This window comes from Ruminiclostridium papyrosolvens DSM 2782 (assembly GCF_029318685.1).
In the GTDB taxonomy this organism is placed as follows: domain Bacteria; phylum Bacillota; class Clostridia; order Acetivibrionales; family DSM-1351; genus Ruminiclostridium; species Ruminiclostridium papyrosolvens.
Genome location: NZ_CP119677.1, coordinates 4476514 through 4534184 on the forward strand (window position 1 = coordinate 4476514; position 57671 = coordinate 4534184).

57 protein-coding genes and 5 tRNA genes (2 of these 62 only partly in view) are annotated in these 57671 nt (G+C 36.2%); 17 read left to right on the top strand and 45 right to left on the bottom strand.

The window, feature by feature from the left end; translation table 11 throughout:
* A protein-coding gene (locus P0092_RS19805; RefSeq protein ID WP_004621447.1) for a GNAT family N-acetyltransferase crosses the window boundary here: on the top strand, window positions 1-256 show its 3' portion. It extends 221 nt beyond the left edge of the window; only the last 256 of its 477 coding nucleotides appear in the window; its start codon lies beyond the left edge, outside the window; its stop codon occupies window positions 254-256.
* Window positions 257-326: 70 nt separating this feature from the next.
* On the opposite strand, the gene P0092_RS19810 is transcribed toward P0092_RS19805, so the two are convergent.
* Window positions 327-929 carry a DUF3794 domain-containing protein gene (locus P0092_RS19810; RefSeq protein WP_004621445.1) on the bottom strand — a complete coding sequence of 201 codons (603 nt, stop codon included), beginning with the start codon at window positions 927-929 and terminating at the stop codon, window positions 327-329.
* 199 nt (window positions 930-1128) lie between these two features.
* Between P0092_RS19810 and cooS the strand changes: the two genes are divergently transcribed.
* The gene (cooS, locus tag P0092_RS19815; RefSeq protein WP_004621444.1) at window positions 1129-3261 is read left to right on the top strand and encodes an anaerobic carbon-monoxide dehydrogenase catalytic subunit; all 2133 of its coding nucleotides are present in this window, start codon (window positions 1129-1131) and stop codon (window positions 3259-3261) included.
* Between the two features lie 53 nt (window positions 3262-3314).
* Here the strand turns inward: cooS and P0092_RS19820 are convergent, their stop codons facing one another.
* Window positions 3315-4217, bottom strand: a complete 903-nt coding sequence (locus P0092_RS19820) for a YitT family protein (RefSeq protein WP_004621440.1) — start codon at window positions 4215-4217, stop codon at window positions 3315-3317.
* 204 nt (window positions 4218-4421) lie between these two features.
* Between P0092_RS19820 and P0092_RS19825 the strand changes: the two genes are divergently transcribed.
* A complete protein-coding gene (locus P0092_RS19825) occupies window positions 4422-5165 on the top strand; it encodes a WecB/TagA/CpsF family glycosyltransferase (RefSeq protein WP_004621439.1) in 744 nt (247 codons plus the stop codon).
* A 63-nt stretch (window positions 5166-5228) separates the two neighbouring features.
* On the opposite strand, the gene P0092_RS19830 is transcribed toward P0092_RS19825, so the two are convergent.
* From P0092_RS19830 to P0092_RS19860, 7 genes are all read right to left on the bottom strand, one after another.
* A complete protein-coding gene (locus P0092_RS19830) occupies window positions 5229-7106 on the bottom strand; it encodes an FAD-dependent oxidoreductase (RefSeq protein ID WP_004621437.1) in 1878 nt (625 codons plus the stop codon).
* A 115-nt stretch (window positions 7107-7221) separates the two neighbouring features.
* The gene (locus tag P0092_RS19835) at window positions 7222-7752 is read right to left on the bottom strand and encodes a hypothetical protein (RefSeq protein WP_004621435.1); all 531 of its coding nucleotides are present in this window, start codon (window positions 7750-7752) and stop codon (window positions 7222-7224) included.
* Between the two features lie 28 nt (window positions 7753-7780).
* Complete coding sequence (locus P0092_RS19840; RefSeq protein ID WP_004621433.1) at window positions 7781-8131, bottom strand: type II toxin-antitoxin system PemK/MazF family toxin; 351 nt, start codon at window positions 8129-8131, stop codon at window positions 7781-7783.
* Complete coding sequence (locus P0092_RS19845) at window positions 8125-8409, bottom strand: CopG family ribbon-helix-helix protein (RefSeq protein WP_004621432.1); 285 nt, start codon at window positions 8407-8409, stop codon at window positions 8125-8127. Before P0092_RS19845 ends, P0092_RS19840 begins: the two co-directional genes overlap by 7 nt.
* A gap of 152 nt (window positions 8410-8561) precedes the next feature.
* Window positions 8562-9731 (bottom strand): alanine racemase, encoded by a 1170-nt coding sequence (gene alr / locus P0092_RS19850; protein WP_004621430.1) that lies wholly within the window; start codon window positions 9729-9731, stop codon window positions 8562-8564.
* An 87-nt stretch (window positions 9732-9818) separates the two neighbouring features.
* Window positions 9819-11369 (bottom strand): bifunctional ADP-dependent NAD(P)H-hydrate dehydratase/NAD(P)H-hydrate epimerase, encoded by a 1551-nt coding sequence (locus P0092_RS19855; protein ID WP_004621429.1) that lies wholly within the window; start codon window positions 11367-11369, stop codon window positions 9819-9821.
* Window positions 11370-11390: 21 nt separating this feature from the next.
* Entirely contained in the window at window positions 11391-12017 is a 627-nt protein-coding gene (locus tag P0092_RS19860) for a hypothetical protein (protein WP_004621426.1), read from the bottom strand.
* Window positions 12018-12319: 302 nt separating this feature from the next.
* Between P0092_RS19860 and P0092_RS19865 the strand changes: the two genes are divergently transcribed.
* The 5 genes from P0092_RS19865 to P0092_RS19885 all read left to right on the top strand — a co-directional run bounded on the left by P0092_RS19865 (window position 12320) and on the right by P0092_RS19885 (window position 17377).
* A complete protein-coding gene (locus tag P0092_RS19865; RefSeq protein ID WP_004621425.1) occupies window positions 12320-13594 on the top strand; it encodes a nucleotide sugar dehydrogenase in 1275 nt (424 codons plus the stop codon).
* A 65-nt stretch (window positions 13595-13659) separates the two neighbouring features.
* Window positions 13660-14907, top strand: a complete 1248-nt coding sequence (locus tag P0092_RS19870; protein ID WP_004621424.1) for a glycosyltransferase family 4 protein — start codon at window positions 13660-13662, stop codon at window positions 14905-14907.
* Between the two features lie 16 nt (window positions 14908-14923).
* Window positions 14924-15418, top strand: coding sequence for a DUF4330 domain-containing protein (locus P0092_RS19875; RefSeq protein ID WP_004621422.1), 495 nt, complete (start codon window positions 14924-14926; stop codon window positions 15416-15418).
* A gap of 35 nt (window positions 15419-15453) precedes the next feature.
* A complete protein-coding gene (locus tag P0092_RS19880) occupies window positions 15454-15975 on the top strand; it encodes a hypothetical protein (RefSeq protein ID WP_004621421.1) in 522 nt (173 codons plus the stop codon).
* 25 nt (window positions 15976-16000) lie between these two features.
* Window positions 16001-17377, top strand: a complete 1377-nt coding sequence (locus P0092_RS19885; protein ID WP_004621420.1) for an O-antigen ligase family protein — start codon at window positions 16001-16003, stop codon at window positions 17375-17377.
* A gap of 336 nt (window positions 17378-17713) precedes the next feature.
* On the opposite strand, the gene P0092_RS19890 is transcribed toward P0092_RS19885, so the two are convergent.
* The 3 genes from P0092_RS19890 to P0092_RS19900 form a co-directional block, all read right to left on the bottom strand.
* Window positions 17714-19060 carry an FtsW/RodA/SpoVE family cell cycle protein gene (locus P0092_RS19890; protein ID WP_004621419.1) on the bottom strand — a complete coding sequence of 449 codons (1347 nt, stop codon included), beginning with the start codon at window positions 19058-19060 and terminating at the stop codon, window positions 17714-17716.
* Window positions 19041-19391 carry a PadR family transcriptional regulator gene (locus P0092_RS19895; RefSeq protein ID WP_004621418.1) on the bottom strand — a complete coding sequence of 117 codons (351 nt, stop codon included), beginning with the start codon at window positions 19389-19391 and terminating at the stop codon, window positions 19041-19043. The genes P0092_RS19890 and P0092_RS19895 overlap by 20 nt, the downstream gene beginning before the upstream one ends.
* Before the next feature lie 141 nt (window positions 19392-19532).
* Entirely contained in the window at window positions 19533-20996 is a 1464-nt protein-coding gene (locus P0092_RS19900; RefSeq protein ID WP_004621417.1) for an ArnT family glycosyltransferase, read from the bottom strand.
* 145 nt (window positions 20997-21141) lie between these two features.
* Between P0092_RS19900 and nudC the strand changes: the two genes are divergently transcribed.
* Window positions 21142-21978: an NAD(+) diphosphatase gene (gene nudC / locus P0092_RS19905; protein ID WP_004621416.1), complete on the top strand. Its 837-nt coding sequence runs from the start codon at window positions 21142-21144 to the stop codon at window positions 21976-21978.
* A 69-nt stretch (window positions 21979-22047) separates the two neighbouring features.
* Here the strand turns inward: nudC and P0092_RS19910 are convergent, their stop codons facing one another.
* Window positions 22048-22485 carry an Hsp20/alpha crystallin family protein gene (locus P0092_RS19910; RefSeq protein WP_004621415.1) on the bottom strand — a complete coding sequence of 146 codons (438 nt, stop codon included), beginning with the start codon at window positions 22483-22485 and terminating at the stop codon, window positions 22048-22050.
* 164 nt (window positions 22486-22649) lie between these two features.
* Window positions 22650-24227, bottom strand: a complete 1578-nt coding sequence (gene spoVB / locus P0092_RS19915; protein ID WP_004621414.1) for a stage V sporulation protein B — start codon at window positions 24225-24227, stop codon at window positions 22650-22652.
* A gap of 378 nt (window positions 24228-24605) precedes the next feature.
* Between spoVB and P0092_RS19920 the strand changes: the two genes are divergently transcribed.
* Complete coding sequence (locus tag P0092_RS19920) at window positions 24606-25397, top strand: C40 family peptidase (RefSeq protein ID WP_004621413.1); 792 nt, start codon at window positions 24606-24608, stop codon at window positions 25395-25397.
* Window positions 25398-25509: 112 nt separating this feature from the next.
* Window positions 25510-26262: an N-acetylmuramoyl-L-alanine amidase family protein gene (locus P0092_RS19925; RefSeq protein ID WP_004621412.1), complete on the top strand. Its 753-nt coding sequence runs from the start codon at window positions 25510-25512 to the stop codon at window positions 26260-26262.
* On the opposite strand, the gene dusB is transcribed toward P0092_RS19925, so the two are convergent.
* The 6 genes from dusB to P0092_RS19955 form a co-directional block, all read right to left on the bottom strand.
* On the bottom strand, window positions 26228-27190 hold the full coding sequence (gene dusB / locus P0092_RS19930; protein ID WP_004621411.1) for a tRNA dihydrouridine synthase DusB: 963 nt from the start codon (window positions 27188-27190) through the stop codon (window positions 26228-26230). The two genes, P0092_RS19925 and dusB, sit on opposite strands and share 35 nt — an antisense overlap.
* 109 nt (window positions 27191-27299) lie before the next feature.
* Window positions 27300-27923 (bottom strand): class I SAM-dependent methyltransferase, encoded by a 624-nt coding sequence (locus tag P0092_RS19935; protein WP_004621410.1) that lies wholly within the window; start codon window positions 27921-27923, stop codon window positions 27300-27302.
* Between the two features lie 145 nt (window positions 27924-28068).
* The gene (locus P0092_RS19940) at window positions 28069-28632 is read right to left on the bottom strand and encodes a hypothetical protein (RefSeq protein ID WP_004621409.1); all 564 of its coding nucleotides are present in this window, start codon (window positions 28630-28632) and stop codon (window positions 28069-28071) included.
* Between the two features lie 127 nt (window positions 28633-28759).
* Window positions 28760-28833: transfer RNA gene (locus P0092_RS19945), tRNA-Arg, on the bottom strand.
* Between the two features lie 212 nt (window positions 28834-29045).
* Entirely contained in the window at window positions 29046-29357 is a 312-nt protein-coding gene (locus tag P0092_RS19950; RefSeq protein ID WP_242831797.1) for a phage holin family protein, read from the bottom strand.
* Window positions 29358-29427: 70 nt separating this feature from the next.
* Window positions 29428-29628: a hypothetical protein gene (locus tag P0092_RS19955; RefSeq protein ID WP_004621407.1), complete on the bottom strand. Its 201-nt coding sequence runs from the start codon at window positions 29626-29628 to the stop codon at window positions 29428-29430.
* A gap of 576 nt (window positions 29629-30204) precedes the next feature.
* On the opposite strand from P0092_RS19955, the gene P0092_RS19960 reads away from it, so the two are divergent.
* Window positions 30205-31269 (top strand): hypothetical protein, encoded by a 1065-nt coding sequence (locus P0092_RS19960; protein ID WP_004621406.1) that lies wholly within the window; start codon window positions 30205-30207, stop codon window positions 31267-31269.
* Window positions 31270-31548: 279 nt separating this feature from the next.
* Here P0092_RS19960 and P0092_RS19965 read toward each other — a convergent pair whose 3' ends face one another.
* The 10 genes from P0092_RS19965 to P0092_RS20010 all read right to left on the bottom strand — a co-directional run bounded on the left by P0092_RS19965 (window position 31549) and on the right by P0092_RS20010 (window position 42432).
* Window positions 31549-32613, bottom strand: a complete 1065-nt coding sequence (locus P0092_RS19965; RefSeq protein WP_276187005.1) for an acyltransferase — start codon at window positions 32611-32613, stop codon at window positions 31549-31551.
* The gene (locus P0092_RS19970) at window positions 32606-34132 is read right to left on the bottom strand and encodes a glycosyltransferase family 39 protein (RefSeq protein ID WP_004621404.1); all 1527 of its coding nucleotides are present in this window, start codon (window positions 34130-34132) and stop codon (window positions 32606-32608) included. Before P0092_RS19970 ends, P0092_RS19965 begins: the two co-directional genes overlap by 8 nt.
* Window positions 34113-35081: a glycosyltransferase family 2 protein gene (locus P0092_RS19975; protein WP_276187006.1), complete on the bottom strand. Its 969-nt coding sequence runs from the start codon at window positions 35079-35081 to the stop codon at window positions 34113-34115. Before P0092_RS19975 ends, P0092_RS19970 begins: the two co-directional genes overlap by 20 nt.
* 495 nt (window positions 35082-35576) lie before the next feature.
* Window positions 35577-35651 (bottom strand) — tRNA-Arg (locus tag P0092_RS19980).
* A 111-nt stretch (window positions 35652-35762) separates the two neighbouring features.
* Window positions 35763-36185 (bottom strand): hypothetical protein, encoded by a 423-nt coding sequence (locus tag P0092_RS19985; RefSeq protein WP_004621394.1) that lies wholly within the window; start codon window positions 36183-36185, stop codon window positions 35763-35765.
* A 35-nt stretch (window positions 36186-36220) separates the two neighbouring features.
* Complete coding sequence (locus tag P0092_RS19990) at window positions 36221-37024, bottom strand: lipid II flippase Amj family protein (RefSeq protein WP_004621392.1); 804 nt, start codon at window positions 37022-37024, stop codon at window positions 36221-36223.
* Between the two features lie 153 nt (window positions 37025-37177).
* Complete coding sequence (locus P0092_RS19995; protein ID WP_004621389.1) at window positions 37178-37819, bottom strand: hypothetical protein; 642 nt, start codon at window positions 37817-37819, stop codon at window positions 37178-37180.
* Between the two features lie 81 nt (window positions 37820-37900).
* Complete coding sequence (locus P0092_RS20000) at window positions 37901-38269, bottom strand: hypothetical protein (protein WP_004621387.1); 369 nt, start codon at window positions 38267-38269, stop codon at window positions 37901-37903.
* A gap of 69 nt (window positions 38270-38338) precedes the next feature.
* A complete protein-coding gene (gene spoIIE / locus P0092_RS20005) occupies window positions 38339-40753 on the bottom strand; it encodes a stage II sporulation protein E (protein ID WP_004621382.1) in 2415 nt (804 codons plus the stop codon).
* A gap of 239 nt (window positions 40754-40992) precedes the next feature.
* Entirely contained in the window at window positions 40993-42432 is a 1440-nt protein-coding gene (locus P0092_RS20010) for a nicotinate phosphoribosyltransferase (protein ID WP_004621381.1), read from the bottom strand.
* A 189-nt stretch (window positions 42433-42621) separates the two neighbouring features.
* Here P0092_RS20010 and P0092_RS20015 point away from each other — a divergent pair, with 189 nt between their 5' ends.
* The gene (locus tag P0092_RS20015; protein WP_004621380.1) at window positions 42622-43467 is read left to right on the top strand and encodes a YitT family protein; all 846 of its coding nucleotides are present in this window, start codon (window positions 42622-42624) and stop codon (window positions 43465-43467) included.
* A gap of 31 nt (window positions 43468-43498) precedes the next feature.
* On the opposite strand, the gene P0092_RS20020 is transcribed toward P0092_RS20015, so the two are convergent.
* From P0092_RS20020 to P0092_RS20035, 4 genes are all read right to left on the bottom strand, one after another.
* Window positions 43499-43574: transfer RNA gene (locus P0092_RS20020), tRNA-Val, on the bottom strand.
* Between the two features lie 3 nt (window positions 43575-43577).
* Window positions 43578-43652, bottom strand: a tRNA-Glu gene (locus tag P0092_RS20025).
* A gap of 32 nt (window positions 43653-43684) precedes the next feature.
* Window positions 43685-43761 (bottom strand) — tRNA-Met (locus P0092_RS20030).
* A gap of 321 nt (window positions 43762-44082) precedes the next feature.
* Window positions 44083-44814 carry a hypothetical protein gene (locus tag P0092_RS20035; RefSeq protein WP_004621379.1) on the bottom strand — a complete coding sequence of 244 codons (732 nt, stop codon included), beginning with the start codon at window positions 44812-44814 and terminating at the stop codon, window positions 44083-44085.
* A 247-nt stretch (window positions 44815-45061) separates the two neighbouring features.
* Here P0092_RS20035 and P0092_RS20040 point away from each other — a divergent pair, with 247 nt between their 5' ends.
* Window positions 45062-45292, top strand: coding sequence for a hypothetical protein (locus tag P0092_RS20040; protein ID WP_004621377.1), 231 nt, complete (start codon window positions 45062-45064; stop codon window positions 45290-45292).
* 234 nt (window positions 45293-45526) lie between these two features.
* Window positions 45527-46819: a S1C family serine protease gene (locus P0092_RS20045; RefSeq protein WP_004621375.1), complete on the top strand. Its 1293-nt coding sequence runs from the start codon at window positions 45527-45529 to the stop codon at window positions 46817-46819.
* Between the two features lie 41 nt (window positions 46820-46860).
* Here P0092_RS20045 and P0092_RS20050 read toward each other — a convergent pair whose 3' ends face one another.
* The 7 genes from P0092_RS20050 to P0092_RS20080 all read right to left on the bottom strand — a co-directional run bounded on the left by P0092_RS20050 (window position 46861) and on the right by P0092_RS20080 (window position 51930).
* Window positions 46861-47475: a GNAT family N-acetyltransferase gene (locus tag P0092_RS20050; RefSeq protein WP_004621373.1), complete on the bottom strand. Its 615-nt coding sequence runs from the start codon at window positions 47473-47475 to the stop codon at window positions 46861-46863.
* A 2-nt stretch (window positions 47476-47477) separates the two neighbouring features.
* Window positions 47478-47975: a peptide-methionine (S)-S-oxide reductase MsrA gene (gene msrA / locus P0092_RS20055; RefSeq protein WP_338054771.1), complete on the bottom strand. Its 498-nt coding sequence runs from the start codon at window positions 47973-47975 to the stop codon at window positions 47478-47480.
* Between the two features lie 45 nt (window positions 47976-48020).
* Window positions 48021-48302: a DUF503 domain-containing protein gene (locus P0092_RS20060; RefSeq protein ID WP_004621369.1), complete on the bottom strand. Its 282-nt coding sequence runs from the start codon at window positions 48300-48302 to the stop codon at window positions 48021-48023.
* Window positions 48303-48329: 27 nt separating this feature from the next.
* Window positions 48330-49004 (bottom strand): lactate utilization protein, encoded by a 675-nt coding sequence (locus P0092_RS20065; protein WP_004621367.1) that lies wholly within the window; start codon window positions 49002-49004, stop codon window positions 48330-48332.
* Window positions 49005-49047: 43 nt separating this feature from the next.
* Window positions 49048-49485 carry a YaiI/YqxD family protein gene (locus P0092_RS20070; protein ID WP_004621365.1) on the bottom strand — a complete coding sequence of 146 codons (438 nt, stop codon included), beginning with the start codon at window positions 49483-49485 and terminating at the stop codon, window positions 49048-49050.
* Between the two features lie 169 nt (window positions 49486-49654).
* Window positions 49655-50659 carry a LacI family DNA-binding transcriptional regulator gene (locus P0092_RS20075; RefSeq protein ID WP_004621364.1) on the bottom strand — a complete coding sequence of 335 codons (1005 nt, stop codon included), beginning with the start codon at window positions 50657-50659 and terminating at the stop codon, window positions 49655-49657.
* A 176-nt stretch (window positions 50660-50835) separates the two neighbouring features.
* The gene (locus P0092_RS20080) at window positions 50836-51930 is read right to left on the bottom strand and encodes a hypothetical protein (protein WP_004621363.1); all 1095 of its coding nucleotides are present in this window, start codon (window positions 51928-51930) and stop codon (window positions 50836-50838) included.
* A gap of 246 nt (window positions 51931-52176) precedes the next feature.
* Between P0092_RS20080 and P0092_RS20085 the strand changes: the two genes are divergently transcribed.
* Complete coding sequence (locus P0092_RS20085; RefSeq protein WP_004621361.1) at window positions 52177-52587, top strand: Fur family transcriptional regulator; 411 nt, start codon at window positions 52177-52179, stop codon at window positions 52585-52587.
* A gap of 9 nt (window positions 52588-52596) precedes the next feature.
* Here P0092_RS20085 and P0092_RS20090 read toward each other — a convergent pair whose 3' ends face one another.
* Complete coding sequence (locus P0092_RS20090; RefSeq protein ID WP_004621359.1) at window positions 52597-53154, bottom strand: GNAT family N-acetyltransferase; 558 nt, start codon at window positions 53152-53154, stop codon at window positions 52597-52599.
* Between the two features lie 276 nt (window positions 53155-53430).
* Here P0092_RS20090 and P0092_RS20095 point away from each other — a divergent pair, with 276 nt between their 5' ends.
* Complete coding sequence (locus P0092_RS20095; protein WP_158498424.1) at window positions 53431-55446, top strand: carboxylesterase/lipase family protein; 2016 nt, start codon at window positions 53431-53433, stop codon at window positions 55444-55446.
* 54 nt (window positions 55447-55500) lie between these two features.
* Here P0092_RS20095 and P0092_RS20100 read toward each other — a convergent pair whose 3' ends face one another.
* The 3 genes in view from P0092_RS20100 to P0092_RS20110 are tightly spaced (at most 21 nt apart) and all read right to left on the bottom strand, a layout consistent with a single transcriptional unit that may run on beyond the window.
* Window positions 55501-56160, bottom strand: coding sequence for an ATP-binding cassette domain-containing protein (locus P0092_RS20100; RefSeq protein ID WP_004621352.1), 660 nt, complete (start codon window positions 56158-56160; stop codon window positions 55501-55503).
* 21 nt (window positions 56161-56181) lie between these two features.
* Window positions 56182-57036, bottom strand: a complete 855-nt coding sequence (locus P0092_RS20105; protein ID WP_004621351.1) for a hypothetical protein — start codon at window positions 57034-57036, stop codon at window positions 56182-56184.
* A protein-coding gene (locus P0092_RS20110; protein ID WP_004621349.1) for a hypothetical protein crosses the window boundary here: on the bottom strand, window positions 57029-57671 show its 3' portion. The gene runs 134 nt beyond the window's last position; only the last 643 of its 777 coding nucleotides appear in the window; its start codon lies off the right edge, out of view; the stop codon is at window positions 57029-57031. The genes P0092_RS20105 and P0092_RS20110 overlap by 8 nt, the downstream gene beginning before the upstream one ends.

Below are 57671 nucleotides of genomic sequence, written 5' to 3' on the forward strand. Positions count from 1 at the left end.
GATAATGCCGGATAAATCAGCATATATAAGCCGTTTTGGAGTCATGCTTGATTATCACAATATAGGTATTGGTAAATCCCTTATGAACCTTGCAGATAAGATTTTAATGCATAATGGGGTAAAAAAGGTAAGCCTGCACACTGCTTCAAAATATCGCGACCTTATTCGCTTCTATTACGGCAGAGGGTTTTACATAGAATCAACCAGTACTGACAGGGGCTACATAAGAGCCTTGTTGGTAAAAGAATATATTTAGTCTGTATATAAATTTAAGGGTGCATAAAAGTCAGAAAACTTTTATGCACCCTCTTTTGTTTATTTAATTTTTACGGACATATATTACATTTTTCAGGTTTAACTGTTATTTGTATATGCCTTAGTACTTTAAGGTCTATCTTTACAATAACCTTTTCTCTTAATTTTCTATACTGGGTAACCGGGCCTTTCTCACAAATTGGATCTTCCAGAATATCTATTTCGCAAGAATCTTCTGCACCTGCATATTCTATTTCAAAATCGTCACCGGGGCAAGCTCCGGGAACTTCTATAAAACATGCAAATGGTATATTAACTGCAACATGCCTTACATCTCCGTAATAGCTGTCGTATTTCTGATAACAGTAATAAAAATCGCTTTTACCTTCGTAAGTTTTGTAGTTTATATTCTTATGCAGAACACCGTTAATAAGAACCTTGTTTTTACATACGTGTACTATTAGGTCTCTTACCTCTTTGTGAATATCCTTGATTTCAACAGCGGGATACTGCTCTGGGAATGGAATAACACACTCCACTAAGGTTTGACAGCTGTTTCTACCAATAACCTCAGGTACTTTAATACACTTTTCACCAAATTTTTTTCCTCCGTCATAATCAAAATCTTCACCGCCACAGCACTGGCTTTTCTTACTAATTTCAAATTGTGACATTTTTTTAATCCTTTCTAAATTTTTTGTTCCTAATATATACTATTTTATGTACTATAAAAAGTTGCATTATGTAAACTGTTTTTTTACAAATTTTTTTATATTTTTTATGTTTTTTATATAGGCATACCTATAGCTTATGCATATGCAAATCCAAAATTGAACAACATATATATGAAATTACAATTTAGGAGGCTTTTTAATGTCAGACAAGGATATAAAAAACTCTTTTGAAAAAAGTGCTGAAACTATGAGGGGAGATAAAACAACCTTCGGTTCAAAGCTTACAAAAGAAGACTCAAATGATCCCAACACTCACTCGGATATTCACAATCGTATCAGTATTGATTATGACAAGATTGAAAAATCTCCTTCAATGGAGGAGGTTCACAAGTGGCAAAGAGAGCACATTAAGAAAAATGACCAGTCCAAGGAAGGTTATCCTCTTAATGTTATTATCGATCCTGCTATGCGAGAAATGTATCAGGTTGTCCACGACTCCGGAATGACCAATGTATTTGACAGGTTCAGTCAACAGCAGCCTATTCAATGTAAGTTCTGTATTGAAGGTCTTTCCTGTCAGCTCTGTGCTAACGGCCCCTGCCGTATTAATGACAAAGTACCCAGAGGAACCTGTGGTGTTGATGCACACACAATGGTAGCCAGAAACTTTATGTATCGTCATGTAACAATAGGAACTTCCGCAAATATTTTTCACTGTCATCAAGCCGCGCGAACTTTGAAAGCCGCCGGAGAACATCCTGATAGCGGACTTAAAATAAGAGACCCTGAAAAGTTAAAGAAATATGCCGATATGGCAGGTCTAAACGCAAACCAGCCTATTGATAAACTGGCAATTGAGTTTGCCACGTGGGTTATGGATGATATCCATGCTCCCTACCATATTCCCTCAAAGGCCGTAGAAGCCTTTGCTCCTGCTCAGCGCAAGGAGCTTTGGAACAAGCTGGGTTTGTTCCCCGGAGGCGGTTACAGCGAAGTTGCTTATGCTCAGACACGTTGTATGACAAACTTTACTTCAGACCCCGTTGAATTTCTTTTAAACAGCGTACGTCTTGGTGTAGCAAATGAATATCAGGGACTATTTCTCTTGGACATTATACAAGAAATCCTTATGGGAACTCAGGAAATTGCTCAAAAGAAACAGAACATGGGACTGCTGAAGGATAACATGATAAATGTTGTTACAAACGGACATATGCCATTGCTTGCTCATGTTGCAATTGACTTAGCATCAACGGATGAGTGGCAGCAAAAAGCAAAAGCAGCGGGTGCTGATGGAATTCAGATACTGGGCCATGTCTGTGAAGGTCAGCAATTGATGAACTATGAGGGAACACACAATCAGAAGGGTTACGGAGGGCAGGAAGGTGAATGGCTTTCACAGGAATATCTCCTTGCAACGGGAGTTGTTGACCTTTTCATGTTCGACTATAACTGTACTGTAGCTACAATGCCTTTGTTTGCAAAGAGATTCGGTACAAAGCTTTTAAGTACCCACCCAGTTATACAGCTTCAGGGAACAGAAACTTTGGACTTCATTCCCGAGAAGATGAACCAGCAGGCTTCAAAAGCACTGGATATGGCAATTGATGCTTTCAAGCAGCGTAAATCAGAAAACAGAAAAACCTATATTCCCCCTCATGTATCCGATTGTACAGTTGGTTTCAGTACCGAGCCAATCAGAAATGCTCTTGGAGGAAGCTTCGACCCTCTTATTGAGCAAATAGCAAACGGTAATATCAGAGGTATTGCTACCATCGTTGGATGTACCACAGCCCGGTTTGGTCAGGGTGGAAGCAATATATTCAAGATAACAAAAGGACTTATTGCCAATAATATTCTTGTTCTTTCAGGCGGATGTACTTCTTCTGTAATGGAATATACCGGGTTAACAGACCCAAAGGCTGCCGACGAATGTGGCGAGGGTTTGAAGGCTGTCTGCAAACAGCTTGGTATCCCTCCTGTACTTTCATATGGTGCTTGTGTTGATATCGGTAAAATGACTCATACCGCAAAAGAGCTTGCAGATGCCCTAAAAGTGGATACAAATAAGCTTCCGTTGGTAATCGGCGCTCCTGAATACCTTGAACAAAAGGCTGTGGCAGACGCATGTACCGCTGTAGCTCTTGGCTGGCTTGTGCATATTGCCCCGGTACCTTCCATTACCGGAAGTGATGTAGTTGTAAAAACCCTAACAGAGACAACAGAGACCCTTGGTTTAGGTAAGGTAGTTGTAGAGCTTGATGCCGAGAAAACTGTTCAAATTTATGTTGACCATATTGAAAAGAAACGTAAAGAATTGGGCTTGAACTAATACTGTGAAAACCGCTTAGCTTCATATTGAATTTAAGCGGTTTTTATTTTCATTTACTTTGAAACAACTCCCGTAAACCCTTCTCCCATAACCTCTCTCACATCAGTCAGTATCATAAAAGCATTTTTATCAATCTCATGTACAATCTCTTTCAACTGTTGAACCTGTGTCCTTGCAGCTACACACAGCAGTACATTTTTATCCTTTCCCGAATAAACTCCTCTACCCTTTAATTCGGTAACTCCCCTGTCAAGTTCTACAAGCAATCTCTGTGATATTTCGTCCTGCTTCTCTGAAATGATAAAAATAGCTCTGGCGTAGTCTACACCCTCAACAATAGCATCAATTACTTTAATAGTGATAAAAAGGCTTACAAGAGAATATAGCCCTATCAGAATACTGTTAAAGACAATAATAGCAAACATTATTATTATGGCATCTATAGCAAGGAGCATTTGCCCTATAGTCAGACTGTGAAACAACTTGTTTAAAAGTTTTGCTGCCAGTTCAGTTCCTCCAGTGGTAGCATCCATCTTCAGAACAATCCCAAGTCCGATTCCACTTAAAAAACCTCCGATTATACTATATAGCAATATATCCGGAGCCATAGAGCTGGTTGTTCCGTTAAGTAAAAGTTTTTGAGCTATATTTCCCATATATTTTTCAGTTGCATCAATGATTACTGACAAAACAACCGTTCCATACAAAGTTCTTATGAAAAATTTTCTCCCTATAAACTTGTAACCCATGAGAAAAAGGGGTACATTAATTGCAAGCATTGTAATTCCTATACTTAGCTTTCCGTTTGTCAGATAATAGAGAACTGTTGCCAGTCCGCTGAGTCCGCCGGGTGCTATCTTGTATGGAACAAGAAATATATTTATTGCTAAAGCGGTTATTCCCGCACCAAAGGTTATCAGCAAATAACTTTTAAGCGTTGACAGTACTTTTCCCATGTTTAACAACAACTCCCATCTGAATAAAGATAAAAACCCACATACATAATATATGTTTTTTTGAATTATATAAACAGTTATTTTATTTATAAGAATATTATGCAACAGGTTTTTTCAAGGTAAATTGCACAACATTGACAAATAAATATAGATAATCTAAACTTTAAAGTGTTTTTAACAAACAATGGAGGTTATTTATTTTTTATGAGGAAACTGGTTAATATAGCAGGAATTAATATAGATGATATAACTATGGAGCAGGCCGTCGAAAGAATTTATGAGTTTATTGAATCTGACCAAAATCATTCAATATATACTCCCAATGCAGAAATTATGATGGACGGAATTACAAACAAAGAGCTTAAAGAAATTCTTAATACTGCAGACATGTTGGTTGCAGATGGTGCCGGAGTAGTGCTTGCCTCAAAAATATTAGGTAAAAGCGTTGCTGAAAAGGTTTCAGGTTTTGATTTGGCTAAAAACCTCCTTATAGCTTCATCAAAAAGACCAATAAAATTCTTCCTGTTCGGTGCAAAGCCGGGAATACCCGAAAGGGCTAATGCCAATGTAATATGTGATTATCCGGGAGCCGAAATCGTGGGTACCAGAAACGGCTATTTTTCACAGGAAGATGAAAATGATATAATCAACCAGATAAACGCTTCAGGAGCCGATGTTCTGTTTGTCTGCCTTGGAGCTCCCAAACAGGAACAGTGGATTCATCAGCACAAGGATCAGCTCAAGGTTAAAGTATGTATGGGTTTAGGCGGTACAATCGATATTCTGGCCGAAAATGTAAAGCTGGCACCTGACTTTTTCAGAAACCACGGTTTAGAATGGCTCTACAGACTATATAAAGAGCCATGGCGTTTCAAAAGAATGTTAAGACTTCCAAAATTCATACTTTATGTTTTGGGTGTAAAACTTGGATTAATTAAGGTTAAATAACTAAAACCTTCTGCCAAGAATGAATTTTATTTGGCAGAAGGTTTTTTAGTTTCTTCACACAACTTACTTCATAGCCTTTCCCGTTATCTTCTCTATAGCCTTAACAGCAGCGTAATACATTTCCGAGTATTCCACATCGATTTTATTTTTGAGTTTCTTTATGAGAGTTTCGTCAATAACTCCCTGTTTGCAGGCTTCATCATAATACTTTTTATTTGTAACCTTCTTTCCTGCCACATCCAGAAGTATCTGCGCAAGCTTATCCTTTGTTAAAGGTTCATTCTTTAAATACACTCTGAGAGCGGTATCAAAATCATAGTTATACTTATCAGGTGCTGTTCTTACTACTCCGTTTAATATAATATATGCAAAGTCCTGACTTTTAGCCTTCTTGTTAAATTTGAGGTCATTTGTTATCCCTGCACTGAGCAAACCTGCATTAAGCAACTTTTCAGCATAGGGATAACTCCAGTCAGAAGTAAGGCTTGTTAAGTCCTCTTTTATATCCGACATAAATATTCCCTTTTTACGCAATACCTTTTCTACTTCAGTCTGAGTGTCCAGATTGTAATCCTCAACTATATGAGGAATATCTATTTTCTTTGAAATACTGTAGGCGGAGATTATCCCTGCGGCATACCCCATACCTGATTTACTGGAATTTGAATTTATGGCACTTTGCACCAGAGACGAACAGGAGATTTTATCCCCCGTCATAAGAACATTGGTTAAACCTTGGGGAATTATTGAGCGCAGCGGAATATAAAATATCTTTGGATTGCAGATAATATAACCGTTTCCGTCCTCCATAGTCATTGTCACAGGTCTTGATGCAGTACTGATTCTGTCACTGAATCTCTTACCTGTAAGTATATCTCCAAGTGTTAAGTTATATAGTCCTTTGAAATGATATGCCGATGGTCTGATAAACTGTGTCGCTATGCTTAATCCCCCGGAATTTTTAAAGGGCTCCAGATTTAGCTTCAAATACTGAAACAAGTCCATACATTCTTTTGAAGCAATATTATAGTACTCCTTAATCATCTTTTCATTTTGCAAATCAATATTTTTAACGGTAATTCCTTCAATAAGAACCTTGTTGTTGCCTTGGTCTGTTATATTAAACCCTGAAAGGGATACGTTTGAATTACTGATATTATATTGTTTCAAAAGGCTGCTGATAAGCATTTTCTGCTCATTTATTAATTTCTCAACCTGTTTGTAATCAACTCCGGATACCATGAAATTCAGATATACCGGGGGAAACAGATTTTTTATTCCAATATCGGTATAGCCCGAACTATACGGTACATTACCCTTTTTAAGTATTTCTCCCTCTTTTGTAGCATCTATGTACTTTTTAGCAGTTATAGTTCTTTTTCCATTGGGTGTATTAACCTCTATTTTCTGAACCTCACCGCCTTGGATTTCCATTTCATTAATCCGGGAATCATAAATTACATCCAGACGTTTTTCCTTTGAAACCATTTCCTTGATGGTTTTTAAATAATTACCTATGTTTAAAGCCTCTCCTGATTTGTACCTGATCTCCTTGAATATGTCTGAGCTGACGTTGATTCCCGTTGGAGTAACATCAGGTGACCAGCTTGTGTCATAGGAACCTCCCAGCTGACTCCCAAGCTCCTTATCTGAGCATATCAAAAGGGTTTTTGCACCAACATCCGTTGCCCCCAATGCCGCACTGATTGCATCAATACCATCACCTATAACTGCTATATCATAATTATCCGAACCCTTGTCGCTTCCCAAATTATCGAGAGTAACATCTTCTCCGGCTTCAAAATAATAGTCTTTTTTAAAAATCATTGGCCGGATTGCGAAGAAAAAAACTACTATTGCAATTGTCAGAACTAACACGACCCTGACCAGAATATCAATCCTCTTATCCAGTTTGGTTGTTGGCTTGGTTTTCTTTTTCATTTAGTCATTATCCTCTTTCCGGTTATCTTATTTTTATACAAAAAAAGAAGCTATATATATTATCGACTATAAGCTTCTTTTTCTTAATAATTGTATTTAATATGTAATTTTCACATTATTTTATTGTATATGTACCCTTTATCATTATATCTGCAGGTGCATTTGCCTTAATACCTCTTCCGTCAGCTTTTGGTACAAGCAGAAGCTGATTGTCGGGAATTATCTCACCATTTTTGATGTCTCTTCCTGATATCAGGTTTGAAACTCCTCCTGTTGCTGTGGAAGATACATAAGCAACAACTTTGTTTTTTGTCCTGACAATAATTTCACAGCTGTCACCGCCAACAAGGGTCTGCCCGGTCTGAAGTTTGATAATTTTAAAAGTCATACTGGCTTTCAAATCAGCAAGTTCTTTTTCAAGCTCAACTACCTTTTTTTGGGCATCGTTTGTCTGTATGAGAGTTTTTAATTCAGTCTCCAAAGCATCTATGTAGGTTTTGTCATACAGAACAGGGGAACTGCTTGTGGAAGTTGGCGTTGCAGCAGCCATAACAGCAGGAGCAATATGTAGCAATGCGAATGCGCCAATCAGTATTAGAGTAATAATTACATACTCTTTTTTTATTCTTTTAAACAATCCTCTCATAAAATACCTCTCTTTCGTATATTAATGTCTATATTTCAGAAAGTCCGAAGCTAACCTCCAGAGCATTGTTGACTTTTGTCATCAGGTCATCATCAAGGTGCCCTATTTTTTCTCTTAATCTCTTCTTGTCAATAGTTCTTATCTGTTCAAGAAGAATGACGGAATCTTTTGCAAGACCGTATTCAAGAGCACCTATTTCAATATGGGTCGGCAACTTAGCTTTATTTATTTGAGAAGTAATTGCAGCAGCAATTACTGTAGGGCTGTATTTATTGCCAACATCGTTCTGTACAATTAAAACCGGCCTTACGCCGCCCTGTTCTGAGCCAATAACCGGGCTCAGATCAGCGTAATAAATGTCTCCTCTTTTAATTACCACGTTTCCTCCATCTCCCCAAGCCGTTCCTCATACTTGCATTGCTGCTCGTTGTCAGCTGCAAGGCAAACCTCCGCCAGCTTAAGATTTATTTCAGCCATTTCTTCGTAGCCAAGCTTCATTTCTTCCCTCAAACGAATTTTACGTCTTTCCCTCAAATAAAGTATCATTGCTTCTCTGACAAGTTCACTTCTATTGGTTTTTTCGACGTTAACCATGTTATCTATTTCCTCAAGTAAATTATCCGGAATACTGACCATTATCTTTTTATATTGAGACAATTTAAACCCCCACTCTCTACTTTAACCCTCTATATTATTCTATGTGGTTCAAAGAAGATAATTATAGTTTATGTTATCATATAGTAATATTATAATATTCCGACATGTGCGAGGTCAAATTAAGTTTTTATTACCAAATCCTCCAAAACCGCTTATATCAAATAATTCAGGATTTTCGATATCTTTCCATCTTTGACAAAAGCCCTTGGAATTCTTTTACCAACTATACAAACCAATTCATAATTAATCATGCCAATTGTTTGGGCAACATCCTCTGCTGTAATATTATTTTGTCCCTGAGCACCAATTAGTACTACCTCATCCCCAACCTCCACATTACTTCCAATATCAGTTATATCCACCATACATTGGTCCATACATACCCTTCCCACTACGGGAGCAAACTCACCGTTAATTAGCACTTTTCCCTTATTGCTTAGCATACGGTTGAATCCGTCAGCGTAGCCGATAGGTATTGTAGCAATTTTTGAGGTTCTTCCGGTTGTAAATATCCTGCCGTAGCTTATGGAGGTGTTTTTTTCGACTTCTTTTACCATAATTACATTTGCCTTAAGAGTCATAGCCGGTTTTAAATCTATCTTTGCCTTATTTACATCATCCGAAGGGTACATGCCGTAAAGTATTATCCCCGGCCTGACCATATCAAGATGCATTTCAGGGTATTCAATGATTGCTGCACTGTTTGCACAGTGCTTAACCGGAATATGTATTCCTATTCTCTGAAGCTCACAGCAAATGCTCATAAACCTTTCAAACTGAGTATTGGTGTATTCCCTGTTTTTTTCATCGGCAGTAGCAAAATGTGTAAACAGCCCTTCAATTATGATATTGGGGAGACGGCTTATTTCAACAACGTTTTTTACCGCACTGTACCCCGGCAGAAATCCTATTCTGGACATTCCGGTGTCAATCTTTATGTGGATTTTTACCTTTTTGCCCTGCCTCACTGCTTCATCGGATAATGCCTGCGCCAAATCATGACTGAATACCGACTGTGTAACATCATTTTCTATTATTTCGTTTGCCCGTCTGGGGTCAGTATATCCAAGAATAAGTATAGGAACCTCTATACCTTCTCTCCTTAACTGTATTGCCTCATCCAGCATTGATACTGCAAACCGTGATGCCCCGTTCTCAAGTAGGGTTTTTGCCACCTCCATTACTCCGTGCCCATAAGCATCTGCCTTGACTACTCCCATTATCTCAGCATTCTTGCCGGTAATTCTCCTTATTTCTCTAATATTGTGCGCAATATTATCAAGGCTTATTTCAGCCCATGCCCTATTTAGTTTATATTCCATTTCTTTTGCCCCCACAAAACTTTATCTTTATGTCTTTTATTATCTTTTAGTATATCCAAATAATGTTTTTTGAAAACATGTAATCAATTAAATTGTTTCAATTATGGCAGCGGGTATATTTTCTACTATATCCATTGCGTTAAGTCCGTATTCACCTTTACAGCGTGCAGCTATATCTCCTGCCAGTCCGTGGAGATACACTCCTGCAACAGCAGCGTATACTGCAGTTGCTCCCTGTCCCACCAAGGACGCAATTATTCCCGTGAGAGAATCCCCGCTTCCGGCGGTAGCCATACCCGCATTTCCCGTAGAATTAATATATACATGTCCTTTTTTATCTGCAATAACCGTTCTTGCACCCTTTAGTACAACAGTAACACCCCATAGTGCTGCAAACTTTTTTGCTACTTCTGTGCGATTATCCTGTATATAGGAAATATCAAGTCCTGTAAGCCTTGACATCTCGCCGGGATGAGGAGTTACAACAACCTGATTCTTGAATGCTCCAAACATTTCCGTATTTTGTGCAATTATATTCAAAGCATCGGCATCGAGAACTACAGGTAAATCAGATGTCTCTGCAAGCCTTTTTATTATATTATATAACCCTTTTTCAGAAGAAAGACCAGGGCCTATAGCCGCCACATCACACTTTCTTAATAATTCAGTTATTTCATTAAGACTTTTTTCGCTGATTATATCTATGCTGTCAGTAAGGTTTACCGCTACTGCTTCGGGTACAACCGTTTGGCAAACATTTATAAGCTTTGACGGAACTGCCATATATACAAGGCCTGAACCTGTACGAAGAGAAGCCTTGGCAGTTAGACAGCCTGAGCCCGCCATTCCTGTTGAGCCTGAAACGACTGCAACCTTGCCGCAATTGCCCTTATTATATTCTGCTTTTCTGGATGGAATCAAAGATCTGACAACTTCCCGGTCAACCCATGTTGTTGTCTCCGGTATATACTCAACCGCCTGACGCGGCATACCAATGCTTTCCACTATCAGTTCACCCGTATAGTCCGCCCCGGGATATACCAACTGTCCTATTTTGGGACATTGAAAGGTAACGGTTTTATCTGCCTTTATACACGCCTCTGAGGTTCTGCCCGTAGCTGAATCAATGCCGGAGGCAATATCTATGGAAATAGTATGACGGGAGTATCTGTTTACGGCATCTGCAACCTGCCTAATTATTCCTTGAATTTCTCCTCTGAAGCCCGTTCCGAAAATACCGTCCAATACCAGCTCTGCTTTCTCAATATCTGAGCAAAGCTCTTCTTTTGTGGCGTTGACACCTAAGTATTTGACGGGTACACCTACGGTCTCCATTATCTCGAAATTCAACTTTGCATCACCTGTCAAAACTTCCTTTCCAAACAGGCAATACAATTCTATTTTTTTGCCCTGTATAAAGAGGTGCCTTGCTGCCGCAAAAGCATCTCCGGCATTATTTCCTTTTCCTGCTATTATTACTGCATGTATTGGTAAAGGATGTTCCTTTTCCAGATATAAATTTACATGTTCTACTACTTTCAAAGCAGCATTTTCCATAAGTACAATACCGGGTATCCCAATATTATCAATGCAGTACTTATCTATCATTCCCATTTCTTTTCCGGTAACAGCCTTCAAACTTAATCACCTGCTTTTTTCCTATTTGCTGAAATAAATTTCATCCAGTTTCTGTAATTCATCTTTTCCAAGTAAATCATGGAAATATGAATATGTATCAGAGTAATCTTCTGCCAGAAGCTCCCTTTCCTCAATCATTTTCTTGAGCTTTTCTTTCGCTTCCGCGATCTCCTTGTCAAGTTCTGAAACCCTTAACTGATTTTCTCTTATTGAAAAGTACACCAGCTTAACAGTGTACTCCAGAAGCTGTAGATTTTCCTCCCTGATTTCCTTCGGAATATCCAGAAGCCTTTCTTCATTTTCTTCCATTTTCTTATTTATAGCTACTATGGATTTTTCACATTCCTGCATTTTAGTATGTGCTTCCTTGTTATTTTTGTCAAAAACCTCTGTTGTAAGCCTAATAATACTGTCCATACATTCTTTCTTTTTTATGGAAATATCCTTGGTTTCTGTGATTAATCGGGATTGTTCTTTTAAAAGCTCCTTTATACGATTTTCACATTCTGTTATATCATTAGTTTTTTCCATATTTTTAAAAAGCCCGTTCCACCTTTCATCCAGTGTAAGCAACGAAATATCGTTTTTGAAAAGGACCTTTAAGTCAAAACCGTGAGCTTTGTTCTTTTTATTAAAAATGTTCCACATTTTAAGCCTCCCGCAGCATTAAGCTTTATCCCCTAATAACAATGACACACATTTATTAATTATACATCAACAGTCAATTGAAAGGATTAGTTTAGTATATTTATATATCGGTATAAATAGGAAAATATTTCACTTTTTAATATTTATTAATTTAATGTAAACATCCTATACCGTAGTCCCTTAAAATTTGACATTGAAAAATGGAAATGTTAAACTATTGTAGTGTCAAAATATTGTCAATACTCGTTTTTGGAGTATTTTTACATTAACTTTTGATGTTCATTTTTTAAACAATAAGGGAAGTGATTGTCATTAACAATAAGAAAAAAATATGTATTATCGGTCTTGGTTATATCGGTCTTCCAACTGCCGCTATGTTCGCAACACACGGGCATAATATTGTAGGAGTTGACGTAAAAAAAGAAGTTGTTGATTCACTTAACCAGGGAAGGATAATCATCGAGGAACCATATCTGGACATTATGGTACAGGCAGCTGTCACATCAGGGAATTTGAGAGCACAGCTCACTCCTGAGGAAGCTGATGTATTTATTATATCGGTACCGACACCAATTAATGCTGACAAGACAGCAGATATGAGGTTTGTACGTTCGGCAACCGAATCTATTGTGCCTTATCTTCGTGAAGGCTGCGTTGTAATATTGGAATCCACCTCACCGCCGGGAACTGTTGAAGGCTTGATGCTCCCTATTTTGAAGGAATCAGGTCTTGAAATAGGAACCCAGCTTTTGGTTGCACACTCTCCGGAGCGTGTATTACCGGGTAAAATTCTGGTTGAGCTTGTAGAAAACAATAGAATTGTAGGAGGAATAAATGCGGCTTCCAGTGAAGCTGTACGTGATCTTTACAGAACTTTTGTTAAGGGGGAAATATTCCTTACCGACGCTACAACCGCTGAAATGTGCAAGCTAATGGAAAACACCTTCAGAGATGTTAATATTGCTTTGGCTAACGAGCTTGCAAAGCTTTGCGAAAAGATGGGTATAAATGCATGGGATGTTATTAAGTATTCAAACAAGCACCCGAGAGTTAATCTTCACCAACCCGGTCCGGGTGTTGGAGGACACTGTCTTGCAGTTGACCCTTGGTTTATTGTTGAAAAGGAACCTGACCTTGCAAAGATAATCAAACTCAGCAGAACCACCAACGACAGTATGCCTCATCACGTATACAATCGCTCAAAGAGTATTCTTTCAGAGGTTGACGGAATTAAAAAGGTAATAATCCTTGGTGCTACCTACAAGCCAAATATTGACGACATGCGTGAGAGCCCGGTTATGGAACTGGTTGAGCTGTTTGAACAGGATTCAGACTTTGATGTTTGTATTTATGATCCTCATATAGCTTCACATAAGCTCATATGCAATGACCTTGAAGAAGCTGTAAGCGGAGGGCATCTGGTTATACTTGGTGTTAACCATGATGAATTTGCTAAAATCAACTTTTCCAAGCTGCAGCCGCTGATGGCACAAGCCAACATATTTGATACAAGAAATTTCTATGACAGAGCGGCGTTGATAGCTGCGGGCTTCAATGCTTATCTTCTTGGAGCATAAAAACAACAGACTGCCCTTCGGTTTTTAGTCTCCGGAGGGCTTTTCTTGAATTTGAAAGGATTCTCATGAAAAAAGTACTTATGATTGCACACCAGTTTCCTCCCATTGGAGGCTCAGGTGTGCAAAGAACTGTAAAATTTGTTAAATACTTGAGAAATTTTGATTATGAGCCTGTCATACTAACCAGAGATGCCTCAAAAGCGGCTCTGAAGGATGAAACGCTTCTAAAGGATATTCCTCAGGGCATGCAGGTTATCAGAACAAACGCTTGTGATTTTGCAGCTCTTCCGGGATTACTAAAATACTTCGGTAAGGTTATAAACAAGTTTCTGATACCCGATTCTGAGAGAGTGTGGCAGCATTTTGCACGCAAGCAGGCTTTTGCTGCAATAAAAGACAATAAAATAGATGTGATTTATACCACGTCAGCCCCCTACAGTGACCATCTTCTGGGGGTATACCTGAAAAAGCATTATCCCCATATTCCTCTGGTATGCGATTTCAGGGATGAGTGGACTAATAACCCTTACCATGTCAGAAAAGGGTTAAGAGCAAAAATTGAACGTAATCAGGAAAAAATGGTTCTCAAATATGCTGACTGTCTTATCACCAATACTCCGGTTATGCTTTCAAACTTTTTGAGGGACAACCCCGAAACCAAAGGTAAATTTTTTGTTATACCGAACGGCTATGACGATGAGGATTTTGTGGGTATGGAGGATATTGTACCTTCAAATGACAAGTTTACACTGACCTATACCGGGCTTTTATATGGCAAAAGAAAACCCGACAATTTCTTTGGAGCTCTCAAAAGAGCTATTGACGAAGGAAATGTGGACAAGTCCAAAATAAATGTCAAGCTTATAGGAAATTATAAGGTTGAGCAACTTCAAGCAGTTATTGACAACTACAATTTAAACGGAGTTGTTTCACTTATGCCTTATATGAAGCACAAGGAATGTCTTGCAGAACTAATTAAATCTGACGCCCTTCTGCTTATAGAGCCATCCGGCCCCGGTGCTGAAGCTTTTTATACCGGCAAGGTTTTTGAGTATATGAATACAAAACGGCCCATACTTGCGTCTATACCTGAGCATGGTGCTGCGGCACAGCTTATAACAGATACAAAAACCGGTCTGGTTTCAGACTTTAATGATATTGAAACTACCAAAAAGAACCTTATTGAACTATATAATTGCTGGACTGACGGTACAAACCCGGTAAATCCTGTAGTCGACGAGGTTAAAAAGTTTGAAAGAAAAGAGCTTACAAAAGCACTGGCAGAAGTATTAAATAATTCATTTAAAAAGTAACTTGGAGGATTCTAACATGAAACTAATTGATGAAAAAGGCAGATTATTCGGAAAGGTTAACATTATAGATCTGGTAGTGGTTTTACTGGTTCTGTTATTGGTAGCAGCAGTCGGCTACAAGGTTTTAAGTCCAAAAATAGCTTCATCTCCTACAGCAAAGGGCGAAGTAACAGCTGTTATAAAGTGTACTTTCAGAACTGATACAGTTATCAGTCAGGTTAAGGCAGGACAACAGCTTGTTTTTGGCACTGACTATGTTCCAGATGCAACTATTTCAGAGGTTAATGCCGTAGTCTCCGATTATACAACAACAGATGCACAGGGTAGGGTTCATATGGAGAAGCATCCTACATTAAAGGATTTATATATAACAATTAAAGCCAAAGTTAATACAAATGCCGCAATATTGAAGGTTGGTACACAGGATCTTTGTCTTGGTAAAAAATTTACAGTTAAAACTCAAACTATTGAAATGGACGGCAACGTTGAGAAGATCACTATCACGAAATAATGGAGTTAACTTAATTTGAACAGGTGGTGATATTTATGGAACAACTTACCGGTACAAGTATTATTTTTAGAACAATCAATGGCTTAACCCGCTGGATTAAAGCTTCAGTTTTTTTTGGCGTAATGTGTGTAATACTGGACTGGTGCAGAAACAGCCAGATAAACCGCTTTATTTTGTGGTATCTGGGGAAAGATTCTTCTTTGAAGTATTCTGCAACCTACAGGGTTTTTTCACGGGTTTTCAGACTATTTGACAGGCTATGGGACAAACTGTATGACTTTGTTGGAAATTGCGGAAGTTCCAGTGCTTTTATTTCTTTTATAAGAAATGCTTTTTCAGGTTCCGGCAGTTTTGCCTCCTTCTCCCTTGTAATAATGTTTTTCAGTATAGGATTTGGAGTTACAACCTTGGCTTTAGGAACATTTAACACGATTAAGGCTGCCTTAATTATTTTGGGAATAGCCGTGTCCCTGTTGCTTTTACCCGGCAGGAGAAAATGGAAGGCCTGCCTTGAAAACAGCATGTTCTGGCACTTTGTGCAATACATTTTTGATTAAAAGTCAGTAAGGATAAACAAATACTATGAATAAAAAAACTGCTGTAATATTATTGATATTGGGATTTCTGGCAGGGGTGTGCGGAGCTTTTGCACATACCTTTTTGCTGGTTGCATTTATTGCGGGCGTTATATTTACTGCCGCAATGATGCTTGATTATTCAAAATTCCTATATGTTATGGGTTTTTATGTGTTAATCGATTACGTGTTAAGGTATGTAATATCAAGCGCTTTGCTTGCAAGCTACTGGGATGAACTGCTATTTATATTTGCACTGTGTCTGTGGCTTTACAAATGGGTAGTTTATCGTAAACAGGATGGCTATGTTGCAACACCTTTAGACATACCTCTTGTATTTTTTGTGGTAATCTCCATATGCTTAGTTCTGGTTAATTCACCTATTATGAAAATCGGAGTTGACGGTTTCAGGCAGGTTGTACAGCAAATGCTGTGGTATTTCGTTATTGCACAGCTTGTAACCTCCAGTAAGAACATCAGATGGTTTCTGTATATTATGGTATTTATAGGCGGACTTCTGGGCCTCCATGGTATTTACCAATATGTAACACATGCAGAAATGCCCTCCTACTGGGTTGACAGGCTTGAATCAGGGATAACAACGAGAGTTTTCTCAATAATAGGAAGCCCTAATATTCTTGGAAGCCTTATGGTATTGCTGATACCCGTTTCAATTTCCTTTGTTTTCAGTGAAAGAAAGATTTTCAAGAAAATTATATTTACCGGAATAACCCTTGCAATGTCAGCAACTCTGATATTCACCTCTTCAAGGTCTGCATGGATTGGCTTTGTGGTGGCTATGGGCGTGTATTTCTGGCTTAAAGATAAGAGACTCATTTTATTGCTGGTTCTGTTGGTTGCAGCCGCATATTTTGCAGTACCTACCATTGCACACAGGGTAAACTATCTGCTCAGCCCCCAGTACATGGTAAGCAGTGCAGCCGGGGGAAGAATTGCACGATGGTCCATAGGTATTGCGGCACTTAAGCAACATCCTTGGTTCGGCCTTGGTCTTGGACAGTTCGGCGGTGCAGTTGCTCAGAACTATAAGATACCGGGTGCCTTCTACGTTGACAGCTATTTCTTAAAGATTGCTGTTGAAATGGGGCTTGTAGGCTTTACCTCCTTCTGTATTCTAATATATAACGCTCTGGCATGGGGTATTCGTGCGGTAAAGAGAACAGCAGACCGCCAAAGCCTCAGCATGGCGCAGGGTGTTTTTGCAGGAATGGCGGGCGTTGTGGTTCCTAACTTCGTTGAAAATGTATTTGAGGTTCCAATGATGACAGCTTATTTCTGGATGTTTGCAGCAGTTCTTATAGCCCTTGGCTTCACCATTCCCAATCAGGGAATGAAGCGCCTGAACGTGGGAAGTATAAGATAGCTGAAGGTGATACTAAAAAAGGGCTTGTGCAAAACTAATTTTTATCTATCTTAACCGGTACTTAGGAGTATAAATTGTATCAATGGAAGCTTGGTTAAAGATATTTGCAGATGTTTCTCGGCGAACAAGGATATTTTACCGGAAAACCTATCACGAGGTAGGTTTTAGCGAAACCATGAATCATGGACGATGAATGTGAGCGACGGTAAAATATCCTTTGATGAGCCGCTAGAAACTTTTGCAAATATCTTGGAAGCAACCATTGATACAATTTTATACGGGTAGTACTGATGTTAAAACAGAAGACTTTTTGTTTTGCAACAAGCCCTTTAGCTTTTAGTTAAGGGATTTCATTGACTTTTCTTCTTGCCTGAAGGAAATATCCTTTCTACGATATATTCCCAGCAGCATTCCTATTAGTGCCATATTCATCACACAACTCTGCCCTCCATAGGATATAAAAGGGAGAGAGATTCCGGTCATCGGAAATAAGTTCAGATTAGCAAGTATATGGATTATTACTTGTATTGAAAATACACAGCATATACCCACTCCCAGCAACCTACCGTACTCATTTCTTACCCTGTTTGATGCCATAAATAATCTGACAATTATTAATCCCAATAGCCCCAATAAGACTGCTCCAAAGAGCCAACCAAATCGTCCTACCACAAAAGTAAATACACAATCCGTTTCTGAACAAGGCAGTATCAATTGTTTTGTGTCGCTGATCATAAGCTCTTTGCTCATTCCGATAAATGGTGAACTGCTTTGTATTTTATGCATCATGACATTCATCCATCCACTGCCCAGAGGATCTCTCCAAGGTTCAGCAAATATTATAAGCCTTTTAAATCTGTAGGGTTCACATGTAATAAAGTAAAGTAAGTTTATTAGTATAAACCCCAAAAGTCCTCCATAAAGAATAAAAAGAGTCTTTTTTCTGTTTCCTTTGAAGCTTTTACTAAAAATTCCACAGGTGACCATTATAGCAAAACCTGCCCCCAGAATACATGCAAACATCAGCGAAGGCTCCATAAATATTATTATCAAAGGCAGCAGTGAATTTACAACCAACTTAAATAAATTACTCGGTGTTCCGTCGCACCACCTTCTTATGAGACCAGAGTAGCTTATTAAAAGAAAAGGGATGGCAGCAAAGGACGGTGTTACACTAAATTTCCCCACTACTATAATTGTCCTGCCATATGTGTCAGTCCCAAATATAATCACAGATAAGAGTAAAATGCACACCGAATAGTACACTGGCAGAGAATATTTTTCAAATCGCACGAAATCAACGAAATAAAGGGTTACAGCGAGAATAATTCCTGTTGCTACAAAGAGTATTTGTCTTTCAAAATTAAATGAGAGTGTAGTAATTTGCGAATACTGAAACATTACGTAGAGTCCAAATAATACTATAGCCCCCAAAAGTATAACAATTGACCATTCTGTTTTTGGTTTGTGAGTATTATGAAGTTGTTTCCCTATTGCTATTGGGTCTCCCATTTTAAGTATAGCTTTTTTAACGGCTTCATCTTCTGACATTCCGTCTGAGATATGTAATTGAGTCAACTCCTCAATATGGCTTTGCAGTTCCTCCTGTATTATCCTGTGGGCCTTTTTGTACTTGACCTGTCCCAGAACTATATCAATAAAATCAATGGCACATTGGTTCAACTTCTCCACCTCCCAATACTTTTTTTACGGCATCAGTATATTTCCCCCACTCTTTTTGTTTCTCCTCCAAAAGCTTTCTTCCTTTGGCAGTAATCCTGTAGTACTTCCTCTTTCGGGCAGAATCGGTCTCTTCCCAGTAGGCCTCAATCATTCCGTCACTTTCCAAGGAGTGAAGAATGGGATACAGAGTTCCTTCTTTTAGTGTAAAAGTATTGTCCGACCTGCGTTCCAGCTCTCTGGTCATCTGGTATCCGTACATATCCCCACTCTCCAGAAGTTTAAGGACAAGCATGGTTGTACTTCCCTTTAATAATTCTTTGTCAATCTTCATACATATACCTCCGAATCATATGCATAGTATATCTATGTATTAGTTTACAATTGATTCCCATCTGTGTCAAGGAAAGTGTTTATAGCCCTCAAAAAAGGCAACGGCTGATGAAGTAATTCAGCCGCTGCCTTTTTTTATATCTTATATCTCATATCTCTTTCCTGCTTCAAGAAATCCTGTTCCAAAGACTATCAAAAGTGGTATAACCGGCATATGGTATCTGGATTGAACCTCCAGAAACGTGTATGAAAGCAGGAGTCCTCCAAATATCATTAATATTATCAGAGAATCATACCGCTTCTCTTTTAGAGTGTAAAAACAAGTGCACACAGCCATAAGAATAATCAGAATGTAAAATAACTGAGATACCCCATAAAATATCCTTGGATGAGACTTTACCGCATTTTCAGCTTTTGAGTCCTGTGAGGATATTGTGCTCCAGTAGTACCCGTAATTTTCATCTCCCCATTGTATCTTATACTTTCTAAGTGCAAGCTTTGCAAAACCCACAGGGTCGTTTTTTATTCTGCTAAAGGCTATGTCTTTGGCTTCTTTCTGAACTTTCTCAAAATCAAAGTTATTCTTTTTGATTAATGAAAAATCTTCATTGTTAAACATTCCATCAGCTTTGCTGTTTGTACCAATCATCAGATTAAAGCCTGAATCAGATTTTGTAATATCAACGCCTGTTGCTTTCTGTATTGGCAGATTTACAAGGTTAACAACTGCAAAATATACCGCTATAAAAAGCACTATTGATTTAATACCTAATGCAAAACTGGTAAAGTTATCAGCTCTGTATCTCTTGTACAGCAGTATGAAAACTGCAAATACGGGCAGCATAATCATTGCCATAGGTCTGATTAACTGAGCTAGAGCCGTAATAAAGCCTGCGGCCAACAGCATCATGTTTCCATTCCAAAAGTCATGATTTTTGTAGGTGTATTTCTTAACAAAATAAAGTGTCAGCAATACCGCTCCTGTAAACAGCACCAGAAACACATGTTCTGAGGCAATAGCAGAAGTATACATAATTTGTGCAGGCCACAAGGCACACAATAGTGAAGCCACTCTTCCCGCCTTTTCACCGTAAAGCATTTTGCCCCCGGCATAGATAATTAGTACCAGAGCCAAGGAAAGCAGAATATTGAAGATTTTTATTGTCCATAGACCTGAACCGAAAATTGAGAAAAGTCCCGCCAATATCATTCCAAAACCGATTTTGAAAGGAAATACCGCATAAAAATCTGCAAATCCTTTGAAATCTCCCTGACTTGCATTAACACCGTAATTGTATAAATGCAAAAAGTCTGAAAACGGCTGAGTCTGAATATACCAATTCCATACTAAACGGGGAATTACAGCAACCAAAATCAGCAGTATTATGAAAACTGTCCTATTTATCTTTGTCAGAATATTCAGCCTATATATTGCGAATAAGCCCGCACCTGCACCTATAAAGTAAACAACACCTGCGATAAAAGGCAGTTTCAGCGCCGCCGGCCCTGATTTGAAGGCTGCAATCAAAGCTACTGCAATCAGAAGTGCAATAGCACCAAATACTATAAGATAAAATATAATGTCCTTAATCTTTGTTTTTTTCAAAACATCACTCCTCTTATTTAAATATTCCAAATATTAAAAATATAATTTATTTTAACATAACCCGGCAAATAATACCTTATAATTTGATTTTCATATACTCATATGGTAAGCTAAAACTTATTATTTATTTTTGAGAGGTAAGCTTATGCGTACACAGAATTTATACAAAAACTATGAGCCGGCCGTAACGTGTGAAACCAAGGATTACAAATGCGGGTACTGGTTTATTTTTTGTTCAAATAAACTATTGATTGTAAATAAAGAAAGTGGAGGAAAAATTCCTCTTTTTAGTGAGTTAACGGCACTTAGTCAAGTATTAACTGCTCCCCTGTATCTGGGGAAATTTTACGGTCAGCCTGCATATTGTATGGGGATTGCCGACAATACACAAGCTCCGGAGGGGATGACTTTTGTAGATTTAAGGTCAACCTTCGGAGTACTGGATGAAGACTCCTTTTTACTTGCAAGTAAGGCGGTACAGGTAGTAGCTTGGGAGCAAACCCATCGGTTTTGCGGGAAATGCGGCTCTTTGACACAAGACCTTTCCGGCGAGCGTGCAAAGGTTTGTCCCGAATGTGGTTTTATAAGTTATCCCAGAATATGTCCTGCAGTAATTACCGCCGTTTTTAAGGAAAATAAAATACTGCTGGCTCACGCACGCTCCTTTAAAGGGGATATGCACAGCCTTGTAGCGGGTTTTGTTGAGGCAGGAGAAACACTGGAAGAAGCTGTTGAAAGAGAGATAATGGAGGAAATAGGTCTAAAGGTTAAAAATATAGAGTATTGGGGCAGTCAGCCCTGGCCTTATCCAAACTCACTAATGCTGGGATTCACAGCAGAATATGAAAGCGGAGAAATAAATGTGGATGGAGTTGAAATATCCCATGCCCAGTGGTATGACGTAGAAAACCTTCCTGAACTGCCTCCTAAGGTCAGTATTGCCAGGAAGATAATAGACTGGTACTCAAAAGGGCGCAGATAATACTAAATTCATATATGTTAAAATAGCTGCAACCCTATATATTAAAGGGTCGCAGCCATTTTTGATTTTTTACTGAATCTCTATTCTGTTGTTAACCTTTTTTGTTTCACTTTTTGGAAGAAGGATTGTGAGTATTCCATTTTCATACTTTGCAGAAACATCCTCATTTTTAACGTTTTCAACGTAGAAGCTTCTGCTAAAGGAGCCATATCTTCTTTCTTTTCTTATATAATTGTCTCTCTCTTCCTTTGACTCCTGATTCTGTTCAACTGCGATAGTGAGTGTGTCATCTCTTAAATCAAGCTTGATATCTTCTTTTGCAACTCCCGGAATTTCCGCTTCTACGATAAATTCCTTTTCGTTTTCCTTGATATCTGCTCTTATGGGATTTCCGCCTGTAAAAGCTGGAAAGGAATCATTGAAAAAGCTATTGAACATATTTTCAATATCCAACAGACCTCCTCTCTCCTGCAATTTGTTGTTTCTAAATGGTACTATTCCAAACATACAAACACCTCCAAATTATTTTAATTGATTTATTTTATTTTGATTTTGACTTTCTTTGACCTTGTGATTATATTTTAACCTTTGTTTCTTTATCTATCAATATTGTAATTTGACCTTCTCTGACTTTTGTCTATTATAAAATCAAATTATATTTAAAAATATTCTTAATCCTTATTCTTTCTTAAGATTTCTCCCTTTTTTATTTTTATCCCAAATAGCTGCAATATTTCACGCCAGTCAATTGCTCCGACTAAAGCCATTAGAAACACAGCTATTGCAATATATGCACACACTGCAAATAATGTTTGCCATGCTGCAGAAAGTTTCATAAAATTAAAAAAGCTGTATATATATTTACTGGATAATACAAGAACTACTGTTACTCCTGCGGGCAGCACTACCCATTTTCTCAGGTCAATTACCATTCCAGTATTTTTAGTTATTATTATAAAATTAAGTATACAGAATATGAAATAACTGATGATTATACCAAAGACATATGCAGGGATTCCATAAACAGGTATCAGATAATAAACACACAGGATTCTTATAACTGAGCCAATTATTGAATTTGTAAGCAAAAACCCTTGTTTTCCCAAGCCATTCATGATTCCGGTCAGTATTTGTTGTAAATAAATGAATATACAAGTAAAGGACAATAAAAACATTGTACTTCCAACGTTCTGACCGGGGTATACTAAGTTTGATATTTTGCCGGGATAACAGGCAAACAAAGCCATAAATACAAACCCAACCACCATGGTAATCTGAATTGACTTTGATATTCTGAAATTAACCCTGCTGTAATTCTTTAGTGACATTGACTCAGAGATAGCCGGAACGAGTGTTGTTGCCAGTGATGTTGTTACCAATGCGGGAAAAAATATCAGAGGCATTGCCATACCGGCCAATTTCCCATACTCCTCCATACACTGTATGTAATTCAGCCCTCCTGCAAGAAGTCTTCTTGGAATCAGAATTACTTCTATTGCCTGCATAATTGATATTATGAACCTGTTAAAGGATATTGGCACTGCACAGTTCAGAATAGATTTTACCAGTTCTCTTTTTCTGGTACGGCCTTTATTATTTTTTATCATTGTATGAGGATATTTCTTATGCCGATAATAAAGGGCCAGAACGAATAAATTGGACATTTCCCCCAATGCCATGCCCAAGGTTGCCAAAGCACAAGCGTATTCAAGTCCTGCTTTTAAAAACTGTGAGGCAAATATCAATACTACAGCTATTTTAACAAGCTGTTCAACAATCTGGGATACGGCTGTTGGTGTCACTTCCTGAATTCCATAAAAATAACCCTTGTAGGCTGAAGCTGCTGCTATAAAAGGTATACACGGCAGTAATATCCATACGGAAAAATATGTGCGACTGTCTTTTAATAAAATGCTTACTATAAAATCAATATTAAAGTATAGTACTATTGATACAAAAATACTTGTAACAAAAACCGCAAGCAAGCCTACCTTGGATATACGTTTTATGTTAACAGCATTTCCTTTTGCAAGTTCCTCGGCAACCATCTTTGAAACTGCAATTGAAACACCTGAAGTCAATGTCAGTATTATCAAAGTGTAAAGTGGTACAATTAGTTGGTAAACGCCCATTCCTTCAGCACCGATGAGGTTTGAGAGATATATTCTGTAAACAAAACCGATTACTCTTGTTACCAAGCCTGCAGCCATCAAGATTAATGCACCTGTTATAAACGTTTTTTTGGTCATGTGTACCCCACTATTTTTATTCTTAAACTATAATATTGAATTTGTTAACCTTTTATGACTCTAGGTTTCCGGCTGCATGGCATTTATTTCAGGTTGATACTAATGGATATGTCCTTTATAATAACCTCATCAGCTGCTAACACATTAGCTATCGGGTGCAAGCAGTCTACAGCTTATATAGGCAGACAGGCCTTTGGCCTTAAACTTAATCCAGAGAACAATTTGTTCGTCAATATACAGATCAAGTTTTTTGAACATTTATTTAATTTAATACAGTCATTTAGATATATAGAGAGACGATGACAGGGATAAAAATAACCCCGGGTTTCATTTGCCTTATTTTTTTATGCTTTGGAACAGGGGTAAATGGAGGTCAATATGATTAATTTTAATAAGAGGTTTGTGTCAGGCGTTATAGCTTTTTCTATATGTGCAGTTTCAGCTGTACCTATTTACAATCTGGCAGCAGTTAAAAGCGAGAAAATTACTTTTCCGGAAACAGAGTTCTACATGTCCGGTACAGAAAATGCAGTAAAATCAGAACGTCACATATTATATAGTAATTTAAACTACTCTACACAAGCAGAACCTAGTACAGAGCAGATACAAGGGGTAACTAAAACTGCCCCGGCAAAAGAAACTGCAAGTGCTGTGAAAAAGACAACTTCAAGTAATACCGAAACCGCAACCACAACTAAAAAAACAACTGCAGTAAAAAAAGCTGCTTCACCGGTCAAAAGAAAAACCACCGCAAAGCCGGCCACAAGCAGAGGCTACGCAAGTACAGCTCCCGTAACAACTTCAAAGGCAGCTGCGATAATATCTACTGCAAAGAATTATATCGGTGTTCCATATGTATGGGGTGGTACAACTCCAAGTGGGTTTGACTGTTCCGGTTATACTAAATACGTTTTTGCAAAACACGGAATTAGTCTTCCCAGAACCGCCGCTGAGCAATACAATGTTGGTTCATATGTTTCAAAGGCAAACCTTAAAGTGGGAGATTTAGTTTTCTTTACAACCTATAAGGCAGGGCCTTCTCATTTGGGTATTTATCTGGGTAACGGAAGTTTTATTCATTCAAGTTCTTCAAAGGGAGTTATTATCTCCAGCCTTAGCAACAGCTATTTTGCAGAGAGATATATAGGAGCAAGAAGGGTAATAGGATAACTGAATTCTTAAGTACACAAAATTTACAAAAAAGGTTGCAGATAACTGCAGCTTTTTTTGTTGTTCTTATGGTAAAATGATATTATCTCGCTTTTTTAACGGAGGATTGCATATGAGAATGGATAAACTGATTGAAAAGATAAGCCATAAACTTAGTCATAAAAATCTCATAACTATGATAGTTATCCTTTCAGTATTCATTATTGCATTGTTAGGAGCTATTTTTAGAAATGATATTATGCGTCCTCTCAGCAATCTCACATCCCCCGGTGAAGATTCCAATACCGCTTCCAGACCTCCTTTGGTGGTAATAGACCCCGGACACGGAGGAAGCGAACCCGGTGCAGGCAACGGTAAAATCAACGAAAAAGAGATTACTCTTCCTATTTCTTTGGAAGTAGAAAAAATTCTAAATGAGAAACAGATAGATAATATTCTCACCAGAAGAGATGATACTGCCGTAAGTCTGGAAGACAGAACAAAGCTTGCCAATGAGAAAAAAGGTACACTTTTTATAAGCATACATAATAATTCTTTTACCGACCCTTCTGCTCACGGGATACTTACGACATATAACCCCAATTCACCCACAGGTGAGAGCAATGCCAAAATTATGCAGTCTAAACTTAAAACCCTTGGCATGTTTAACAGAAAAATTGTTCCTCGCCCAAATTTGTATGTTCTGCGTCGGACAGAAATGCCCTCGCTGCTTCTGGAAATAGGTTTTATTTCTAATAAGAATGATTTACAGCTCTTAACCTCTTCTGATTTCCAGAAAAAATGTGCCGTTCAAATTGTAAAAGGTATAGAAGAAATTCTGGAGACAAATACTACTGCCTCATCAAAAAGCTCTTCAAAAGACTGATAATTTCTTCTTTATCCGTCATTTGAAATATCTTTTGTTTTGTATATGCAGCATCCCTCATGCCTTTTATATACCAGGCTATATGAGAACGCATTTCCAATATTCCGGTTCTTTCACCTTTTAAGTCAATGAGCATATTCATATGTCTTATAATTGTATCGATTTTTTCTTCAGGTGATGGGTCAGGAACTATTGTTCCGTCTTCAAGAAACCTGACTATTTTTTTAAATATCCATGGATTTCCTTGTGCGCCTCTTCCGACCATTATTGCATCACACTTTGTTTCTTCCAGAAGCTTCCGAGCTTCTTTAGGGCCGGTTACATCACCGTTTCCTATTACAGGTATTGAAACTGCCTCTTTTACCCTTCTTATAATGTCCCAGTCAGCTTTCCCACTGTAGTACTGCTCTCTGGTTCTTCCGTGAACGGCAACGGCACTTGCTCCGTTTTCTTCGGCAATGCGTGCTATTTCAACGGCATTAATAAGGCTTTCATCCCAACCCTTTCTTATCTTTACGGTTACGGGTTTTTGTGAAGCAGCTGCAACCGCTCTTATTATTTCGGCAATCAGTTGGGGATTTTTCATCAAGGCACTGCCCTCGCCGTTTTTAGTTATTTTAGGAGCAGGACAGCCCATATTTATATCAATTATCGCTGCATCTGAAGCGTTCAGCTTTTCTGTAACCTCTGCCATGATTGTTGGGTCAGAGCCAAAAATCTGAACAGCTCCCGGCTTTTCTATTTCATGCATCAATGTAAGCTTATTGCTTTTATCATCATCATAGTGCATTCCCTTTGCGCTTACCATCTCGGTATATACAAGGCCACATTCCTGCTCCTTGCAAAGTATACGGAAAGGCATGTCCGTTACTCCGGCCATGGGAGCTAAAAATATATTGTTTTTTAATTCAACATTTCCTATTTTCAAAAGTAGTACCCTCATTTATTATATGAATATTATTTGTTGCAATCGCAATGCTATTATAGCAATTTATGTGTTTGGGGTCAAAAGGATGATATTTAGAGCGATAGCCATACTATTTCTTGCATTTTATTAATAAAAACTTCATTGGAGGTTTATTTTCATTATCACTGTCTATTTCGTCAATCTCGGAGAATTCTACAAGTCCATATTGTTGAAAATCCTTTTTTATTGACTCAGCATCATAAAAAAAGATTTTTACTCCTTCCATTGTTTCATAATAGCTCTCATTGATTTTTCTGCCTTTCCCAAACATAGGAGCTTTTTTTGAAATAGTTGTAAATACCATGTATCCACCCGGCTTCAATTGCTTGTAACAATCACTGATAAATTTTCCCCTCTCACTTTCATTTAATAAATGAATAAGTGCATAGCTAAATATCCCTTCATAAAGCTTGTCCTCAAAAGGCATATCTTCAACTGAACCATGATAAATATCAATATTAATCCCATTTTGCCTTGCCAAATCAATAGCTGTTTTAGATATTTCGATTCCTGTAACATTTATGTTATTATCAATAAATATCTTTGCATTTCTTCCATAACCGATACCCGGTATTAAAATGTCTTTTATGTTATTTGTAATAAACAAATCTTTTGCAATAATTGCTGATTCTGATGGCTTAAACCCCCACATTGTTTGTTTTTCTACGAAATTTTTCTCCCAAAATTCTGTCATATTTAAGTCTCCATATCCTTTTATTTGCCTTAATGATATTTATATTATAGACTGAAATTGTATTAAAAATAAAGGACTCTAAGATTATTAGGTTTTGATATGTCTGTGAAACAAAGGATTTTGATAATTATCTTGTAGTTTTTGTTTAGTTATTCCTTATTTGAGATGTAATATCATTGTTTTTATTATCGAAGACTTTATATGTATCTGTTTTAGGGTCTTCACCAAGTGATGCCCATGAAAATACCGGACAATAAGAGATAAAGTAAAGTTCTTTGGGGATAGTTACTGTATACTCATCAACACCAACTTTTGCTTTAATATAATCAATTTTTAAATCAGCATTTTTACCAATCACAAATAAATATTTACTTTTATTTGTTTTAATAATTTCACATTTTAGCATATTAATATCCGCAGTTACAGAAACTATTTTATACTTTGAATTGAGTCCTCTTTTTAGTTCCGCATAAGCTAATTTTTCATCAATGTAAAATAAAACATATTTTCTGTTATCAATATTACTCTGAGATTGTATCTTAACGCTTTGTCCAATATGAATATATTTACTTGTCTTTAAAAAATCAATTAATCCTTTTGTAATATTATTATTTGAGACACCAACAGAATATGTAAACTGGTAACTAACCACTAAGGAAATTAAAACTATAGGTACAAGACCAATTAATAGTATTCTATTTTTCTTCATATTGTCCCCCATGCACATTTGATAAGAGCATATAAAGTAATCTTTATATCTATTTTAACACATCAAAATAATAAAAAGTGCCATAACCCTTATGATTACTGACACTTTCTACTTATACTAAAAATTTTGGCGTCCCGGACAGGAATCGAACCCGCATCAGTGGAACCGGAATCCACCGCTTTATCCAAATCCTCGAAAGCCTTATTATAAGCGAATTTGCCAGTTTTACAATCGTATAGTACAGTGGACTAACCAGTCTTAAGAATTGATTTTTTTTAATAATACCACTGTAATATACTATGCTATTTAGTACTGTATTTCCAGGCTTATCCTCATAAAAAAGCGAAAAAATTAAGTCGGAGTAATATAAAAATACCCCACACTTAAATCTTCTGTCAGTAAAATATGAAGGTCTACTTATTATTATCTATTATTTTATTCCCAGCGTAATCAACCGTGTTTTTAAATGCTACAATCATTTTTTGTAGAAAACTAGGAACAGGTGCTCCCATAAGTCCTGCATTTTCAATAATACTGCCTAACTCTCCTACGATATACCATACTAACACAACAGGACATAATAAAAATATATATGTAAAAGGTAATGTAACACTTGGTATATTATTGATGACCATGCCAATAACTATATCAACAACAGCAGCAACTAATACTGCTAAAATACTTCCGACCTTGCAAACTAGTCGATAAATTATAATTTGCAACATACAAAAGTACACTATGAGAGCATATAAATGAAAACCACGCTTTGGTAAGAACCCAAATTTGAAGTTTGTGCTACTCTTCAACATTTCTTTCGAGAATTATTATTGTTTGATCTATCGTTGCATTAACTGAACTATATAATCCAGAAACACTGACACTCCTTGAGTTCTTTCCAGATTCATTTGTTGCAATTGATTTTAAATACCATCCATCTTTTGCATAATTATTTAAAGCCTTTTCTATTTGTATTACATTTGATACTCCTGAGTCCATTATTAAGAAATTCTAGGATTTTGTAATCTTTTTATCTTTGCAATAGTATTATTTAAGTGCCTACATATTTTTATGTCTTCCAGCTGCCTTGAGACGTCGCTGATGATAATAATACGCAGAACTCTGTTTTTTGCGAAAGATGATGGTACTTCTGGCCCTCTCCTCTGATTTATGACAATCATTCTGTGTAGAAACTTCAAATCCTTTAACGATAAAATAATACATACGGTCACAAAGACTAACAGCTTTTATTCTACTTTTTATAACTTTATCTTTTTATGTTATGTATCATAGAAAATTCTTTAAAAAGAATGTGCCAAGAATAATTTTCTGTAGTATCAAGAATTTATCAAATATAAAACCTACTGTTATATTCTTTGTCTAATAATTTGTATTAGTGACAGTAATTGTATTTAATTGTTAATTTTTCTTTATTTGTGTATTTTTTTAGGTGTTCCCATTTTATTCAATATATGCTAATATTTTTACTATTCGAATGTTATATTACTTATGGTTTTATATATAAAACTACATCTTAAACTATTAAATTACATTTTAAATCTTGATGGAGGTTTTATGAAAATTTCAAAAAGAATAACTTCATGTGTTTTAGTAATAACAATGGTAATGTGTTTATTATTTTGCTCTTATGCTAATACACTCCCATATGACTCATTAACAATGACTCAAGGAGGACACTATTACATATACTCTAACTGTCCTGAATCTGTAAATTCAAGTGTTTTAGGAAATGATAGCGCTAAATATACAATAAATACCACATTGAAAAAAGGAAGTATTTACGATGTAGAATATTATCACATTAATTATACCGGTAGCACTTTACGTGCAGGTGTTATCGTGATAAATAACGGTTCTGCTTCCGCCCAATTCACAGTTAAAAATTTTGGAAAAACAACTAGGGTTCCTAATGGTGACCGAGCAACTCATGCATATATGCAAAATACTTATCAAATTAGTTCAAATAATCAAACCTATGTTTTACAGCCTGGCGCATCCAGAATAATAGATTATGTAGAAACTTCAATTCCTGCTAATAATGTTGGAAATGGCAAAGTGATAGTACAATCCAATAGTGATAGTTTAGGTCTTAAAATATATCTTGCAAATTCTTCAGCCTCTCAGAGCTCCATACAAAGCTGTTCAAGATGTAGTCAAAATAATGATACCACTCACACAACAGGACTATTTGCCAATGATTCAAGAGCAGTAAGTTTTAATGTTGGAAATTCAGCAACCAACTCATTTTATTTAGCTGCATATAATAATTCTACAAATACTAATGAACTTTCAGACTATATTAATCCGTATGGTGACGTCGGAACTATTGGAAGAGGTCCATCACAATTAGCTGGTAATTATGGTGTAAGGTATGATGTTAAATTAACAAATTACGGTACAAAAAATAAAATAAAAATTACATATGATTATGCATCTCATGGTTCTAAAGCCGTGGACTTAGAAGCTATTTCTTTTTATAATGGGTCTAGTTGGGAAAAAATATCTCTTACTAACACCTCAAGTGGATGCTACGTATATAAAAGTATACCTAGCGATGGTACTTTCAAATTCATTTTACCCGGTGGGAATTGCTGTAACATTAATTTCAAAATAGAATAATTTACTCTGTTGTTTTATAAATTGTTTTACATTATGATTGTGCTTTATTGTTTGTAAGTGTCAAATAATAATGTGAATTTAAAAGCCGGAAAGATGATTAAAACTAATCACTTTTCGGCTTTACTAATATACTTCAAAAATGAAAAACAGTAATCAGAAAATTCTGCGAAATTACTCAAATTATTGTACCATTTTAATCTTAAAGTGACTTTGTTCTAAAAGTATTCATGAGGTAATACAATGCCTCCATGTACATTGACAATCAAGAACAAAAAAATTTTATATCAGATACTTTTTTACATAAGGTACTTTTGAAAGTACTAAGTACACAAGAAAACTCAAAATAAGATTTAGTAGCGATAAAATAGGTATAGATATGAAAACACTTGATATTATTTTATCTAAACCAAAGGATCTAAAAGTAATATTGAAAAAGTCATGTATAAGGTAGATGCAAAAACTAGCTTTTGATATATATTTAGTTGCTTTTATAAGCTTACTAGTCTTGTCATTAATTATATATAAACACAGATTCTTTATTAATAAGAATAGTGCTATGGCCATCGCTGCAACATTGGGTGACATTCCTTCTAAGAACAATGAATTTATAGTATGCGAAGACGACTTAATAGTACCAAATACCGTTGATATAAAGCCAATGGTACCAAGTAAATAAATAAAATAGGTTGTTCGTCTTGATAAAGAATATCTATGAAGATAATACCCCATAATAAAATATCCGATTGATGAATAAGCCATATTAATTGCATATTGTAGAACCATTCCTCTTAATAAGTTAAAAGGATAAAACTTTATAGTAAATGGGAATAATAGTCCAAAAAAAATCCACACTAGTAAAGTATATTCAATTAACTGTTTATTGTCATTGTTTGTAACTCCCTTTATTATTGGTACCACAACATATATCAGTGCAATAATATACAAATAATATAAATGGAAATGCGTGTTACAGGTAATTATATGTTTTATTGAGCTCTTAATTATGCTGGTATTTATACTACCAGTACTAACAAACACCTTAAAAATATCAAACACTTCATACATACAACCCCAAAAAATTAGAGCAAGGACAATTCTCAATAAATACTTTGTATAAACCAGTTTTAACGAAATTTCTTTATTGGGATTTAGAAATAATACCCCACTACACATAAAGAAAACCGGTACACTCCACCTTACAATCGAAGCCCAAAATACATAAAAATACCAATTAGTAGAAGCTATTTTTATATTTGCCAACATCCCTGCAGAAATATGTATTACAATAACACCAAATATTGCAAGAGTTTTTAATACATCTACATAAGTAATTCTTTTAACCATTTTTTATCCTTTCTAATTGTACAAGTAGTAATTTAGAAGCCTTAAAAGTGTACTTCTTGTTTTTGAGTACTGCATATTTATCTACAAGATATTGCACCCCATAAGCTAACAATATAAATACGGAAATCAATGCAAAATACCGGTATCTGACTTGAACCTCAATTAACATATGCACAAAAAAGTATCCCATCAAAAGTAATATAACGTATAGTGCGACTGAATTAATATTTTTCTTTTGTCGTATCAAACTTATCGTACCTAATGCCAAGACTAATAACGCAAATAAATAGTATACTTTCTCAGTTTTCAACAGTCTATTTTCAATTATTTTCAAATCCTCTGGCGGTACTAATTGCTTATTCTTGTAAATATAAAATCCCCATCTAAGTGTGTCCATACTTCCCCACATCACTTCCTGCTTTTTAACCATGAATTTTAGCATTCTTTTAGGGCCAATATTTATTCGTTCCTTTATTGTAGCTTTCGCTATTGTATCTCTCATATGCTTATCATCAATATAAAATATGTTACTTTGATCTTCTAAAGAGTATTGACCGGAAGTTTTTTCGTTTAGGCCAACAACAAACTTCCACAATGGAAAATTATTTGATAAGCCATAGGGACTTATATCTTCATGTATAAGGTACGATGAAATACCCCATAAAGCTGTGGAGTAAGTTACCATCATTATTAAGACTAAACCTATTGTTACAACTTTTTTAGTCCTTATCAATTCAATAATACACCAAACTATTGCCGCTGCGATAATAACTGTCCCGAGTGGTCTGACTGCATTGCCTAATGCTGCGATTATTCCACCCAATAAAGCTCTAACCCAAAAATTGAATTTACTTATCATTAAAACATAAATAGTAGCATAAAACATAAATGCAGCAAAATGTTGATTAGTCAAAACTGATGCAAGAAAATATGGAGCTGGATAAAACACATAAAGAAGTGCTACTGAACGAGCAGCATACTCATTTGTTATTTTTCTTGCAATAAGATAAATTAATGTATTCGTTCCAGCCATAAAAGCACAATTACATAACTTTAATGGAAGCAATCCAGTTCCAAATATCTTTATTAATATTGCATAATAAGTAATTGGACCGGTCTGGTAAGCCCAATCACTAAAATATGTCCATTTACTCCAACTTTTATTCCCACTTTGTAAAGCTACAGCACAATCATAAAATGTTTTGAAATCTGATACTGGACGCGTACCAGCAGTTATAGCTATCAATGCTTTAGTACAAAATGCTAATATAAAAATGCATATTAAGAATGCCTTTTTTGATATCCTTAATTTATTTGCAATAAATATACAAGCGACAAAAACAGGTACAACTATAATTATGTATTTAAAAGTCCCCTTGAGATGAAATACATAACCAATATTTAATAATGTTAAAAACATAATGTACGCCGTGAAAATCATAAGAACCAATTTTGTTAACATATCAAGTTTTTGAGGTATTATTTCACTAATCTGTATTTTATCTTTTTGTATACTCATTAGTATTATTTCCTTCATCGAAGTTTATTAGCTCGCCTATAACATATAATGGTCTAGACTTGACTTCTTCATAAATTCTACCAACATACTCACCCATAATACCAATTACAACTAGCATTACACCATTAAAAAAAAGTGATACCACCATTGTTGATGCCCAGCCTTCTACAGTTGAATTAGTAAAAATTTTTTGAAGTAAAATAGCAATCAAATATATAAAACTTAAGGCAGAAACAGTCATTCCTAAAAAAGTTGCTAATTTTAATGGTCTATAAGAAAAAGAGATAATCCCATCAGTCGCAAGCTTAATCATCTTCCTTAATGGGTATTTGGTTTTACCAGCAAATCGTTTTTCCCTCTTATACTCAATGCTAGTTTGATTAAACCCTACCCAGCTTACTAAGCCTCTTACATATCTGGCTCGCTCAGGTAAACTCTTCATAGAATCGCATACTTTTTTATCGATTAATCTAAAATCACCTACATCCACCGGTAACTTAATATCTGTTATATTATCAATTACCCTATAAAAAAGTTTTGCTGTAAGCTTCTTAAATAAAGTTTCACCTTCTCTATGTAGTCTTTTTCCATACACTACTTCATAGCCTTCTTTCCACTTTTCAATCATTTCTGATATAATTTCAGGCGGATCTTGTAAATCAGCATCAATTACCACAACTGCATCACCTTTTGCGTAATCCATTCCTGCTGAAATAGCTATCTGATGTCCAAAATTTCTTGAAAAGTTTATCAATTTTACATCAGTATTTACTATTAGTTCATTAAGTTTTAAATATGTATTATCTGTGCTACCATCATTAATAAATATGTATTCAATATCCATATCCAAATTACTTAATGATGCTTTTAGTCTTCTATAGGTTTCAGTTATCACTTCTTGTTCATTATAAACGGGAACTACTACAGATAATAATTTTCTAGTTTTCATTACGTTTCACCTTAACTTTCTATCTTAGCTTCCAAAATTATACCATAAAAAAATAGTAAATCAATTGTAGTTCATTAAATAATTGCAAAAATGTATTATTTTCTCAAATGGACTAAGTTTTAGTTCCGCATAAGCTAATTTTTTATTAATGTAAAATAAAACATATTTTCTGTTATCAATATTACTCTGAGATTCTATCTTAACGCTTTGTCCAATATGAATATATTTACTTGTCTTTAAAAAATTAATTAATCCTTTTGTAATATTATTATTTGAGACACCAACAGAATATGTAAACTGGTAACTAACCACTAAGGAAATTAAAACTATAGGTACAGACCAATTATTAGTATTCTATTTTTCTTCATATTGTCCCCCATGCACATTTAATAAGAGCATATAAAGTATTCTTTATATATATTTTAACACATCAAAATAATAAAAAGTGCCATAACCCTTATGATTACTGACACTTTCTACTTATTCTATAAATTTTGGCGTCCCGGACAGGAATCGAACCCGCATCAGTGGAACCGGAATCCACCGCTTTATCCATTAAACTACCGAGACATATTTTTAAAAGCACACTGATATATTATAGACTATTGAAGCTCACTTTACAACAAAGGAGATTGAATTCTTTTGATATTCCTTCGTTATGAACAAAGTTACAACACACTATTAAAATATCCCTAGAATAATACTAAAACAGATACAAAATAAGAGCGCAACTCCCAATAAAAATGTAGCTAAACCGATTAATACAATATATATTTTACTTTTTCCTGAAACCTTTTTTATTGTAACATAATTACTTATTACAAGTGCTACAAAAAAAAGAACTGTTACACCTGATGCTACTGCTATTGAGCCGGTTGTCGGACCATTCAATACTCCAAAAAAGCCAATCAAAACGTAAGGCGTTAAACATAATCCTAGAACAGAAAAAGACAAATTAATTAGTATTGTTTTTAAATAATTCCGTGAAAATTTCAAGTATTTTACTTTATCTTCATCTATTGTATTTAATCTTAAATCATACCCGCATTCGCAATACCTGTTATTATTCTCACGTATAACTTTACAATTAGGACATTCCTTCATAAATCCCCCTTAAACACTTACCAAAGCTTTTATTCTCATATCACCCTTGCAATACTGGCAATAGCCATTGCTGCCGGAACCAATAAAAGCTGTGCCAGCATGGTTCCCACAATAAGCCCGCACACAATAAATATTACACATCGGCTGAAATCCAGCTCTGTACACTCCCCTTTAATAACATCATCTGTCATCATAGAAATATACGGGTCAATAAACAAAAACATAAGTATGGTTGCAACACCATTTATTGCTGAGGACAGGGTACTGCAGGTTGTTCTGAATTCAGGATAAAGGCATCCGGCATACAATGAAGCAAGTACACCCACTGTTGATATGGAAGATGTGATTACATTTAATAATACTATTTTTTTTGGTATCTTTCTCAAGCTTTTCAATTGAGACAGGTTGTCCTTTTTTGGAATAGTGATACTCCTCTTGAACTGCTCTATGCCGGACTTTGAAAATCCGTGTAAAATTAGTCTCGGAACAGACCTGTAAACACTAAAAGATTCTACTGCTTTTGTAAAAACTCTTATAAATGTGGGCAGAAGCATTGCACCGATAATTGTAGCAAAAGTAGCTGAAAGTAAAATCCACCTGAAAATATGCAGCATACCGTCGGTATTTCCACCCTCAATACTCTTTTCAATGGTTTTTGCCAGCAATGGTGCCTGAAAGGTGTTGGCTGTCCTTGATAAAAGTGCAAACACGTTAAATATGGCAAAAGCAATTGCTATTCTCCCCGTCTTCACACCTACTATTCTGACACTGTAGGCTAAGGTTCCTACAACATATATTACAAGGGTCAGGGCAAGAACGGCTATAACTTGTATGGTCATTTATAAATACCTCCACTATAAATGGTAAGTATTCTACACGTCCTTGTCCATTACCTTCTATATAAGACAATATATTGCAGCACTACTTCATAAAAAAATCCCTCTGTGCAGTTTTTATTGCATAGACGGATATTTTTACAAGAACTGACCTTCCTATAATCTCGTTATAATCAGTGAGAGCAAATATTGAATTGCAGAACTGATAAGTGCATTCCAGCAAAATACAAGAACAAACACCAATCCTCTTACATTGTTAGATAACCTGAACAGCACGCAGAGTCCTCTGGTAATTGCACCATTAAACCAGAAATATGACAGTATTCCCATAGCAGTTGTTATAAACAATAAAATCATCGATTCAGTGGAAAAAGTCCACCTGCTGCAAAAGTAAATTAAAGTATCCATAGGAGTTAATAGAATGTTAGTAAGAACGTAGACCTTCATAACCTTTGTAATAAGGCTAGAATATGTATTCACCACAGAGGCATTATATCCTTCGCTCCTCTTTTTAAAATGCTTTATAACGTCAAAAACAGGGTATGAGAAGCAAATCACATCTACAAACCCTATTATTAACGCAGTTATAAATAAAACCGCTGCCGTTTTAAAATTTAAGCTTAAATTGGTTATAAAGAAGCCCTTTGTATTTTGAGGATTAAGTATATAGAAAATAACATCCCTCAAGCCTACAAAAACTATACCAATGTAAAGCCACATACTTTTGTCTGTAAGTTTTGAGTAAAAATCTTTTTGTAGCAAAAAAATATCAATAATTGTATTGTATTTCGATTTCATTTCTGCTCCTATCACAAAACGCATTTATCATTATATAATATATATTATTTAACAGAGTTCAATCAATATAGCAAGATATTTTTAAAATATTTCTATTAAAATATATGCGATTGCTGCAATACTTCCGATAAGGGCAGAATTTATTATAAGAATCTTCATAAACCGGGACTCGTTAAACTTTCTCTTTAAATGTTTTTTGCATGCCGACTTTTGCCTTTCTTTCGGTACAGTTGCCAATTTACTCTTGTTTTCTTTAACATAGTTATTAATTATTGCTTCTGCCTCCCTTAAAATGAATTTATTATTATATACTGAATCTCCCTCCTTTTGCTGTTTTTTTTCATTATCGCCGCTTTGTGTATCTTGTTTCATTACCAGAATAGCCTCCTCAAACAGGTTTGAATGTATGTCTCTGAGTACAATTACCTTTTTTTCCTTACCATAGAACATAGTATCCTCCATAAAGAACATTTATGGTTAGTTTGTGAATATTTAACATAATTATTCAATGTTAATTCACTATAATGGTTTCCAAATTTTAGAAACCATAACCATCATGTCATCTATGGGCTCTTTATCTTTACAACGGCTTAATGCTTCCTCCATAAGATCATCTGCAATTTTTTGAGGATTCTTGCTTGTCATTTGCGAAATAACATTTTGAACCTCTGTAATGCTATCATCGCTGCTTTTAAAGGAGTCCACTATTCCGTCGGACACCATTACGATGTACTCCCCGCTATTAACATTTTTGTGAATGAGTTCCAGTTCAACATTGCTCAATATTCCTGCCGGAAGAGAAGCAGCCCTGATTGTCTCCACATAGTCCTCCCTTTTGATAAAAGTAGGAGCGGCCCCCACCTTTACAAATTCCACTTCTCCGTCATATAAATCCACAACGGAAATATCAATAGTAGCAAAGGTTTCATCATTTGATTTAAGAACAAGAATAGAATTTATCAGTTTCACTGTTGTATCCTTGTCAAAACCCGATTCCATAAACTGTTCAATAAGATTCACCGTTGCCTTGCTTTGTAGACACGCTTTGTGGCCTGTGCCCATTCCATCGCTTAAAGCTGCAATATATTTACCGTCACCACTGTTAAGAAATGTATAATTATCTCCCGACACATGCTTTTCATCTTTTGCAACTCTGGCCACACCCGTTACTATCTTGAATATTTCTTCCTTAACAAGCTTTATACTGCACATGTCCGTTTTTGTATTAAGCCCGCAGTCACTTCCGTTCTTCACCATTTTGTAGCCAATAACATCGGACACAGCTTTTTCTACACAACCTATACAGCTTCGTTTTCCTCCACAGCCTTTGTATGATAATACAATTTCATAGTTTCCGTTTTTGTTCTCATATACAACTGCTTCCACATTGCGTAAGCCTTTTTTGGTAAGCTCCAGAAGTATATTGTTTTCAATATCCTCTTTAAAAATAATATTGGTATTCAATTCTACTGCCAGATTGGCAATAATTGTAGACATGCTCCTCATTTGCTGGGAAACAAGGCCTCTGCTTTCACTGATTCTGCTTCTCCAAACCATATCAACCTTAAACAGCTCATAAGTATAATTTACAGCCTTTACAAAGTCGTCTACGCGCTCACATCTATCCAGAAAGTACTGTGGGATATCCTGCTGTTCAATCCAACCCTTGCAGTCCAGTTTCTCAACTATTTTGAAAAGAATTTGGTAAGTATTACAGAAATTCTGCTCCCAGCAATGGCTGCAAAGACTGCAATCCTTACAAACCCGGTCCGCAACTCTGTCAAAAATAGCAGTTATGTCATGCTTTTCGGTAATTGACCTTGTTTCAGATATTTCATCAAAGGTTTTAGCCATTTCACCAAAGGCTTTTGAAAATTTGTTCAGCTTTTCTACAGTAAGCTCTTTGATTCTCATACTGTAACCTTTTTTGTCCCCTCTGTCTGCCAGTGCTTTATTAAATTTGTTTACAACAATATCCGTTACTTTATTTGGTATCAACATAAATAAAATAATTGCTACAATTATTTCATACAGATATATGAGGACTTCCGTAGACCCGTTGGTATAAAACGTTAAAACTGCATTTCCCATCAAAACGCCCAGACATGAGCCAACTTTCCCCATCTTTCTCAAAATTCCTGAAAGTAAACCGCAAAAAGCATATGATGAGACCATAACCGGTGAAGAATTCGACGAAATACTTATTACCGTTCCAACAATTACGCCTATGGCAGCTCCGTTTCCTGCCCCGGTTCTATAGCTGAATACTAAAATTACGAGAATGCACAGGATATTTCTCAGACTAATCCCAAGTAAAGCCCATGTACCCAGTCCTCCAATAGAAAGTGCGCAGGCTATTGCTATACTTAAGACCTCTTCGTTAGTCAGAACATGCCTCTTAGATGTGCTTCCCATTACGTCAAGGACGTTTTTAAATACAAATACCAGTGCAAAAATCAGGAACCCGTTCAGAAGGGATTTTAAAATATCATACAAAAGAAAACCCTGGAGATATGTAATAAGAATTTCAGGTATCAGCACTCCTGCAAATGCTGTTATAGCTGTTCTCAGAGATGAGCCCACGCTTTTTTTAAAGGGAATATTCATGGCATTAAACAGCAGCATGGAAACAGCGGCAGTATATATCTGAACTGTAGCTCCCGAAGTCAGCATCCCTGCAATTATTGCAAGTGCAATTAAAATCCTGCTCAGATTCAATCCAAGAGTAGCGGCATACAAAGCTATGCCAAACGGCATCAAACCACCCATCAAGGATATCCTGCCCAGCAAAAATGCAGCCGGAATTACAATCAGATTTAATTTATTAGCCCTGTTCAAATAGTCAAGCAATGCTGCTGTTTTTGAACTGCTGTTTTTGTGAAGTTTTTCTCTGAACTCACCTAGATTATTGTATGGAAGTGTTTCTGTTTTCAATTTAGTGACCCCCCGCCTTTTATCTTCTGTGTGATTACCCGGTTACAGCACGCAGGATTGATTATAAGGCAGGAGTATAAAAATATTTGTCACTTTTGGTACTTAGGAAATAAGATATTTTAGACAGTTATTTTCAAAATATCTTACTTTTATAACATCAATTAAAGTATATTTTCCTAAGAACAACTTTAAGTAAAACATAAATAATTACTTTTTTAAGTTATTCATGTCGAAAACTTCTATCTGTTATCTTCAATAAGTTTATGCTTAATATCCCAAAGTCTTTGAGATAGGTCTACATAATATTCATGCGGAAACTCAAACCGCTTTACTTCATCCCAAAGAGAATCAATTTGCTCCTTGCAGTAATTTCTGGTTTCTCGGATTGTAGGAACCTTATACACTTTTTTGCCCTCTATAAATATGGGTACTAAAAGTTCCTTTGCAGTAAAATCAGTAATTGTCTTACGCTTCCATGTAGCTTCGGGATCAAAAAGCTCTAATTCCTTTGTTTGGTCTATTGTTTCATCATATACACAAAGTTGGTCTGCAATAGCTTTGCCGGTTTCATTTTCAAATAGGCGATAAACCTTTTTAAAGTGGGGATTGGTTATCTTTGTTACATTTTCACTTAGTTTTATCTTTGGAATAACTTCACCGTTTTCACCTTCAATAGCACATAGCTTGTAAACACCGCCGAATACAGGCTCACTTTTGGAAGTTATCAGCCGTTCTCCTACCCCAAAAATATCAATACATGCCCCCTGTGAAATCAAATCACTGATTATATATTCATCAAGAGCATTTGAGGCTACTATTTTACATTCGGTAAGCCCTGCTTTATCAAGTATTTCTCTGGCTTTCCTTGACAAATACGTCATGTCTCCTGAGTCCAGACGGATTGCACATTTTGTGATACCCCGAGGAAGGAGCACTTCCTTAAACGCACGTATGGCATTAGGAACTCCGCTTTTAAGCACATTATACGTGTCAACCAGAAGGGTACTGTTATTGGGGTAGAGTTCACAATAGGTCTTAAAAGCCTCATATTCACTGTCAAACATTTGAATCCACGAATGCGCCATTGTTCCGCCTGCCGGTACACCGTATAGTTTGTCCGTCATAGCACATGCTGTACCTTCGCAGCCTGCAATGAAGGCAGCCCTTGCTCCAAGTACGGCACCATCTGCCCCTTGTGCCCTTCTGGAGCCGAATTCCAGAACTGTTCTACCTCTGGCTGCCCGAACTATACGGTTGGCCTTAGTAGCAATAAGGGATTGATGATTAATCGAGAGAAGTATAAAAGTCTCAATTATCTGGGCTTCAATAACGGGAGCTTTAACAGTTATAATGGGTTCATTCGGAAAAACAGGGGTTCCCTCGGGAACTGCATATATGTCTCCTGTGAACCTGAAGTTTGACAGATACTCCAAAAAGCTGTCTGAAAACATATTCAGGTCTTTTAAATATTTTACGTCATCTTTTGAAAATCGCAGGTTTTCAATATATTCAATAACCTGTTCAAGACCGGCAGCAATAGCAAAACCGCCTCCATCAGGTACTTTTCTGAAAAAAACATCAAAGTATGCTATTTTGTCGCAAAAACCATTTATAAAATAGCCGTTGCTCATTGTAAGCTCATAGAAATCACATAAAAGAGCGTAAGTTTCATCAGTCATGATTGTACAATCCTCCATATATTAATGCAAATTAGTATTTTACATATAAAAATCTCGTTATACTCAAAAGTATATACCAATTATCATAAAAATTACAGTAAAGACCTGAATGATTGACGATTAATGTTGTAAAGAATAATATTATATATTGAGTACATTATAAATCTGCTATAGGGGCTGTGATATATAATGAAGAAACATATTATGCATTTCATATTAATTAATGTAGGCTTGCTTATGGTGGGTATAGGTATCTGTTTTTTTAAAATACCTAATAATTTTGCAACAGGCGGAGTAAGCGGACTTGCCATAATAGCCAGCAGTTTTTTCAAAGACATAGACGTAGGCCCGATGATGCTGATAATAAATGTAGCCCTGCTTATTGTAGGCTTCATTTTTCTAGGTCAGGATTTCGGCTCAAAAACAATGTATTCCAGCTTTGCTCTCTCAGGGATTGTATGGGCTATTCAAAAAATATTTCCCTTAAAGCATTCCCTTACAGACGATATGATGCTAGAACTTATATTCTCAATTATTTTTCCTGCCATAGGCTCTGCCATTGTTTTTAATCTCAATGCCTCTACAGGAGGAACGGACATTGTAGCCAAGATATTAAGCAAACATACAAACCTGAATATCGGAAAAACATTGCTATTGACTGATTTTCTCATCGCAGCCGGAGCCGGAGCAGTCTTTGGGATAAAAATAGGCATGTACTCTGTTCTTGGTCTTTCACTTAAAGCTTTTGTCATTGACCTTGTATTGGAAGGGTTCAACGTCAGCAAACAGTTTGTTATAATCAGTTCAAAATCAGATGAGATAAAGGAATATATCGTAACCCAGCTTCATAGAGGAGCAACTATATATAAAGCCGAAGGTGCCTTCAGCCACAACACTGAGAACGTAATTTCTACAGTCCTCAGCAGAAAACAAGCTATAAAGCTACGGACTTATATACGCAGTATAGACAACTCTGCATTTATAACCATAAGCAATACTTCAGAAACCATAGGCAAAGGCTTCAGAAGTATATAAAAAGACTGCATTTTAAAAAATGCAGTCTTTTTGGTGGGAACTATAGGGCTCGAACCTATGACCCTCTGCTTGTAAGGCAGATGCTCTCCCAGCTGAGCTAAGCTCCCGATTGGTGACCCATAGGGGAATCGAACCCCTGTTATCGCCGTGAAAGGGCGGTGTCTTAACCGCTTGACCAATGGGCCATAAAATAAGCGATAGTGAATATCGCTTAAAATGGTAGCGGCGGTGGGATTTGAACCTACGACCTGCCGGGTATGAACCGGATGCTCTGGCCAACTGAGCTACGCCGCCATTTTTATGTCGCCCGTTCTCTAACGTGCTTTTACATTATACATAAGAAATAGGACATGTGTCAATAGAAAGTTTATAATTTTTTTTAAAAATATAAACTTCGATAAATACCCACAAAATGGCAGTAAAAAACCCTTAAACCACAAGGTATAAGGGATCTGTTTTTTCAGGAGGAATATATTTTAAGACCGGCCGGCGGAATAATCCGCCGACCAGAATTGATTGTTTTCAACAATACAAATTTTATAGGAAATAATCCTATTTGTATATGTATAAATTATTTAAAAATTTTATTCAATCAATTAATTTTATTGTACATTTTTACTCCTGAGAACCATAAATAGCCACATATTGGCTTGAAAGTTCAAACTTAAAGTTTTGGATTTTTAATATGCTTTGTACGTACCCCAGAGAATCTGCATGGTATCGCCCTGCTATTTTCTGATAACCCAGTAGTTCGTATACACCGTTACCGTCAAAATCAACAGGATACAACCCGCTTAGAGGATCGACCCAGCCTTCAATGGGTGCTTTGAGTATTCCATCGTTAGTATAAATTTCACTTAAGTACTCTCTGCCTTTATATGTTATATCCAGTATGTAAGTAGATTTCTCCGTCAGATTCTGAACTGACACTTTGTAGTAATTAAGATAGGTTACTTTGTATTGATATTTATTATTAAAATCTTCATAGTTGAATATCATTGAAAGACGGTTATTTACATCTGAAAAAATGTAATAAAACATTATGGCGCCGCTTCCCCCGGAATTAATCCCTATTAATATATCATTAATTCTGTCTCCGGTAAAATCACCCAGAAACAGACTCGGAGAATAGCCTGCATCTGAAGGAAGCTTTGCGCTTTGTTTAATACCCGTTCTTCCGTCCTTTATGACAAGGGTAATATCACGCAAAAAATCACTGTCAGGTGTTTTGACAGCCGTGAGAAATACATAATCGGCAATCCTGTCTCCGTTTACGTCACCGTAGGCACTGGCAACTATGTTTCCGATATCGTTAGGAAACGAACCTGAATTATTTGAATACAGCATTTAGTTCTCCCCTTTTTCAATATTTTGAACTGTTACTATATAATATGAAAAGCTTCAGTAAGGGTGAAATTATATATTTCCCATGTTCCGGCGATTGAATAAACTATTTACCCCAAGGGTATAAATATTAATGCCACTTTCGTACTTATTTACAATAACAAATTGCAATATATAGGTTCTTCAAATCAATTACATCTAATATTATTATATGGAAGTGAGTAAATTTTATATAAGGTCAGGTGACCATATGATAATTCAATGTGGAAGACAGGAATTTATTCAGCAGGGCGACCAATTGGCAATAACAAGAGATGACAAGTTAATCGGTTACGGTAAGGTTATCGCCCTTCTGGAGGAAAATGTACTAGTGGATATTGATGATGCAGCCAGTAAATCATTATTTGAAATTTTCGCAGAAGCTATCCCTTGTGATTTTACCTTCGTCAACGAAAAATATACCCCTAAAAATATCGAGTAAACGTCAATATCAGGCATACCACGTTTACCGGGGTAAAATCGTTTGCTGGAAAACATCGGCTTACGATTCCCCTGGCAGACAGGACTCTAACAACTATTTATATGTCCTGTTAACATTTTGTTTTAAAAATCATAACAGTTTATTAACTTTTTCTTCGTAAAATATACATAATTTAAAGATATTATATAAGCATAAGGTAACTTAAGAAATTTTAAACGATAGGAGGACCCAATTATGTATAACAATAATGATGATTGGAAAAATGAATACTATAATAATTCAAACATTGATAACAACCAAATTATAACTATTAGCCCCAAAAGAAAAAAACATAAGTTTACAACCTATTTATCACTTGTACTTATAACCTCAATGGTTACCGGGGCAGCAGTTGGTGGCGGAATGTACTACAAGTTTTCAAAGGAGCTCGACAGACAGGTAGGTGATATCCAGAAAACAGTTGCACTCTCAGCCAAAAGCAATACAGACTCCGCCGTAGGGACCCTTACTTCATCCTCAGCCGACTCACTAAAAGCGTCCACTCTTTTAAATACTTCGGCAGGTGACATGAGTATATCTCAGATAGCAAAGAAAGTCGGCCCCTCAATTGTTGGTGTAACAATGAGCGTTCAAAACAATCGTTCTTCGGGATTTTACGGTTTCAGTACACCCTCCAACTCCAGTTCTGAGGGTTCAGGTATTATAATCAGTTCCGACGGATATATAATGACAAATTACCATGTTGTATCATATGCAGACCCTAAAAAAGGAGCAAAAAATACTACACTTACTGTGTATTTACCTGATAAAAGACAAGCAAAAGCTACATTTATAGGTGGTGATGAGGATAACGATCTTGCTGTTATAAAGATAAATCTTACTAACCTTCCTGTTGCAGAACTTGGCAGCTCCTCACAAGTGGAAGTAGGAGATACCGCCGTAGCCATTGGAAACCCACTTGGAATGGAGTTCGCCGGCTCTGTAACCGTTGGTGTAATAAGTGCACTTAACAGACAGGTTGATACAGGTAACGGGCCTATGGATCTTTTCCAGACTGACGCTGCAATAAACCCCGGTAATAGCGGCGGTGCCCTTGTGAATTCAAAAGGACAGGTAATAGGTATTAATTCAGCGAAGATATCTGAAAGTGGTGTTGAAGGCCTTGGCTTTGCGATACCAGTTGATACAGCAAAACCTATAGTTGAGCAGCTCAAAACTTATGGATATGTTAAGGGAAAACCTTTGATGGGAATTTCAACTCAGGAAGTTCCTGAGCAATACTCTCAAATGTACGGAATACCGGTTGGACTATATGTAGTAGAAGTAACTCCCGGAGGAGCCGCAGAAAATGCAGGCATCAAAGCAAAGGATATTATCATTAAGGTTGACGGTAAAAAAATAAAAACAAATGCAGACATTGATGCAATCAAAAAACTGCATAAAGCAGGAGATACTGTGGATGTAGTTGTTTCCAGAAGCGGTCAGCAAGTAACTCTCAAGCTTACCTTTACTGAAGCTAACCAATAGCAATTAATTTTCAAAAACAAGACAGGGCTTTAATATACCCCCTAAAGCCCTGTTTTGTTTTTTATATTTAAATCCATCTTATAAAAGAATTTTTTCCCCAGAAGTTTGAGATAAATATCCCCCATAACCTTCCCTATTGTTTCATTTACATCATTTATGGTATCTGTATTAATCTTTAGCGTTTCCTTGGGTAAAATCATTAAATACATAGGAATATCCCATAAAACATAATCAATATCCGGCAGCAGTATAAAGCCGGCTTTTTCATAGAATTTTATCCTGTTTTCCCTTATGTTGCGTTCTTTCTGCTCCAAAACAACTTCAGGCTTTTCAACCTCAACAATAATGCTTCTTTCACCGCAATAGCTTTCTTTTAATATTTCAATGAATTTTGAACCAAAGCCTTTTCCTCTATGTCCGTTGTAGACTGCCAATAAGCTTACAAGAACAAAGGAATCCGTACTGTCAGCGGTACAAATTGAATACGCAACATCCTTTTTGTCATTTACAAGCACAAATCCCTTTTGGATGTCATTTTCAAGCTGATTGTATAAAGTTTCATAGGGTGGATACTCCCCCGGAGCAAAGTCATTTACTATGTTTATGTATAAATCCCTGAGCTCATGCAAATTAATAGACCTTATATCGTATGCCATTGTTATTCCTTTCCAATTTCATTCAGTATAGCCAAGTCAATATGACAGTATCCGTTAGGATTTTTGTCAAGGTATTCCTGATGATAATCCTCTGCTTTATAAAAATTATCAAGTGGAAGTACCTCTGTCAGTATTTTTCCCTTGTAAGAAGCCTGTTTGCCGTTAATATAGCTTTCTATATTTTCTCTGTCTTCGGGATTCTTATAGTAAATACCCGTGCGGTACTGTATACCTATATCATTTCCTTGTCTGTTGAGCAAGGTAGGGTCTATAATTCTAAAAAAGTAATCCAGCAGCTTTTCCATTGCTATCTTAGTTTTATCAAACTTTACATAAACAGTTTCAGCATGACCTGTTGACCTCCTGCAAACATCTTCATAGGTAGGGTTTTGGGTGTTTCCGTTTGCATATCCCACCTCAGTATGGATTACTCCCGGAAGTCTTGATAAAAATGCCTGAACTCCCCAGAAGCAGCCACCTGCAAGCCATATCTCAGTAATGCTATTTTTTGCTTCAATCATTGCAGCCACTCCTTTTGAAAATATTTATCTGTCTTCAAATATAATATCAGTTATTTCTGCTTCTGTATTTGCCTCTATAAATTTCATGACCTCATTAAGAACGGCATTTGCCTGCGTTCTGGCTGTGGACAGACACGCCACTCCTATTACAATAGTCTGATATAAATCCTGTTCCTCTATCTCAGCTATAGATATATTAAATTTGTTTCTGGCCCTTTGCACTATGCTCTTAACTATCATACGCTTGTCCTTTAGTGAATGACACATGGGTGCATAAAGCTTTATTCTCAAAGTTGATACAATCATACAGCCTCCCTATTCCATTAAATCCTATTAATAACCCAGTTCCTCTCCAACTATTAATACCTTTATTCTGTCCTTTTGGTTCTGGTATGCACTGACAACATAATTGCAGCATATTCTGTTTTGACCGCCGCAGCCGCTTGTCATACAGGAATCTCCTGAATTCAGTCCCATACATTCTCCTTTTTCCCTGCAATAGGATGGATAATCAAGCCTTGTTGCATTTGCAGGAGCTGCCATGGTTTTTACCCTTTTAACTGCCTCATCAAGATTTCTTACTATTTTATTTATACCCACCACAATTATTACTGAATCCGGACCGTAACATATGGCAGCCACCCTATTGGAATTACCGTCTACATTGTATAGTTCCCCATTTTCCGTTATAGCATTCGAACTGCTCAAGTACACATCGGCAAAAAAGGATTTACGAAATATTTGTTTCATCTGTTCACGGGATAATCCATTTTCATATCTGTCAAGAAAAGTATATTTACCACAACGCAGCAAATCTATGATTCCTGCCTCAAACAGGCTCATAGAGCCACCCACAGCAACCGTATCCCCTTCTTTAAGCAATTCGGTTACCTTTCCTGCAACATCTTTTACAGTTTCTACGTAATAAGGTTGCATGTTATTGGCTTTTAAATTTTCCATGGTTCTCTTAATTCTTTTGTCTACAATATCCCTTGCATTTTTATCCATTTTTTATACCTCCATATTCCTATATAATATATTTATTGGTGCTTTAAGTTTCTGATTTTATGAGCATCAGGAGCGCTTTTTCGAACGCTTCATCATTTTCCTTTGACCTTTTTCTTATAGTTCCGGTTCTTCCCCCCGCCCTCCTGATTTTTTGTCCCAAATGTCTTTCAAATAACAATCTGTCGATATTGTTATCCGAGTATATCAAACCGTTCTGATTCAGAACTTTTGCGCCTTTACCCAATCCCATGGCAGCTACACCATAGTCTTGAGTAACTACAATATCATTCTTTTTGAGCATATTAATAAGTTTTATGTCAACACTGTCACGCGCCTTGTCTACGGTTATTACCGTGCTATATCCATCATTTAGTTGGTGACTGGTATCAATAATCATTATGACAGGAATACCATATTCCTTTGCAATCCTGATGATTATATTTTTTACCGGGCATGCATCTGCATCTACAAGTATTTGCATATAATTTCCTTCCGGATTCATTTTATTTATTATACTATACCAAGTAACTCATTTAAATCAACCTTCCTTAGTCTTTCCTCACTGAGACATTAAGTTAACGTTAAGTTTTACAGTGTGATAAAATAAAAAAATCACATGGATTACCCATGCAATTTTTAATTTTTGAGAATTAAATTTTTTTAACTGAGTCTCTGTACACAATCCTGCCCTTTATGGTGGACCTGCCTTGACTTTTGTTCTCTTTCTTTATCTTGTCAAGGATGGATTTCACAGCTGTTCCCGCCATTTCCTGTACATCCACCTCTACTGTGGTAATTTGCGGTTCAGAGATTGTAGCATATATATCGTTATCAAACCCCACTACGGAAAAATCCTCCGGCACACTATAGCCCATCTCCTTTAGCTTTATTATGAGGTTATATGCTATCCCGTCACAGTTACACACAAATGCCGTAGGCATATCTTCAGGGAACTTCAGCTCAATGTATTTTCCATCCTGGTCTCTGTCACATATCACATAATCTTCCCGCAATTTTATACCATGCTCCAGAAGAGATTTGCACATACCCAGAAATCTGTCCTGTATACTGCTGGTGGCATATATATCTCCCACAAATGCTATACTAACATGTCCGTTTTTTATGAGGTAATTTGTTAATTCATAAGCTCCTGAATAATTGTCAACTGTTATAGAATCAACATTTGTACTTTCATCATAAAAATCCAGAAATACAGCGGGTATTTCAATATTCTGCAAAGCCTTTATGTAGGCTTTATTCACCTGTCCCAGAACAATAAGTCCGTCAACCTTTTTGTCATAATAAAACTTAGGCAGTACAACATTGTGCTCATCCACGGAGTTTAATACCTGAAGGATTGCGCAATACTGGTACCTCTCCATTATCTGGGATAGGTGTCTGAATACACTGAAATAATATGACTTTTCATCCCCCAAAAAATGTTCGGGAATGATTACTCCTATATTGTATGACAAACCATCTCTCATGGATTTTGCCATCATATTATACCTGTACCCCATTTTATCTGCTAAATCTTTTATCTTTTTCTTTAATTCTTCACTGACACCGTCTTTATCATTCAATGCTTTAGAAACTGTGACAATGCTGACATTTAACTCTCTGGCGATATTCTTCATGGATATACTGCTTTTCATAGTCTCACCTCTCATAAAAACTGTCAGTACCATTTTTCTTTAGTGGTTGATTATTATTTTACTATAATTTAACGAGTTTTGTCATCTTTGGCTCAACGCTAACCTAATTAAAAGCATATATATATTTACATTTTCTGTCAAGAATTAGAGCACCTTCGTTTCTGGTTGCAGCAGGGCTAAACATAGTTTGTTAATATATTATGTAAATTAGATTCCAATTGAATTATATCCATAACCATTGCAGCCGTTTTGCTATTAAGGTTATTAGCTTTTGACTGAAGTATTCTATTCATATGCTTTTCTAAAACGGTCCATCTTGAAATGGATTCTCTCAGTGTACCCAAAAGTTCCTGAGCTTTCACGGAAGTATTGCCGTTTGTACGGTTTAGGTACTCAAGGAGGATTTTTCTGGCGCCGTACAGCATCCAGAAATCGAAGGTGAGCCTGTCCCTTTGCTCCCAGCCCACTGTCTGAAAATAGTTTTTGAGATTGTACTTCTCATCACACAATTGAATGTATTTATGTAAAGCATCTATTCCATAATAGATTGTGTATCCGTACAAATTGTTATTGCCTCCTTTGAAATAATTATCTGCCATTGTTTTTAGAAAACCTGTAATTTCATCTTTTATTATACTTAACTTGCACAACTCGGTTTCATTGATTTCCAGAGTATAACATCTTAAGAAATGGCTGCATGCCTCAGCAAGTTCGCTTATGGGAGCAACACCAATCTGGCTGTTTAAATCGTATGTAACATAATTATTTTTGTTTACTGAAAAATGGGCTTTCTCTGCAAAGTATATCTTGTCATCCTCGTAGTGTAGTAAAATGTTAACATGATTTTGAGGTCCCTGAAAATAAGTACTTAAATCAAAGTCAGCATCATATTTGTGATAGAATTTCATCTTTTCAAATACTGTTTGCACTATTACCATATGGCCTTTATCAAGAAGTGATTTAAGAAAGTCTATGGAGTCCTTTTCCTGAATTTTAACATACTCATTGAGCTTTATATATTTATTCCAAAGGGGTATCAAATTTTTACTCTCATTATTTATACGTAAGGTATTATCTGTTTTACTAAGCCATAAGGCAGGATTTATATCTCTTATAAAAAGAGATGTAATTAAGCTTTTATCTATGCTGACACTGTTCTTTAATATGTTATAAATTGAAGATTCCATGCAGTTGAGCTGTAGTGAAACAAAATCATCTTTTCCGTCACTGCACTTAAAGAAGTTAAGAGCTTTTAAATCATATTTATTCATATTTCCACCTCATCAAATCTGAGATTGCACAAGCCTTGGTAACAATATAAATATATGTTATTTATTGCCATAATAAAACTTTTTATTTAGCTTGTCAATGGATATATGTAGTTTTTTGTATTAATATGTAGCATTTTGCAGGTTAGGGTACAGGCTTCCAAATAAGGATTAATGCGTCAGTCATTGACATATAATCCTACAGTGAGCTATATTATATTTGAAAACGAATTAACAGGAGCAGATATTATGGATAAAAATGTTCTGAAATCCTCAGATTTAAAAAACACTAAGCGACGTATGGCCATACTTGAGGTGCTGGAAAATTCATCGATACCATTAACGGCGGAAGAGATATACTCTCATGTTATTAAGACTGTCCATTTAAGCCTGTCCACAGCGTACAGGACCTTGGGAACTCTTTCTGAAAAGGGAATTCTTTTAAAGAATCTTTGTCAGGACGGTAAAACATATTATCAGATAAACAGCCATCAGCACAAGCATCAACTGGTATGCACCTTGTGTAATCAAACCGTACCAATTGATGATTGTCCCTTATCAATTATTGAAAAAAACCTCATTAAGCAAACAGGGTTTACTATAACAGGACACAGTCTGGAATTTTCCGGTATATGCCCTAAATGTGCCAAACATAATTAGCATGATGATTTATTGGTTAGCTGCCTTCCATTCTTCCAAAAGGATACCGTAGTTTTTTTCGTCATCCCAATTTCCGTATTTGAACCTTACCTTGCGAAACTCACCTTCAAGGGTCATACCGGCCTTTTTCATGATTCCTTCTGATTTAAGGTTGTTTGAATTGCATCTGGCAGATATCTTGTGCAGTCCAAGCCTTGTAAAGCCAAATTCTATTAATGCTTTTGCTAGTTCTGTTGCAAAACCTTTTCCCCAATATTCAGGCAGCAAGAAATATCCTATCTCTCCGCAGCCCCCTGAATTATTCCTGCTATGTATAACTATGTCTGCAAAACCTACAAATTCATTTCCCTCTTTGGAAAAAACCGCAAAGGCATATGAGCCGTCTTTGTTAACCTCATCTCCCGTGTTTATGAATCCTTCAAATAAAGTATTTGCACTTTCTTCATTACTTACTTTATCTATCCACGCATACCTCATAACCGTTTCATTTGAAAATACAGAATAAAATAGTTGAAAATCTTCATGTTTAAAGAATCTGAAACTAAGACGTTCGCTTGATATTTTCATCTTATCCTCCCAAAGTTGTATACTTGACTAATATATTTTATCTATTAATTATATATTCATTTTGCTTAATAGTAACGCTAATGTTAGTAAATAATTTTTTAAGCTGGTTGGTAGGGGTTGAAAATTTTAATGCCATTTTTCATTATTGCACAACCAATGAGTATTTATTTCTATATTATTACAATTTATTACATATATGTTAGAATAATAATAAATTATATATTTAATAATCTTATATTACTAATATATAACAAAATTTTAAAAGGAGGAGTTTTTTTGAAAAAACTAGTTTTTGCCATATCTGTTTTTTTAATCTGCGCAGTATCAAGTACCTGTTTCGCAATCCAGTCCAGTTCTTCAGTGGCACCAGAGCCAATTCAGGCATTGGATTCCTTAAGTAATCAAATTGAAACTCTACCATCATCGGCTTTTAAAAACCCGAAAACGTCAGATACTCAGAAACAAGCACTATTGAAACAAATTAAGGATACATACAGTCTTGTCCAAAAAGCTAATTTTAAAAGTGCAGTTAATAAGCTTAATAAGGATATCAAGAAAAAAATAACGGTATTGATTGTTCCATCCAAACAGCCAAAGCTTATTGAAGGTATGAATACCTGCGTAGTTTCAATAAAAAATGCTTCAAAGACCATAATAACAACAGAATACGGTAAAATTGCAGGTGTGGATGCCGGATTCGGCAGTTGGAAATGGACAGGCATACCTTACGCAAAACCTCCGGTAGGAGAGCTTAGATGGAAAGCACCCGTAAATCCGGAAGCCTGGCAAGGAGTACGGTTATCCACTGAAGATTTTACCCGCTGTACTCAGCCTGTAGCAAATAAACAGTGGCTTCCGCAGAATAAGCTTATGGGTTCTGAGGACTGCCTTTACCTTAATATATTCCGACCAAAAACGTTTAAAGAAAAGCTTCCTGTTTACTTCTGGATTCACGGCGGAGGCAATGTCATGGGAGGAGCAGATGACTACGATCTATCAAACTTTGCAAATATAACTAATATGGTAGTTGTAGTTATTCAGTATAGACTCGGACCTTTCGGCTGGTTCTACAATACTGCACTGAATCCTGACGGAACAGCAGAGGATAAATCAGGCAATTATGCAAATCTGGATATGATTCAGGCTCTAAAATGGGTTAAAAATAATATTGACAGTTTCGGAGGAGATCATAATAACGTTACCATAGCAGGCGAATCGGCTGGCGGTTTTCAAGTAATGAATCTCATGATTTCACCCCTTGCAAAAGGACTTTTCCATAAAGCTATAAGTCAAAGCGCCGCCGGATCTAATGCACCTGTTCAATCGGCATCAGCTCTATCAGCCTCAGCTGTTGAAAAACTTCTTGTTATGGATGGAACCTGCAAAGATTTAGACCAAGCAGCTACATACAGCAAAACAATGACTAATACTCAAATAGAAAAATATCTCAGAAGCAAATCAGCAGAAGACATCGCAAAATCTGTGATGAACGAGAGCGGCGGAATCACCTCTATAACCTCAATCGCAGATGGTCTAGTACTTTCAGGCCCTCTAAGCAAGGCTTTTGAGTCTGGAAACTATAATCATGTCCCGGTAATAATAGGTTGTAACAGCGATGAAATGAAGCCTTTCTTCCCATTTACTTTTGGGTCTGCTTCCACAACGACTGGCCACAAATGGGCTGACATATACAATGTTCTTGGATTAGAACAGCCCTCTATGTCACTTGATGATGTGATGCCGGCAAACAGCACCGATATACAGCTCTTTGATACAGTTACAAATTATTCATCCTCATACTGGAAATCTGCTTTAGACGGATATACACGACTCCTTAAAAAGCATCAGGATGATGTGTACAGCTATTGGTTTAAATGGGGCAGTGAGAACTCCGCACCCTCTCCCTTCAATTACCTGTTCGGTGCAGGACACAGCTTTGACATGGACTTCTTTTTCGGACCAAATAGCAAATCTTTAGCCGGAAGTGCTTATATTGATGCTAATAAAAACGGCAGAGAAGCTCTTCAAAATGCTATGTCCTCCTATTTAAAGTCTTTTTCGTTATCAGGCAATCCCAATACAAATAACAGCAGCTTACCTATATGGAAAAAGTGGTCCAATAGTGATAATACGTCCAAGAGCATAATCCTTACTGCAGATTATAACAAAGCCAAGATTAGTATGAGTAACACTGAATATTCAAGAGAAGAAATTGAACTAGAAGTAAACAAACTTCCGTCACCAGCAAAAGAGATGACATATGCTCTTATGTGGTATTTATATCAATGGTAATAAGTGTTTAATTACAAATATAGTGTGATTGCCGTATTTAATCTGGCAATCACACTATACTTTCGCATCTTTTCGAATTACCTCAAGTATACCATTGTCCATTTCACATACTGTATCGCACAAAATATCTATATCTTCAGCGCTATGGCTTGATAGGATAATAGTTTTGCCTTCATTCCGCAGATTAATTAAAAGTTCACGTATCTCGCTAATACCATGCTTATCTATGCCATTCATAGGCTCATCTAACAAAAGTATTGACTGGTTTTCCATTATTGCTTGTGCAATTCCCAGTCTTTGCCTCATACCCAAGGAGTATTTTCCCACCCATTTTTTATTCTCCGGGTCAAGTCCAACACGTTTGATAGCATTTTTAATTTCTTCCTTTGAAATACTACTATTAATTGATGCTAAAAACAATAAATTTTTGTAAGCACTATAGTTTGGCAAAAAACCCGGAGCTTCTATTATAATACCTACATCCTTTGGTACATCAGTATCTACTCCAATCAGCTTACCATTTACTATGATTTCTCCTGAAGTTACTGGAACAAAACCGCAAATACATTTTAAAAGCATGGTCTTGCCTGACCCATTGCGTCCTATTAAACCATGTATTTTATTTTTCTCAAAAGTAACGGACACATTTTTTAACACTGTATTTTCTTTAAATGATTTGCTTACATTATTGATTATAATAATATCCTTATTCATAAAATAACTCTCCTATTTTAATTATACCGGAGGTAATATTTTTACCGACCTTTTCCGGGCAGAGAAAACTGCTATAAATCCTGATAAAACTATTCCTACAGAGAAGAAGGAAAATGCATATATATCTGTTGGACGGGTTGATAATCCGCTAGTATCAAGAATAGATAAACGTGCCAATGATAAAATTGAAAAATGATATGTGTAAAAGGGCAGTGCATTTTGGATTACCATATCTAAACAAACCATCACAGAGGCTACAATAGCTCCAATGGCTCTATTAAAGTTGATATTAAAAATAAATATAATAAGTCCCAATAAAGTCCCGGCACACCACTCTAGTATCAAACTTAGAAAAAAAGCATGAACAGGCGTGTATATTGATTGTATTTCATAATTTATAGGCAAAGTTATATTAAATACTTGTCCTGCATTTGTCTGTGCGAGAGTCCCTAAGACCTTCCCCCACTCATTACTAAGGAACATATTCGGCGATATAATGATACAACTGACCACTGCTAAGAATGAAAAGTAAATAGCTGTACTTACCATGATATATAATACCTGTCCAAGTCCCCATCGGGTTCTGCCACTGCGAATAATAGAATATGGCTGTGTTACATCCATAAATGGAGCATCGCAGAAAAGAAATACGATTCCAAACATCATTATCATTTGTGTAAAAACAGAATCAGCGAAAAACGGAAATACCCAAGGGGTAACTCTGTACCCTGTACTATTTGAAAAATTAATTATAGGTTTAAGATAATTAATTAAAAATATAATAAGCAATATAAATAATATTATGATACGTGGGTTTGACGGCCATTTCCGAAGATTATTTACAGCTGTTGAAAGAACCCTTCTCATTTTATCCATTTTCTAACCTACCTTTTACTTTTCTTGAAAACAAAAATCCTATTACAATAATTAGTGAAAGATGTAGTAGTATAATATATCCAAGACTGGTTGCAGTTCCTCCAATTATACACCGTCCCTGACTAATTCTGTTTAACCTAAGCCATACAGGAAATTTACCAGTGAAAAGGTTTAGAACATAGTACGTTATAAAAGGCGTAAATAGTGCAATATATTTATTGGGTAAGTATGTTGATGCATAAAGCCCAACCGTAGACCATAAAGCGGCCGTTAAGAATCCCAAAATACAATAAACTCCAAAGTATAAAAAATATCTTTCATTTATAAGCAATTCTCCGCCCAGTGCTTTTGTATAATTATCTATATCAGAATTAATGGATATTACCGGAAAACTAACTTTGAGTGATGCTACAAATACTAACATTCCAAAGATATACGCACTTCCTGCGGATATCATACAAGCTGTAATTTTCGAAATAGTATATCGTTTAATTCCTGTCCGAATAATAAATGGCTTTATGTATTGATTATTCCAATCACTGCAAAAGCATGTTGTATACGGGAGAATAGATACTAGTATAAATATTATGTCAAAAGTACCTGCCTCTTTAGCATATCTAAACAAGTATAATATG

Bases quoted from the DNA above. Each gene is read 5' to 3' on its own strand.
- P0092_RS19810 (WP_004621445.1), bottom strand. From the start codon at position 929: ATGTCACAATTTGAAATTAGTAAGAAAAGCCAGTGCTGTGGCGGTGAA.
- cooS (WP_004621444.1), top strand. From the start codon at position 1,129: ATGTCAGACAAGGATATAAAAAACTCTTTTGAAAAAAGTGCTGAAACT.
- P0092_RS19820 (WP_004621440.1), bottom strand. From the start codon at position 4,217: ATGGGAAAAGTACTGTCAACGCTTAAAAGTTATTTGCTGATAACCTTT.
- P0092_RS19825 (WP_004621439.1), top strand. From the start codon at position 4,422: ATGAGGAAACTGGTTAATATAGCAGGAATTAATATAGATGATATAACT.
- P0092_RS19830 (WP_004621437.1), bottom strand. From the start codon at position 7,106: ATGAAAAAGAAAACCAAGCCAACAACCAAACTGGATAAGAGGATTGAT.
- P0092_RS19835 (WP_004621435.1), bottom strand. From the start codon at position 7,752: ATGAGAGGATTGTTTAAAAGAATAAAAAAAGAGTATGTAATTATTACT.
- alr (WP_004621430.1), bottom strand. From the start codon at position 9,731: ATGGAATATAAACTAAATAGGGCATGGGCTGAAATAAGCCTTGATAAT.
- P0092_RS19860 (WP_004621426.1), bottom strand. From the start codon at position 12,017: ATGTGGAACATTTTTAATAAAAAGAACAAAGCTCACGGTTTTGACTTA.
- P0092_RS19870 (WP_004621424.1), top strand. From the start codon at position 13,660: ATGAAAAAAGTACTTATGATTGCACACCAGTTTCCTCCCATTGGAGGC.
- P0092_RS19875 (WP_004621422.1), top strand. From the start codon at position 14,924: ATGAAACTAATTGATGAAAAAGGCAGATTATTCGGAAAGGTTAACATT.
- P0092_RS19880 (WP_004621421.1), top strand. From the start codon at position 15,454: ATGGAACAACTTACCGGTACAAGTATTATTTTTAGAACAATCAATGGC.
- P0092_RS19885 (WP_004621420.1), top strand. From the start codon at position 16,001: ATGAATAAAAAAACTGCTGTAATATTATTGATATTGGGATTTCTGGCA.
- P0092_RS19895 (WP_004621418.1), bottom strand. From the start codon at position 19,391: ATGAAGATTGACAAAGAATTATTAAAGGGAAGTACAACCATGCTTGTC.
- nudC (WP_004621416.1), top strand. From the start codon at position 21,142: ATGCGTACACAGAATTTATACAAAAACTATGAGCCGGCCGTAACGTGT.
- P0092_RS19910 (WP_004621415.1), bottom strand. From the start codon at position 22,485: ATGTTTGGAATAGTACCATTTAGAAACAACAAATTGCAGGAGAGAGGA.
- spoVB (WP_004621414.1), bottom strand. From the start codon at position 24,227: ATGACCAAAAAAACGTTTATAACAGGTGCATTAATCTTGATGGCTGCA.
- P0092_RS19920 (WP_004621413.1), top strand. From the start codon at position 24,606: ATGATTAATTTTAATAAGAGGTTTGTGTCAGGCGTTATAGCTTTTTCT.
- P0092_RS19925 (WP_004621412.1), top strand. From the start codon at position 25,510: ATGAGAATGGATAAACTGATTGAAAAGATAAGCCATAAACTTAGTCAT.
- P0092_RS19935 (WP_004621410.1), bottom strand. From the start codon at position 27,923: ATGACAGAATTTTGGGAGAAAAATTTCGTAGAAAAACAAACAATGTGG.
- P0092_RS19940 (WP_004621409.1), bottom strand. From the start codon at position 28,632: ATGAAGAAAAATAGAATACTATTAATTGGTCTTGTACCTATAGTTTTA.
- P0092_RS19950 (WP_242831797.1), bottom strand. From the start codon at position 29,357: ATGTTGCAAATTATAATTTATCGACTAGTTTGCAAGGTCGGAAGTATT.
- P0092_RS19955 (WP_004621407.1), bottom strand. From the start codon at position 29,628: ATGGACTCAGGAGTATCAAATGTAATACAAATAGAAAAGGCTTTAAAT.
- P0092_RS19960 (WP_004621406.1), top strand. From the start codon at position 30,205: ATGAAAATTTCAAAAAGAATAACTTCATGTGTTTTAGTAATAACAATG.
- P0092_RS19965 (WP_276187005.1), bottom strand. From the start codon at position 32,613: ATGGTTAAAAGAATTACTTATGTAGATGTATTAAAAACTCTTGCAATA.
- P0092_RS19970 (WP_004621404.1), bottom strand. From the start codon at position 34,132: ATGAGTATACAAAAAGATAAAATACAGATTAGTGAAATAATACCTCAA.
- P0092_RS19975 (WP_276187006.1), bottom strand. From the start codon at position 35,081: ATGAAAACTAGAAAATTATTATCTGTAGTAGTTCCCGTTTATAATGAA.
- P0092_RS19985 (WP_004621394.1), bottom strand. From the start codon at position 36,185: ATGAAGGAATGTCCTAATTGTAAAGTTATACGTGAGAATAATAACAGG.
- P0092_RS19990 (WP_004621392.1), bottom strand. From the start codon at position 37,024: ATGACCATACAAGTTATAGCCGTTCTTGCCCTGACCCTTGTAATATAT.
- P0092_RS19995 (WP_004621389.1), bottom strand. From the start codon at position 37,819: ATGAAATCGAAATACAATACAATTATTGATATTTTTTTGCTACAAAAA.
- P0092_RS20000 (WP_004621387.1), bottom strand. From the start codon at position 38,269: ATGTTCTATGGTAAGGAAAAAAAGGTAATTGTACTCAGAGACATACAT.
- P0092_RS20010 (WP_004621381.1), bottom strand. From the start codon at position 42,432: ATGACTGATGAAACTTACGCTCTTTTATGTGATTTCTATGAGCTTACA.
- P0092_RS20015 (WP_004621380.1), top strand. From the start codon at position 42,622: ATGAAGAAACATATTATGCATTTCATATTAATTAATGTAGGCTTGCTT.
- P0092_RS20035 (WP_004621379.1), bottom strand. From the start codon at position 44,814: ATGCTGTATTCAAATAATTCAGGTTCGTTTCCTAACGATATCGGAAAC.
- P0092_RS20040 (WP_004621377.1), top strand. From the start codon at position 45,062: ATGATAATTCAATGTGGAAGACAGGAATTTATTCAGCAGGGCGACCAA.
- P0092_RS20045 (WP_004621375.1), top strand. From the start codon at position 45,527: ATGTATAACAATAATGATGATTGGAAAAATGAATACTATAATAATTCA.
- P0092_RS20050 (WP_004621373.1), bottom strand. From the start codon at position 47,475: ATGGCATACGATATAAGGTCTATTAATTTGCATGAGCTCAGGGATTTA.
- P0092_RS20060 (WP_004621369.1), bottom strand. From the start codon at position 48,302: ATGATTGTATCAACTTTGAGAATAAAGCTTTATGCACCCATGTGTCAT.
- P0092_RS20065 (WP_004621367.1), bottom strand. From the start codon at position 49,004: ATGGATAAAAATGCAAGGGATATTGTAGACAAAAGAATTAAGAGAACC.
- P0092_RS20070 (WP_004621365.1), bottom strand. From the start codon at position 49,485: ATGCAAATACTTGTAGATGCAGATGCATGCCCGGTAAAAAATATAATC.
- P0092_RS20075 (WP_004621364.1), bottom strand. From the start codon at position 50,659: ATGAAAAGCAGTATATCCATGAAGAATATCGCCAGAGAGTTAAATGTC.
- P0092_RS20080 (WP_004621363.1), bottom strand. From the start codon at position 51,930: ATGAATAAATATGATTTAAAAGCTCTTAACTTCTTTAAGTGCAGTGAC.
- P0092_RS20085 (WP_004621361.1), top strand. From the start codon at position 52,177: ATGGATAAAAATGTTCTGAAATCCTCAGATTTAAAAAACACTAAGCGA.
- P0092_RS20090 (WP_004621359.1), bottom strand. From the start codon at position 53,154: ATGAAAATATCAAGCGAACGTCTTAGTTTCAGATTCTTTAAACATGAA.
- P0092_RS20100 (WP_004621352.1), bottom strand. From the start codon at position 56,160: ATGAATAAGGATATTATTATAATCAATAATGTAAGCAAATCATTTAAA.
- P0092_RS20105 (WP_004621351.1), bottom strand. From the start codon at position 57,036: ATGGATAAAATGAGAAGGGTTCTTTCAACAGCTGTAAATAATCTTCGG.